This is a genomic window from Streptomyces sp. NPDC031274 (assembly GCF_055570235.1).
The window spans coordinates 408197-465867 of record NZ_JBVIHP010000001.1 but is presented as its reverse complement, the minus strand read 5'-3'; the positions used below and the strand labels follow the sequence as shown (position 1 = coordinate 465867).

Annotated in this window: 48 protein-coding genes and 2 pseudogenes (1 of these 50 cut by a window edge); 30 read left to right on the top strand and 20 right to left on the bottom strand. The window is 68.9% G+C overall.

All coding sequences use genetic code 11. The features are described from left to right. The 6 genes from ACZ5CR_RS02145 to ACZ5CR_RS02120 all read left to right on the top strand — a co-directional run. A protein-coding gene (locus ACZ5CR_RS02145; protein WP_468852681.1) for a potassium-transporting ATPase subunit C crosses the window boundary here: on the top strand, nucleotides 1–179 show its 3' end. Its footprint begins 493 nt before the window's first position; the window shows 179 of its 672 coding nt (coding positions 494–672); its start codon lies beyond the left edge, outside the window; the stop codon is at nucleotides 177–179. 229 nt (nucleotides 180–408) lie between these two features. Then, the gene (locus tag ACZ5CR_RS02140; RefSeq protein ID WP_468852679.1) at nucleotides 409–1638 is read left to right on the top strand and encodes an alginate lyase family protein; all 1230 of its coding nucleotides are present in this window, start codon (nucleotides 409–411) and stop codon (nucleotides 1636–1638) included. A 238-nt stretch (nucleotides 1639–1876) separates the two neighbouring features. Further along, complete coding sequence (locus ACZ5CR_RS02135; protein ID WP_468852677.1) at nucleotides 1877–4423, top strand: DUF4118 domain-containing protein; 2547 nt, start codon at nucleotides 1877–1879, stop codon at nucleotides 4421–4423. An 80-nt stretch (nucleotides 4424–4503) separates the two neighbouring features. Beyond that, the gene (locus ACZ5CR_RS02130; protein WP_389916982.1) at nucleotides 4504–5220 is read left to right on the top strand and encodes a response regulator; all 717 of its coding nucleotides are present in this window, start codon (nucleotides 4504–4506) and stop codon (nucleotides 5218–5220) included. 89 nt (nucleotides 5221–5309) lie between these two features. Then, nucleotides 5310–5708 carry an OB-fold nucleic acid binding domain-containing protein gene (locus ACZ5CR_RS02125; protein WP_468852675.1) on the top strand — a complete coding sequence of 133 codons (399 nt, stop codon included), beginning with the start codon at nucleotides 5310–5312 and terminating at the stop codon, nucleotides 5706–5708. Between the two features lie 3 nt (nucleotides 5709–5711). Beyond that, a complete protein-coding gene (locus tag ACZ5CR_RS02120) occupies nucleotides 5712–6470 on the top strand; it encodes a DUF3159 domain-containing protein (RefSeq protein ID WP_468852674.1) in 759 nt (252 codons plus the stop codon). Between the two features lie 380 nt (nucleotides 6471–6850). Here the strand turns inward: ACZ5CR_RS02120 and ACZ5CR_RS02115 are convergent, their stop codons facing one another. Both ACZ5CR_RS02115 and ACZ5CR_RS02110 read right to left on the bottom strand, forming a co-directional pair. Beyond that, nucleotides 6851–7069 carry a hypothetical protein gene (locus tag ACZ5CR_RS02115; protein WP_468852672.1) on the bottom strand — a complete coding sequence of 73 codons (219 nt, stop codon included), beginning with the start codon at nucleotides 7067–7069 and terminating at the stop codon, nucleotides 6851–6853. Between the two features lie 1563 nt (nucleotides 7070–8632). Beyond that, the gene (locus ACZ5CR_RS02110; protein ID WP_468852670.1) at nucleotides 8633–9190 is read right to left on the bottom strand and encodes a TetR/AcrR family transcriptional regulator; all 558 of its coding nucleotides are present in this window, start codon (nucleotides 9188–9190) and stop codon (nucleotides 8633–8635) included. Between the two features lie 92 nt (nucleotides 9191–9282). On the opposite strand from ACZ5CR_RS02110, the gene ACZ5CR_RS02105 reads away from it, so the two are divergent. Further along, nucleotides 9283–10332 carry a zinc-binding dehydrogenase gene (locus tag ACZ5CR_RS02105; RefSeq protein WP_468852668.1) on the top strand — a complete coding sequence of 350 codons (1050 nt, stop codon included), beginning with the start codon at nucleotides 9283–9285 and terminating at the stop codon, nucleotides 10330–10332. Nucleotides 10333–11278: 946 nt separating this feature from the next. Here the strand turns inward: ACZ5CR_RS02105 and ACZ5CR_RS02100 are convergent. Then, complete coding sequence (locus ACZ5CR_RS02100; protein WP_468852665.1) at nucleotides 11279–12136, bottom strand: LysR family transcriptional regulator; 858 nt, start codon at nucleotides 12134–12136, stop codon at nucleotides 11279–11281. Between the two features lie 58 nt (nucleotides 12137–12194). On the opposite strand from ACZ5CR_RS02100, the gene ACZ5CR_RS02095 reads away from it, so the two are divergent. Beyond that, on the top strand, nucleotides 12195–12548 hold the full coding sequence (locus ACZ5CR_RS02095; RefSeq protein ID WP_468852663.1) for a hypothetical protein: 354 nt from the start codon (nucleotides 12195–12197) through the stop codon (nucleotides 12546–12548). Nucleotides 12549–13149: 601 nt separating this feature from the next. Here ACZ5CR_RS02095 and ACZ5CR_RS02090 read toward each other — a convergent pair. The 3 genes from ACZ5CR_RS02090 to ACZ5CR_RS02080 form a co-directional block, all read right to left on the bottom strand. Beyond that, a complete protein-coding gene (locus ACZ5CR_RS02090) occupies nucleotides 13150–13437 on the bottom strand; it encodes a hypothetical protein (protein ID WP_468852661.1) in 288 nt (95 codons plus the stop codon). Further along, nucleotides 13434–13844: a DUF1622 domain-containing protein gene (locus ACZ5CR_RS02085; protein WP_468852984.1), complete on the bottom strand. Its 411-nt coding sequence runs from the start codon at nucleotides 13842–13844 to the stop codon at nucleotides 13434–13436. The genes ACZ5CR_RS02090 and ACZ5CR_RS02085 overlap by 4 nt, the downstream gene beginning before the upstream one ends. Before the next feature lie 570 nt (nucleotides 13845–14414). Beyond that, nucleotides 14415–15041, bottom strand: coding sequence for an SH3 domain-containing protein (locus ACZ5CR_RS02080; RefSeq protein WP_468852660.1), 627 nt, complete (start codon nucleotides 15039–15041; stop codon nucleotides 14415–14417). A 551-nt stretch (nucleotides 15042–15592) separates the two neighbouring features. Here ACZ5CR_RS02080 and ACZ5CR_RS02075 point away from each other — a divergent pair. Then, entirely contained in the window at nucleotides 15593–17464 is a 1872-nt protein-coding gene (locus ACZ5CR_RS02075; RefSeq protein ID WP_468852658.1) for a transketolase, read from the top strand. Between the two features lie 20 nt (nucleotides 17465–17484). Here the strand turns inward: ACZ5CR_RS02075 and ACZ5CR_RS02070 are convergent, their stop codons facing one another. Continuing rightward, nucleotides 17485–17856 (bottom strand): TetR/AcrR family transcriptional regulator, encoded by a 372-nt coding sequence (locus ACZ5CR_RS02070; RefSeq protein WP_468852656.1) that lies wholly within the window; start codon nucleotides 17854–17856, stop codon nucleotides 17485–17487. Between the two features lie 25 nt (nucleotides 17857–17881). Between ACZ5CR_RS02070 and ACZ5CR_RS02065 the strand changes: the two genes are divergently transcribed. From ACZ5CR_RS02065 to ACZ5CR_RS02055, 3 genes are all read left to right on the top strand, one after another. Further along, complete coding sequence (locus ACZ5CR_RS02065) at nucleotides 17882–18010, top strand: hypothetical protein (RefSeq protein WP_468852654.1); 129 nt, start codon at nucleotides 17882–17884, stop codon at nucleotides 18008–18010. Between the two features lie 255 nt (nucleotides 18011–18265). Beyond that, nucleotides 18266–18865 (top strand): DUF4389 domain-containing protein, encoded by a 600-nt coding sequence (locus ACZ5CR_RS02060; RefSeq protein WP_468852652.1) that lies wholly within the window; start codon nucleotides 18266–18268, stop codon nucleotides 18863–18865. A 342-nt stretch (nucleotides 18866–19207) separates the two neighbouring features. Further along, nucleotides 19208–20413, top strand: a complete 1206-nt coding sequence (locus tag ACZ5CR_RS02055) for a cytochrome P450 family protein (protein ID WP_468852649.1) — start codon at nucleotides 19208–19210, stop codon at nucleotides 20411–20413. 62 nt (nucleotides 20414–20475) lie between these two features. Here ACZ5CR_RS02055 and ACZ5CR_RS02050 read toward each other — a convergent pair whose 3' ends face one another. Then, entirely contained in the window at nucleotides 20476–20958 is a 483-nt protein-coding gene (locus ACZ5CR_RS02050) for a MarR family winged helix-turn-helix transcriptional regulator (protein WP_468852647.1), read from the bottom strand. A gap of 30 nt (nucleotides 20959–20988) precedes the next feature. Here ACZ5CR_RS02050 and ACZ5CR_RS02045 point away from each other — a divergent pair, with 30 nt between their 5' ends. The 3 genes from ACZ5CR_RS02045 (at nucleotide 20989) to ACZ5CR_RS02035 (ending at nucleotide 23577) form a co-directional block, all read left to right on the top strand. Beyond that, entirely contained in the window at nucleotides 20989–22206 is a 1218-nt protein-coding gene (locus ACZ5CR_RS02045; protein WP_468852645.1) for a GNAT family N-acetyltransferase, read from the top strand. Then, nucleotides 22203–22535, top strand: coding sequence for an HGxxPAAW family protein (locus tag ACZ5CR_RS02040; protein ID WP_468852642.1), 333 nt, complete (start codon nucleotides 22203–22205; stop codon nucleotides 22533–22535). The genes ACZ5CR_RS02045 and ACZ5CR_RS02040 overlap by 4 nt, the downstream gene beginning before the upstream one ends. Before the next feature lie 229 nt (nucleotides 22536–22764). After that, nucleotides 22765–23577 (top strand): SAM-dependent methyltransferase, encoded by an 813-nt coding sequence (locus ACZ5CR_RS02035; protein ID WP_468852640.1) that lies wholly within the window; start codon nucleotides 22765–22767, stop codon nucleotides 23575–23577. Between the two features lie 128 nt (nucleotides 23578–23705). Here the strand turns inward: ACZ5CR_RS02035 and ACZ5CR_RS02030 are convergent, their stop codons facing one another. Next, nucleotides 23706–24119: a MerR family transcriptional regulator gene (locus tag ACZ5CR_RS02030; protein ID WP_468852638.1), complete on the bottom strand. Its 414-nt coding sequence runs from the start codon at nucleotides 24117–24119 to the stop codon at nucleotides 23706–23708. 375 nt (nucleotides 24120–24494) lie between these two features. Between ACZ5CR_RS02030 and ACZ5CR_RS02025 the strand changes: the two genes are divergently transcribed. Continuing rightward, nucleotides 24495–25997 carry a SulP family inorganic anion transporter gene (locus ACZ5CR_RS02025; protein WP_468852636.1) on the top strand — a complete coding sequence of 501 codons (1503 nt, stop codon included), beginning with the start codon at nucleotides 24495–24497 and terminating at the stop codon, nucleotides 25995–25997. A gap of 142 nt (nucleotides 25998–26139) precedes the next feature. On the opposite strand, the gene ACZ5CR_RS02020 is transcribed toward ACZ5CR_RS02025, so the two are convergent. The 5 genes from ACZ5CR_RS02020 to ACZ5CR_RS02000 form a co-directional block, all read right to left on the bottom strand. Then, nucleotides 26140–26715, bottom strand: coding sequence for a hypothetical protein (locus ACZ5CR_RS02020; RefSeq protein WP_468852634.1), 576 nt, complete (start codon nucleotides 26713–26715; stop codon nucleotides 26140–26142). Between the two features lie 308 nt (nucleotides 26716–27023). Continuing rightward, nucleotides 27024–28775: a thiol reductant ABC exporter subunit CydC gene (cydC, locus tag ACZ5CR_RS02015; RefSeq protein WP_468852631.1), complete on the bottom strand. Its 1752-nt coding sequence runs from the start codon at nucleotides 28773–28775 to the stop codon at nucleotides 27024–27026. Next, complete coding sequence (cydD, locus tag ACZ5CR_RS02010; protein ID WP_468852628.1) at nucleotides 28772–30475, bottom strand: thiol reductant ABC exporter subunit CydD; 1704 nt, start codon at nucleotides 30473–30475, stop codon at nucleotides 28772–28774. The genes cydC and cydD overlap by 4 nt, the downstream gene beginning before the upstream one ends. Before the next feature lie 55 nt (nucleotides 30476–30530). Continuing rightward, nucleotides 30531–31586, bottom strand: a complete 1056-nt coding sequence (locus ACZ5CR_RS02005) for a cytochrome d ubiquinol oxidase subunit II (protein ID WP_468852626.1) — start codon at nucleotides 31584–31586, stop codon at nucleotides 30531–30533. Between the two features lie 43 nt (nucleotides 31587–31629). Beyond that, nucleotides 31630–32931, bottom strand: a complete 1302-nt coding sequence (locus ACZ5CR_RS02000; protein WP_468852624.1) for a cytochrome ubiquinol oxidase subunit I — start codon at nucleotides 32929–32931, stop codon at nucleotides 31630–31632. A gap of 231 nt (nucleotides 32932–33162) precedes the next feature. On the opposite strand from ACZ5CR_RS02000, the gene ACZ5CR_RS01995 reads away from it, so the two are divergent. Beyond that, complete coding sequence (locus tag ACZ5CR_RS01995; protein ID WP_468852621.1) at nucleotides 33163–34077, top strand: LysR family transcriptional regulator; 915 nt, start codon at nucleotides 33163–33165, stop codon at nucleotides 34075–34077. Between the two features lie 190 nt (nucleotides 34078–34267). Here ACZ5CR_RS01995 and ACZ5CR_RS01990 read toward each other — a convergent pair whose 3' ends face one another. Together ACZ5CR_RS01990 and ACZ5CR_RS01985 are read right to left on the bottom strand one after the other, a co-directional pair. After that, nucleotides 34268–34609, bottom strand: a complete 342-nt coding sequence (locus tag ACZ5CR_RS01990) for a hypothetical protein (protein WP_468852619.1) — start codon at nucleotides 34607–34609, stop codon at nucleotides 34268–34270. A gap of 436 nt (nucleotides 34610–35045) precedes the next feature. Continuing rightward, nucleotides 35046–35597, bottom strand: a complete 552-nt coding sequence (locus ACZ5CR_RS01985; protein ID WP_468852617.1) for an AAA family ATPase — start codon at nucleotides 35595–35597, stop codon at nucleotides 35046–35048. Between the two features lie 217 nt (nucleotides 35598–35814). On the opposite strand from ACZ5CR_RS01985, the gene ACZ5CR_RS01980 reads away from it, so the two are divergent. Further along, nucleotides 35815–36603: a bestrophin-like domain gene (locus ACZ5CR_RS01980; protein WP_468852615.1), complete on the top strand. Its 789-nt coding sequence runs from the start codon at nucleotides 35815–35817 to the stop codon at nucleotides 36601–36603. 119 nt (nucleotides 36604–36722) lie between these two features. Here the strand turns inward: ACZ5CR_RS01980 and ACZ5CR_RS01975 are convergent, their stop codons facing one another. Next, a complete protein-coding gene (locus tag ACZ5CR_RS01975; RefSeq protein ID WP_468852612.1) occupies nucleotides 36723–38252 on the bottom strand; it encodes an MFS transporter in 1530 nt (509 codons plus the stop codon). 404 nt (nucleotides 38253–38656) lie between these two features. After that, entirely contained in the window at nucleotides 38657–40393 is a 1737-nt protein-coding gene (locus tag ACZ5CR_RS01970; RefSeq protein ID WP_468852609.1) for a chitinase, read from the bottom strand. A 326-nt stretch (nucleotides 40394–40719) separates the two neighbouring features. Here ACZ5CR_RS01970 and ACZ5CR_RS01965 point away from each other — a divergent pair, with 326 nt between their 5' ends. From ACZ5CR_RS01965 to ACZ5CR_RS01940, 6 genes and pseudogenes are all read left to right on the top strand, one after another. Next, a complete protein-coding gene (locus tag ACZ5CR_RS01965) occupies nucleotides 40720–41298 on the top strand; it encodes a phosphoesterase (protein ID WP_468852607.1) in 579 nt (192 codons plus the stop codon). Then, nucleotides 41295–42860 (top strand): alkaline phosphatase D family protein, encoded by a 1566-nt coding sequence (locus tag ACZ5CR_RS01960; RefSeq protein ID WP_468852605.1) that lies wholly within the window; start codon nucleotides 41295–41297, stop codon nucleotides 42858–42860. The genes ACZ5CR_RS01965 and ACZ5CR_RS01960 overlap by 4 nt, the downstream gene beginning before the upstream one ends. A 236-nt stretch (nucleotides 42861–43096) precedes the next feature. Next, nucleotides 43097–43906: a PTS sugar transporter subunit IIAB gene (locus ACZ5CR_RS01955; protein ID WP_468852602.1), complete on the top strand. Its 810-nt coding sequence runs from the start codon at nucleotides 43097–43099 to the stop codon at nucleotides 43904–43906. A gap of 62 nt (nucleotides 43907–43968) precedes the next feature. Beyond that, on the top strand, nucleotides 43969–45540 hold the full coding sequence (locus tag ACZ5CR_RS01950; RefSeq protein ID WP_468852599.1) for a PTS ascorbate transporter subunit IIC: 1572 nt from the start codon (nucleotides 43969–43971) through the stop codon (nucleotides 45538–45540). 7 nt (nucleotides 45541–45547) lie between these two features. After that, a pseudogene (locus ACZ5CR_RS01945) lies at nucleotides 45548–45849 on the top strand (hypothetical protein); the annotation flags it as partial. A 132-nt stretch (nucleotides 45850–45981) separates the two neighbouring features. After that, nucleotides 45982–47235 (top strand): PucR family transcriptional regulator, encoded by a 1254-nt coding sequence (locus tag ACZ5CR_RS01940; RefSeq protein ID WP_468852597.1) that lies wholly within the window; start codon nucleotides 45982–45984, stop codon nucleotides 47233–47235. 361 nt (nucleotides 47236–47596) lie between these two features. Here ACZ5CR_RS01940 and ACZ5CR_RS01935 read toward each other — a convergent pair whose 3' ends face one another. Continuing rightward, nucleotides 47597–48907, bottom strand: coding sequence for an NAD(P)/FAD-dependent oxidoreductase (locus ACZ5CR_RS01935; protein ID WP_468852594.1), 1311 nt, complete (start codon nucleotides 48905–48907; stop codon nucleotides 47597–47599). A gap of 411 nt (nucleotides 48908–49318) precedes the next feature. After that, nucleotides 49319–49885, bottom strand: a complete 567-nt coding sequence (locus ACZ5CR_RS01930) for a TetR/AcrR family transcriptional regulator (protein ID WP_468852592.1) — start codon at nucleotides 49883–49885, stop codon at nucleotides 49319–49321. Between the two features lie 92 nt (nucleotides 49886–49977). Between ACZ5CR_RS01930 and ACZ5CR_RS01925 the strand changes: the two genes are divergently transcribed. The 6 genes and pseudogenes from ACZ5CR_RS01925 to ACZ5CR_RS01900 all read left to right on the top strand — a co-directional run bounded on the left by ACZ5CR_RS01925 (nucleotide 49978) and on the right by ACZ5CR_RS01900 (nucleotide 57035). Then, nucleotides 49978–51204, top strand: a complete 1227-nt coding sequence (locus ACZ5CR_RS01925; protein WP_468852590.1) for a metal-dependent hydrolase family protein — start codon at nucleotides 49978–49980, stop codon at nucleotides 51202–51204. Then, nucleotides 51201–52055, top strand: coding sequence for an alpha/beta hydrolase (locus ACZ5CR_RS01920; RefSeq protein ID WP_468852587.1), 855 nt, complete (start codon nucleotides 51201–51203; stop codon nucleotides 52053–52055). The genes ACZ5CR_RS01925 and ACZ5CR_RS01920 overlap by 4 nt, the downstream gene beginning before the upstream one ends. A gap of 337 nt (nucleotides 52056–52392) precedes the next feature. Continuing rightward, entirely contained in the window at nucleotides 52393–53763 is a 1371-nt protein-coding gene (locus ACZ5CR_RS01915) for an FAD-binding oxidoreductase (RefSeq protein ID WP_468852983.1), read from the top strand. A gap of 97 nt (nucleotides 53764–53860) precedes the next feature. Then, nucleotides 53861–54045: pseudogene (locus ACZ5CR_RS01910) on the top strand (IS5/IS1182 family transposase); the annotation flags it as partial. After that, nucleotides 54031–55191 carry a sulfotransferase family protein gene (locus ACZ5CR_RS01905; protein ID WP_468852982.1) on the top strand — a complete coding sequence of 387 codons (1161 nt, stop codon included), beginning with the start codon at nucleotides 54031–54033 and terminating at the stop codon, nucleotides 55189–55191. The pseudogene ACZ5CR_RS01910 and the gene ACZ5CR_RS01905, both read left to right, overlap by 15 nt. Nucleotides 55192–55817: 626 nt before the next feature. Further along, nucleotides 55818–57035, top strand: a complete 1218-nt coding sequence (locus ACZ5CR_RS01900) for a GNAT family N-acetyltransferase (protein ID WP_468852585.1) — start codon at nucleotides 55818–55820, stop codon at nucleotides 57033–57035. Nucleotides 57036–57671: the final 636 nt, after the last annotated feature.

Sequence of the window (57671 nt, the reverse complement as noted above, 5' to 3'; positions counted from 1 at the left end):
GGTACGCGGAGCTGCAGGCCCACCGCGTGGCCGAGAAGAACGGCCTCGACGTGAACAAGGTCGAGAAGCTGGTGGACGAGCACATCGACGGGCGGGCCCTCGGCTTCGTGGGCGAGCCCCGCGTCAACGTCCTCCAGCTCAACATCGCGCTGAAGGAGCTCGTCGCCGACAAGGGCTGACGCCGCCCCCCATCGCCTCGTGGTCCCTCGTGGCCCGCCGCGCCCCGGTCATGCCGATCGGAGCACGGCGGGCCACAGGCGCGTCCGCCCCCCCCCGGCCCGTATCCGCCTGTGCAGAACTTCTTACTTCACGTCTTGACGGAAGCCTGGTCCGTACCTACTGTCTCGGCCCAACACGCCTGTTCAGAAAGGTACATGGAGTTCACATACGAGAATGGATGGCCCTCGCATGGCTGACACCCCCACACCGCCCGTGCGTCACCGCCGCAGATCCCGCACCGCACTCCTCGCGACCCTCACCACCACGGTGACCGCACTGGTCGCCGCCCTCCTCGCCTGGCCCGGCGCCGAGCGCGCCGACGCGGCGCCCAGCACCTTCGCCCACCCCGGAGTCGCCGTGTCCCGCGGCCAGTTGGACTTCACCAGGGAGAAGGTCAACGCCGGAGCCCAGCCCTGGAAGGGCGCCTACGACCAGATGATGGGGAGCAAGTACGCCTCCCTGTCACGCACGCCCAAGCCCCGCGCGGTCGTCGAGTGCGGCTCCTACTCGGACCCCAACTACGGCTGCACCGACGAGCGCGAGGACGCGACGGCCGCGTACACCACGGCGCTCGCCTGGTACATCACCCGCGACGAGCGCTACGCCAAGAAGTCCATCGAGCTGATGGACGCCTGGTCCGCCACCATCAAGGACCACACCAACAGCAACGCCCCGTTGCAGACCGGCTGGGCGGGCTCGTCCTGGCCGAGGGCCGCCGAGATCATCAAGCACACGTACACCGGCGGCTGGGGCAACGCGGGACGCTTCGCGACGATGCTGCGCACCGTCTACCTGCCCGAGATCATCAACGGCTCCCACTCCAACGGCAACTGGGAGCTCTCGATGATGGAGGCCGCCATCGGCATCTCCGTCTTCATCGAGGACAAGGGGTCGTACGACAAGGCGATGGTGAAGTTCCGTACGCGCACCGCCGCGTACGTCTATCTCGCGTCCGACGGCGACCTGCCCAAGACCGTGCCGAGCCAGAACCTGGACACCCGCGCGAAGATCGTCAAGTACTGGCAGGGCCAGGGCACCTTCACCACCGGGCTCACCCAGGAGACGTGCCGCGACTTCACCCACACCGGATACGGGCTCTCCGCGATCTCCCACGTCGCCGAGACCAGCCGCATCCAGGGCGACGACCTCTACAAGACGGACGTCGGCGAGCGGCTGCGCCAGGGCCTGGGCTTCCAGGCCAAGTACGAGCTGGGGGAGGCGCCGCCGAGTTCCCTCTGCGGCGGCTCGGTCCACCGGGGTCTCGGGCCCGTCACCGAGGTCGGCTACAACGCCCTCCACAACCGACTCGGCCACGCCATGAGCAACACCCAGAAGCTCACCGAGCAGAACCGTCCGGCGGGCTCCAACAATCTGTTCGTCGCCTGGGAGACCCTGACCCACGCGGACAACCCGAGCTGATCGCGGACAACCCGGGCTGATCAGAGACCCGTAGGGAAATCCTCGTCGGGCCGGGCGCGCGGTGACCACACCGGCGCCCGGCCCGTCCTGCCTCATCCCCTGCCTGCCTCATCCCCGACCTGGCACATCAGGGTTGCGTCAAAGAGAGCCCCCGGGCGCACCTTCGTCCGTTTCGCGGGAATTGTTAGCCGTAAGGTCGACGCTGCGTACAGAGCGGATTCGGGAAGACAATGGGGCCATGGCACGCGGCAAGCTTCGGATATACCTCGGTTCGGCACCGGGCGTCGGCAAGACGTACGCGATGCTGTCCGAGGCCCACCGCCGCATCGAGCGCGGCACGGACTGCGTCGTGGCCTTCGTGGAGCACCACGACAGGCCCCGCACCGAAGTGATGCTGCACGGCCTCGAGCAGGTGTCCCGCAAGGACCTCGACTACCGGGGCGGCCTGTTCACCGAGATGGACGTGGACGCCGTCCTGGAGCGGGCGCCCGCCGTCGCCCTGGTGGACGAACTGGCGCACACCAATGTCCCGGGATCCCGCAACGCCAAGCGCTGGCAGGACGTCGAAGAGCTGCTCGCCGCGGGCATGGACGTCGTCTCCACCGTGAACATCCAGCACCTGGAGTCGCTTGGCGACGTCGTCGAGTCGATCACCGGCGTACGCCAGCGCGAGACCGTGCCGGACGAGGTGGTGCGGCGCGCGGATCAGATAGAGCTGGTCGACATGTCGCCACAGGCGCTGCGCCGCCGCATGGCCCACGGCAACATCTACAAGCCCGACCGGGTGGACGCGGCCCTGTCCAACTACTTCCGGCCCGGCAACCTCACCGCCCTGCGCGAGCTGGCGCTGCTCTGGGTCGCCGACCGGGTCGACGAATACCTTCAGCAGTACCGCGGCGAGCACGACATCCGCTCCACCTGGCAGGCCCGCGAGCGCATCGCCGTCGGCCTGACCGGCGGCCCCGAGGGCCGCACCCTGATCCGCCGTGCGTCGCGGATGGCCGCCAAGGGCTCGGGCAGCGAGATCCTCGCCGTCTACATCGCCCGCAGCGACGGCCTGACCGCGGCCTCGCCCAAGGAGCTCGCGGTCCAGCGCACCCTCGTGGAGGACCTGGGCGGCACCTTCCACCACGTCATCGGCGACGACATACCTGCCGCGCTGCTCGACTTCGCCCGCGGCGTGAACGCCACCCAGATCGTCCTGGGCTCCTCGCGCCGCAAGACCTGGCAGTACATCTTCGGACCCGGCGTCGGCGCGACGGTCGCCCGCGAATCGGGTCCCGATCTGGACGTCCACATCGTCACGCACGACGAGGTCGCCAAGGGCCGCGGCCTGCCCGTGGCGCGCGGTGCACGGCTCGGGCGCTCCCGGTCCATCTGGGGCTGGCTGGTGGGCGTGGGCGGCCCGGCGCTCCTGACGCTGCTCCTGACCCATGTCGACGCGAACCTCGGCCTCGCCAACGACATGCTGCTCTTCCTGACGCTCACGGTCGCCGCCGCCCTGCTCGGCGGCCTCCTTCCGGCCCTGGCGTCGGCGGCCTTCGGCTCGCTGCTCCTGAACTACTACTTCACGCCGCCGCTGCATCTGTGGACGATCTCCGACTCCAAGAACATCGTCGCGATCGTCGTCTTCGTGGGTGTGGCGATCTCCGTCGCCTCCGTCGTGGACCTCGCCGCACGCCGTACCCACCAGGCCGCCAGGCTGCGCGCGGAGTCGGAGATACTCTCCTTCCTCGCCGGAAGCGTGCTGCGCGGCGAGACCAGCCTGGACGCTCTGCTCGAACGCGTGCGCGAGACGTTCAGCATGGACTCCGTGGCCCTCCTGGAGCGGGCGAGCGACGTCGCCCCCTGGACCTGCGCGGGCCGGGTCGGCGAGGGCCGCACGATCGAGCGGCCCGAGGACGCGGACGTGGACATGCCGGTCGGCGACCACATGGCGCTCGCCCTGTCCGGCCGGGTGCTGCCCGCCGAGGACCGCAGGGTGCTCGCCGCGTTCGCCGCGCAGGCCGTCGTCGTCCTTGACCGCAGGCGCCTCAAGGACGAGGCGCAGCAGGCCCGCACCCTCGCCGAGGGCAACCGCATACGCACCGCGCTGCTCGCCGCCGTCAGCCATGACCTGCGTACGCCCCTCGCGGGCATCAAGGCCGCCGTCTCCTCCCTGCGCTCCGACGACGTGGCCTGGTCCGACGAGGACCAGGCCGAGCTCCTCGAAGGCATCGAGGACGGCGCCGACCGCCTTGACCACCTGGTCGGCAACCTCCTGGACATGTCCCGCCTGCAGACCGGCACCGTCACCCCGCTGATCCGCGAGATCGACCTCGACGAGGTCGTCCCGATGGCGCTCGGCGGCGTACCCGACGGCAGCGCGGACCTCGACATCCCCGAGACGCTGCCCATGGTCACCGTCGACAAGGGCCTCCTTGAGCGCGCTGTCGCCAACATCGTCGAGAACGCCGTCAAGTACAGCCTCGACGCCGAACCGGTCCTGGTCTCCGCGAGCACGCTCGGCGACCGCGTCGAGCTGCGCGTCGTGGACCGCGGCCCCGGTGTCCCGGACGGGGCCAAGGAGCGCATCTTCGAGCCGTTCCAGCGCTACGGTGACGCTCCGCGGGGCGCGGGCGTGGGCCTGGGCCTCGCGGTCGCACGCGGCTTCGTGGAGTCCATGGGCGGCACGCTCGAGGCGGAGGACACCCCGGGCGGCGGCCTCACCATGGTCCTCACCCTGCGGGCGGCGGCGGGCGGACCGCCGGTCCTGCCGGATCTCTCCGCCCAGGCCACCTCATGACCGCCCCTACCGACGAGACCGCCCCTACCGACAAGACGGCCCCCGCCGACAAGACCCACAGGCCCGAAAGGCAGACGCGCATGCCGCACTCTCCCGGGGGAGACCCCAGGACCCCCACGAGGGTGCTCGTGGTCGACGACGAGCCACAGATCGTCCGCGCCCTCGTGATCAACCTGAAGGCGCGCAAGTACGACGTGGACGCGGCCCCGGACGGAGCCACCGCGCTCCAGCTCGCCGCCGCACGCCACCCCGACGTGATCGTGCTCGACCTCGGCCTGCCCGACATGGACGGGGTCGACGTCATCAGGGGCCTGCGCGGCTGGACGCGTGTGCCGATCCTGGTGCTCTCCGCGCGGCACAGCTCGGACGAGAAGGTCGAGGCGCTCGACGCGGGCGCCGACGACTACGTGACCAAGCCGTTCGGCATGGACGAGCTCCTGGCCCGGCTCCGCGCCTCCATCCGCAGGGCCGAGCCCGCGGGAGCGGGCGAGGACGACGTGATGGTGGACACCAAGGACTTCACGGTCGACCTGGCGGCCAAGAAGGTCAACCGCGGCGGGCGCGACGTACGCCTGACGCCCACCGAATGGCATCTGCTCGAAGTCCTGGTGCGCAACACAGGGCGCCTGGTCAGCCAGAAGCAGCTGCTCCAGGAGGTCTGGGGCCCTTCGTACGGCACGGAGACGAATTACCTGCGCGTCTACATGGCGCAGCTGCGGCGCAAGCTGGAGACGGACCCCGCGCATCCGCGGCACTTCATCACCGAGCCGGGAATGGGTTACAGGTTCGAGCGGTGAGTCGCGGCTCGGGGTCGGACTGAGCGGGCGCAGGCACAGGTGAGCGCACCCGTTGCGGCACTGTCGGCGACCCCCGGTACGCTTCGTGTATGAGTGCTGTTCCTGGTTCCGCGAAGCCGGCAGGCCGTTTCCGGCGCATGCTCGACCGGCTGTCGTCCTCCCAGGAGGACCTGGAGTCGGAGGAGCTGCGCGAGGACACCGAGACGGCGGGGTGCACCCGTATCGGCGACTGCCACGACCGCCAGATAGTCACGGTTACTGGTACCTTGCGCACGGTCACCCTGCGACCACGCGCCGGCGTCCCCGCCCTTGAGGCGGAGCTGTTCGACGGCTCCGCGGCACTGGACGTGGTGTGGCTGGGCAGGCGCTCCATCGTGGGGATAGAACCGGGGCGCAGGCTGATCGCGTCCGGCCGGGTCTCGATGAGCCGGGGCCGCCGGGTGCTCTTCAACCCGAAGTACGAACTCAGACCCCTCGGACGGGAGTAGCCGGTGACGTCCCTCGACAAGCCGACGGAGACGGACCACGAAGCCACGGACCGCGGAACCACGGACCAGGAAGCGGATTCCAGGGCCGTGACCGAGGCCGCGCTCTTCGAGGCGTTCGGCGGCGTGCGGGGCATGGTGGAGACCGTCGTCCCCGGCCTCCTCTTCGTGACCATCTTCACGATCAACAAGGACCTGCACATGTCGGCCATCGCGGCCCTCGCGGTGTCCCTGGTGCTCGTGGTGGTCCGCCTTGTCATGAAGGGCACCGTCAAGCACGCCTTCAGCGGCGTCTTCGGTGTCGCCTTCGGTGTGGTCTTCGCGATGATGACCGGCAACGCCAAGGACTTCTATCTGCCGGGCATGCTCTACACCCTGGGCCTCGCCCTCGCCTACATCATCACGGCCCTCGCGGGCGTCCCGCTGATCGGCCTGATCCTGGGCCCGGTCTTCAAGGAGAACCTCTCCTGGCGGACCCGCAACCCGGGCCGCAAGAAGGCGTACACGAAGGCGAGTTGGGCCTGGGGTCTGATCCTGCTCGCCAAGTGCGCGATCCTCTTCCCGCTCTACTGGTGGGGGGACACGACGCAGTTCGGCTGGGTCCTGATCGCCCTGAAGATCCCGCCGTTCCTGCTCGCCGTCTGGCTGACCTGGGTCTTCCTCGCGAAGGCGCCCGCGCCGATCGACGTCTTCGCGGAGATGGAGGCGCAGGAGAACGCCGAGAAGGAGCGCAAGGCCGCGGGCCAGCATCGCAAAGAGGCCTGACCGCCAAGGCACTTGCCTGTACGCGGAGGGGGGGGGGGCCGGGGGGGGCGGGGGGCCCCCCCCCCCCCGCCGGCGGCTGCCTTCATCTCGACAAGATGTGCAGGACTGTCACGACGGCGACGCCGGCCAGCAATGCAGGACCAAAACCGGGGGCTTGAAAGCTACGCAGGTTCATCCGGCCCCGGCGAGCAGCAGGAGGCCGGTGCGCACGTCGAGGGGGCTACGGGCCCACGCTGGTAGCGAGCTGGTGGCCACAAGACGTGGGGGCCGAGGACGGACGGCCCGACTGTTCCGGGCAGTACCAGCTACGGGTGGCGGTCAAGGGAGACAAGGTCTACGCCTGGAGCAACGGCGACATGACCGAGAGCTAAGTTTGATCCTTAAGGTTTCGCGTGGTCGCGTTCGTAGAGAGTGCTGGGTCGTTTGGCGGTTTTGCCCACGTCCTGGCGGGTGGCGGGGCGCTGGTTCTTGGAGCCGAGGCGGGTGGTCTTCTCCCAGGGCTTGCGCTGGTCGGCTGTCAGCGGGGCGGCGAGGCGGAGTTGGGTGTGCGCGATGACGACAAGCCACATCCACCGCTCCACCGCGTGGGGGTCGCGCATGCGCGGCCGGGGCCAGCCAAGAGTCTGCTTGAACAGGCTAAACGCGTGTTCCAGGTCGAACCTCCTCAGGTAACTCGACCAGACAAAATCGATGTCGGACGGGCTGGCCCCGGTTGTATAAGACCACAGCCATACCGCCGGGCGCGTCGCGGTTGCATGGCAGGTGATCGATGGCCAGGCGGCCCAGGGTGCCCTCGATGACGGGGAGTTCGCTGTCGTGGTCGATCCAGGTTCGCAGCCAGGCTAACCAGCCCGCCTGAGCACCCCGCACCTTCCGGTCGGGGTAGAGGTGGGGGCCGTCGGCGCCCCCCCACCTCGGGAAGGAACCCTGCTCATGAAGCTCACCGTGATCGGCTGCGGCTACTACGGCGCAACACACGCCGCCTGCATGGCCGACGACAAACCTTAGGTCGTATAACAGATGTGACGCACGATCGAGCGGGCACCGCGGGCTCGCCGACGGCGCTCTCAGCCCTGACGACTCCGACGCTCCCCCGTCGAGCCAGGCCAACCGTCATGGCCGCAGTCACTTCGTCGAGGGTACCCACGCATTCGTCGCAGGCGGCTCCGTGGCAGGAGTTGCCTCGTCCATCTCGGCTACATCCATGTCGACCGCGCAGCCTTCCGGGATCTTCTCGCTGGAAGTCGCGCAGGCCGAGGGATCGGCATCGGGGGCGACCCTCTTCGCCTGGCGCTGGCTCTTCCCCTGTTCGCCCGAGGTCGAGGCACCCGAAGACGGGTTGCCGTCCGAGGGCGACGAGCAGGCCGCCGAGCCCATCACAGTGCACAGGATCAAAACAACCGAAGCTGCAGCAGTACGAGTACGCATTAAAGTCCCCCAACGCGGACACGGAGTGTCCGGCCTATCAGTCGATCAACCACGCCACCTTGCATCGTGCAGTTGGCGTGGGAAGCGTGAAGAGATTACATGCCCGCTTGACGCGTACGCGGCTAAATCTGGCATTCGGCACAAGATCGCGTCCCGGATCTGACGGGCGCTCACGTGTTGAAGCGGAGCTCTAGATCGGGTGTGGAGCAGGCCGGCCACACCGAAGCAGCAAGCCCATGGCGGACCTGACAACGAGGGCCACAAGGTTGGCAAGGAGGGCCTGATCGCCGTCGGCGAATCCTGAAGGAGACCGCACGGACAGGCTTGAGGGCAGGAACCCGCCACTGGGCTCTCAACCGCGGCCCAGCCCCATCTGCCGCCCACGGCGCCCCACAGCGCGCCCCGCGAGGAGATCCAGCCCGCCACCCTCATCGTCGGACAGCTCCCCCGCAAGACCGCCGAACGCTCCACCGGCAAACCCCTGGGGCCAATCCCCGAACAGGCCACCCACCCGGTCACCCTCAAGGCTCCGCCCGTCTGAGGGTGGAACAGGCGTGTCCGGCGGGGCATGACCGGGTTTTGATGCCTGGGGCGCTTACCTCGCCGTGTTGTCGGAATTGCCTTCGTACACCCCGCACCAGGACGATCCTCCGCCTTACGATCGCAGGGCACCGGGCACCGGGCACCGGGCACCGCCCAGCCTGGCCGTATGCCCGCACCTTGCCGAAAACGCTCTACTGGCGGGGCGATGCGCTGGCCTGAACCAGGACTCGTGCCAGGTCAGCACTCTCCGGAAGGGTGTCGAGTGAGAGGGGCTGCGTGGCCACAGCACCCTCGTGCAGCACAAGGAGTTGGGTCGCGAGGGTGGCCGGGTGCGAGCAGCCAGCTGTGGCGGCGAGTTCCTTGAACAGGTTCAGCAGCCAGAGCTTCTGATTCGCGGCGATGCGGTGTGCGGGATGTGAGGGGTCCGGGAGTTCCGCCAGCGCGTTGATGAACGCACATCCGCGGGTGTTGGTCTCGCTCCAGGTCCGCAGGGCCTCGAAGGGGGCGGTGACGGCCTCGGCCGGAGTGCCGGCGGCGTCAACGGCGGCACGGACGAGTGAGCGCCAGCGCTGGTCGCGTTCGGTGAGACAGGCCGCCACGAGGTGGTCTTTCGAACCGAACTGGTTGTACAGGGTCCGCTTGGTCACGCCTGAGTGCTCGGCGATCAGATCCACACCGACCGCTGTGATGCCGCGGTGGTAGAACAACTCCTCGGCAGCCGCCACTATGCGCCGGCCGGCCGGCGTCATCGGCCGCGTTTCCTGCACGACGGACCCCCTTCACAGAACGGTGTACGGTGGGAGATGTTCACAGATCAGTATACCTGGAGGAGGTTCAAGCGATGGGTGTGTCCGATTCCATGCGAGCGGTGCGCATCACCAGGCACGGTGGACCGGAGGTCCTTGAGCTGACGGAGGTCGCCGTCCCCGCCCCTCAGGCAGGGGAAGTGCTGGTCCGCGTCGGCGCGGTAGCGCTGAACAACACCGACCTGTGGACCCGGGAGGGCGCCTATGGCCGTCCGGACGACCCGAAGGCACTCTCGGGCTGGCGCGGCCCGATCGACTTCCCTCGCATCCAGGGCGCTGACGTGGCCGGACGGGTCGTGGCCGTCGGGACCGGCGTACGGGAGGACCTCGTAGGACGCCGAGTGGTCGTCGACCCCGCGATCTACGACACCGAAGGGCCCGACGCCAACCCCGTGGGCCTGATGGGGAGCGAACGCGATGGCGGATACGCCGAGTACGTGACGGCGCCGGTGAAGCGCGTGCACGACGTGACGGAATCTCCGCTCACGGACGAGCAGCTCGCGACGTTGCCGACCGCTTACGGCACGGCTCTGGGCATGATCGAGCGAGGCCGTCTGCGCAAGGGGGAAACCGCCCTGGTCTCGGGAGCGTCCGGCGGTGTCGGCATCGCGCTGGTGCAGATCGCCCGTGCGCGCGGCGCAAGGGTGCTCGCCATCAGTAGTGGATCCAAGATCGAGGCGGTTCGCGAAGCGGGCGCGCACGAAGTCATCGACCGCGCAGGAGACATCGCCGAGCAGATCCGCGCCGCCGCACCGGAGGGCATCGACGTCGCACTCGACGTCGTGGCCGGCGAACTGGTCAGCGAGGGGCTGCCGCTGCTGCGCGAAGGGGGCCGGTGGGTGATCGCCGGCGCGCTCGGTGGATACGGCGTGACCTTTGATGTGCGCCGTCTCTACCTGCACAACGCCCAGGTCATCGGTTCCGCGATGCACACGCCCACGCACTTCGACCTCCTCATGGACCTGGCTCGTCGGGCAGAGGTCCAGCCCGTCATCGCCGCGACCTTTCCGCTGGACCAGGCCGCTCAGGCGCAGGAAGAACTCTCCCGCAGGGGCCACGTGGGAAAGATCGTCATGCACCCCTGAGTTCCATCCGAGGTCAAGTCGCGCGCGGCCACCGGCAGGAGGACCCGCGGGTTTCCGGATGCAATAGCGGCTGATCCGCCCCGATGGCACGGCCAAGCGGCAGCTCACCATCACCCCGACTGTCATGTGGGCGTGAGGCATGGGGATCCCTGAGGGCCTCCGCCCCGGGCCTGCACGACCAGCTGCGCCATGCCGACGTCGGAGCCATCGTCGGTCTGCCTGCCCGGGACCTCCAGCGCATGGTCAAACAGTCGAAGAGACCCTCCCGGAAGGGCGACGCCCCCACAAACACTTCCCGCTGGGCATTGTGTCCAGCAGACTCATTCCTCACGGCCTCCGCGCTGATCCGCCTCTCTGGCCGGAGCACATCAGGCGGAGGCCGTGTTCACGTTCTCGGAGTCCTCGAGCTCGCCGAGCCTACGAGCACGGAACGGAACACAGACGGCATCACTCGCAGGCAAGACGTGAAGGGCGCCCCCTGCGCCCTGCTCCGCGAGTCCGCCTGAACCGGCGTCTTCCGCACGAGGCCACGTCGTGCGCAGGCGGGCCGGTATCCAGCCCTCACGCCGCGTCCCCGCCGAACTCGGCGACTATCGGTTCCCACTCCCCGCACGACCGAATCCGCGTGCTGAATGCCCATCAGGGCCACCCAGCACGCGGATTCTTGCCGGAGGGCGTACGCGAATCCGCGAACCCGCGTACTTCCCGACCGCACGGCGCAGAAGATCCACCACCTGGAACAGGGCAGCCACGAGTACGCCACAGCCCAGCTCATTGCGCTCGGCGCCCCACGACCGCGGCCCGGCGACAGCCCAACTCTCTGGCTTCGGCACGAGGCCCGACACCGTTCCGCTCGGCCGTCTACGTCGAGATCCCGTCGGCCGCGTCGCACAGCCTTCGTATTGTTACGCCACTGCACCCAGGTCGTGCGGAATCATCCGCATCCTCAAGCCGTCCCCGCAGCGTCTAGAGCGGCAGTGATGAAGGAGGCGACCAAGCGGCGGCGGTCGTCCTGCGACCATGCGAGGACGAGTTCGCTGTTGGGGGCGTCGCTCACGGGCCGGTAGACGAGGTCGGGGTGCATGGGCTGGGCCAGTGAGCGGGGCAAGATCGCGATGGTGCGTCCCAGTCTGATCATTTGCAGGGCTTCGGCTGCGTCCGTGATCTCGGGCCCCGCACCGGCCTCGGGTGCTCCGGTCCAGCGCACGCCTTTCCAGCGTGGCAGTGTTTCCCGGGCGAGGTCGGCGAGAGTGACCTCCGAGCGAGAGGCGAGCCGGTGGTCCGGCGGCAGGATCGCGACACGCCCTTCGACCATCAGGGTTTCGTGGTCCAGGCCGGTCATGTCGTCGAACGGCGCGTACAGCAGGGCAACATCAGCGCGGCCATCGCGGACGTAATCGGCGCGATCGGTGGCACCGCCGAAGAGGATGTCCACCTGGCGGGCGTCGGGCTGGCCGGCGTAGGCGGCCAAGATGCCGGACAGCAGGTTCGCATCACCGCCGGGTTTGATCACCAGGCGCAGGCGGGCTTGCTGATCTCCGGCCCGGCGGGCCTTCTCCGCAGCCGCACTGACAGCGTTGAGTGCGTGCCGACCATGGTGCAGGAGTGCTTCGCCGGCGGGAGTGAGGGCGACGTGCCTGCTGGAGCGCTCCAGCAGCTTCACTCCGAGCCGGGACTCCAGGCGCCGGACCGCTTTGGACAGGGCCGGCTGCGCAATCGCCAGGCAGGCCGCGGCACGACCGAAGTGCAGTTCCTCGGCCACGGCGACGAAGTACTCCAGCTCGCGGGTCTCTAGCTCAGCCACGCCGAAAGGCTACCGCCTGATCCATTCCCGTCAGGCATTGAATGGGAACGGATAGATCTTGGACGGGCGCGAAAAATGCCTGTTCTCTGAAGGCATGATTCACCACACGATGATCGTAGCGTTCGACAATCCGATTCCCGCGAGTGAGCTGGACCAGTACCTCAAGGAGTTCGAGGAACTCGTGAAGGGATCCGGTCTGGTCGAGTCGGTCGCGACCCGGCATCACATCCGCGTCCCGGGCGACGACCACGCCCCGGTGGCCATCGCCAGCGCCATCCTGCAACTGCGCCTGACCGACCTCGATGCCCTGAACGCAACCTTCACCATGCCCGGGACAGTCGACCTCATCAAGCGCTGGCAGAGCCGCCACCCCTACAAGGCAATCTGGGTCAACCACGAGCCACTGGCGTGAGCGGCTACACCGGCTAGGCCGGTGTAGCCACCGGCGCCAGCAGCGGAATCGGGCGCGCCGCCGCGCTCGAGTTCGCCCGGCTTCGCCCAGCGCGGGGCCGCGGGCGCTGCACTCGACCTGGACGAGCACAGCACCCGCCAGACCGTGGACCTGATCCTGAAGGAGGGCCGCCGGGCTGAGGCCGTGGCCGTCGACATCGGCCATGAGCAGTCCGTGCAGCGAGCCGTGATCATGATTACGGTTCATGGAGCGGGGAGATCTCACGGACGAGCAATAGGCGGCACTGGAGCCGTCGATACCGAAAGGAACGACGGCGGGGCGGCCGCCCGTCTGGCCTTCGTTCCGGCAGCTGATCTGCCGACATGACACCGGCCGGAGATGGAGGGGCGGCCGGCTGGTCCTGTTCGGCTCTGAGGCAACGCCGGATCCGTGCCCGGAAGAACGGAGCCCGGCGGTGCTGTGCCTGGCAGCTTCCAGGGGCGGTGGCCCTCGATGCGCCGCAAAGCCGACACGCAAGATCGTCTACGGGTTCCGCAGCTCGTACGCGGGTTTCTCACGCCTGGTCTAGACGTTCACCGCGCATGACAGCGCCGTCGAGGCCTCATCGGCCTGGCCTGACAGGCCGGACTCCACCGCGGATGGTCTGGTCCGGCTCGGACCGGGTGGGGCAGGCACCGAGGAGCCCGCGCAGCACTATCACCGCTGCTGCCAGGATGATGCTGTCCCAGGACGGCTTGCCGGCTAGCCGGAGCAGTAGGGCGGCGGTCAGGAAGTCAAGCAGCGCGGTCAGGGCCTGTCGCACGGTGTGCGTGAGGCGCCAGGCCGCTGCTGCCGCGACGAGGCCGAGCGCGGCGATCAGCACAGCAGCCGTCTGCGGCCACTCGCTCATGTCGGCTGTCCCTTGGCGCCGTGCGAAGGCGGTGCGGCCCCTTGTTCGACCTCGACCCGCTCCTGGGCGATCTCCCGTCCCAGGAAATAGTTCAGCGCGGTCCGGATGGCTGCGATAGCTGCCAGCTGGCCGATCTCGGCGAAGCTCGGGGCGACTGCCGTACGCAGCACATCACCCGCCAGCTGGAACTCCAGACCCAGGACAAGGAACCGTCCCAGGCCCAGCCTGATGCGATTGAACTCAGCTGCCCTACGGCGCCCGCGCGCACCCGCCCGGATGAACTGCACGAACGCCCACACCGCACCGATGAAGATGACCAGTGCGCCCGCTGACTCGACCAGCCTGACCAGCAGACCGATCACATCGTGCAGGGTCGACTCGGGCAGCATGTCCACCAACGGGGTCATTGATGGAGGATCTTCCCCGAACACCCAAGGCGCAAGGACGAGTTCGAGCCTGACTGCCCCGGCGTGCAGGTGGCTGCGCTCGCCGTTGCGGTCGAGGACGAGCAGGATCTCGGCCGACCGGTCCGTGGCCACAGCGGATGGCAGGCGGGGCCATGGCGGAAGACGACATGGCCTGACCCGTCTCGACGCGGATGGCGCGGGAAGCCGAGGTAAAGGACAGCGGTGTCGCCTCAGCCACCCCTCGCCCTCCGGCATCAAGGCCCCGACGGCCGCGACCACCCCGGCCACTGCCGTGTGCGACGCCGCCTCCCTCATCACTGCCCCTGCCACGTCAACCTCACCCTGAACTTGAGGTCGAGACATCCACGGCGAGGCCACTCGATGTAACCATCCCCCCCACCCCGCCGTCCCCTGTCCCGAGGTCACGGGGCCATCGGGGCGCACCGGCACAGCCGCATGCAGCCCGTGCCCAGAGCCCCTACAGGAGCAGACTGGCGCCGGTGAGGCAGCTGTCGAGGACGAGACAAGCGTCGAGTGCCGCCCTCACCGAACGGAACACAGACGGCTCGATCACTTGCAGGGAGGAACCGCGCCGTTGGCCTTCACGTAGCGAGCGGTGACCCACCCCTGGGGCGTCTTGACCTTGTACCAGGTGCGGTTGCCACCGACGGGCTGACCGGCCTTGCGGCAGATCAGGTCAATGGTCTGTCCGCTCCGGTAGGCCCCAGTGACCCGCGAGTTGGAGGTCGGCTGCTGGCGTACGTGCACGCCGGCCTTTGAGATGACCTTGCCCGTCACCGGCTTCGGGGCAGGTGCGAGAACAGTGAGCTTGGCCTTCGCCGTCCACTTTCCACAGCCGACTCCCCCGACCATGACCTGGTGAGCACCCGGGGCAGCATTCGCCTTCACCCCTGCCTGGCCCGCGTACACCGGCGGGTTGCCCCTCTTCGCCAGCGCCACTGCCTTGGCGAAGGCATCGGACCGCGCCTGCACCGAACGGCACGTTCTCGGAGCGCCCACGACCTTGACCGTGACCGTGGCCTTCTGTTTGGCCATCGCCGGGGTGACCGTGACCCGCGGCGCCATCGCCGCGCCGGGTGTCGGCACGGCGGGAGCATCTGCATACGCGAGGCCTGTCATCGCCACGGAGGCGAGAGCCACCGCCGCACACCCGCTCACGGCATTGCGAACCATCATTGCGTTCTCCTTTGGGGCGGTCGGCGGTTCCGAGCGGAACCCTGAGCTGTGCACCGTGGAGGAAACGTAGGTCCGGCACCGGACATATCGAGGCACCCACCCCACGACGCGCCCTCCGTCACCGAAATGCAGGAGCATGTGATCAACCGACGGATCTACTGACCAGAGGCCGGGGCCGACGCAGTCCGCGGTCCCACCCCGTAGCGGAGCCGGTACGCGCCTACCGCGATTCCGCCCGCCGCCCGCCGCCCGCCGCCCGTGAGGGTGCGGCTCAATGCCCCCCCCGCACGCATCGCCCTGCGGCGTGCCCTGTGCTACGGGCCTCCGGGGAACTCGCGGGCGAGCCGACAGCACCAGCCACCCGGCGCTTACTGTGCTTGCCCGCAGCCCACGGCGGACACCACGTCTGGCTACGGCCCTTCGCCCGCGATACCTCGCTCGCTCACACAACCCGCAACCCGCCGAATGAGGGCAAAGTTTAAATTGGCCGTGACCCGGCAACCGGAACGGGAATCCCTCAACCGCCACCTCGTTCCCGGAAGGGCCCCGTCATGAGCAACGACCAGACAAGCACGCTCGATGCCAGCAGCGACCTGTCCCAGGTCTTCGAACTCGCACAGCAGCTGCGCGTAGACTCGGTGCGTGCCAGCACTTCGGCCGGCTCCGGGCATCCCACCTCGAGTCTCTCCGCCGCCGATCTGATGGCCGTGCTGATGACGCGCCACCTCCGCTACGACTGGCAGAACCCGGACCACCGCGCCGCCGACCACATGATCTTCTCCAAGGGGCATGCCTCGCCCCTGCTGTACGCCATGTTCAAAGCGGCCGGCGTCGTCAGCGACAAGGAGCTGATGACCACCTACCGCCGATCCGGCCACCGCCTGCAGGGACACCCCACTCCGGAACTGCCCTGGGTGGACGTGGCCACCGGCTCTCTGGGCCAGGGCATCGCCTATGGCGTCGGCATCGCATTGGCCGGACGGGATCTGGCAAAGCAGCCCTACCGGGTATGGGTCCTGTGCGGAGACAGCGAAATGGCCGAAGGCTCCGTATGGGAAGCCCTCGACAAGGCCGGGCACCATCAGCTGGCCAACTTCATTGCCCTCATCGACGTCAATCGGCTGGGCCAGAGCGGCCCCACCGAGCTCGAGTGGGACACCGACACCTACGCCCGACGTGCCGAGGCATTCGGCTGCCGTGCCCTCGTCGTCGACGGCCACGACCTCGATGCGATTGACCAGGCCCTGACCACCGCCGCCGACGGCCAGGCCCCCACCGTCATCGTCGCCAAGACCGTCAAGGGCCAGGGCGTGAGCGAAGTCGCCGACAAGGAAGGGTGGCACGGCAAACCCCTGCCCGAGGACCTGGCCGACCGCGCCCTCGCGGAACTGGGCGGGATCCGTGACCTGCGGGTGCGCGGCCCGCAGCCCCCCGACGCCACCCCTGTTCCTGCTCCGGCGACAGCCGCCGCAGAGCTGCCCCGCTTCGAAGTGGGCGATGAGGTAGCCACCCGTGTCGCGTTCGGAAAGGCGCTTACCGCCCTTGGAGCACATCCCGATGTCGTCGCCCTGGACGCCGAGGTCGGCAACTCCACGCACGCCGAAGACTTCAAGAAGGCATACCCCGAGCGCTACTTCCAGACCTACATCGCCGAGCAGCAGATGATCGCAGACGCCGTCGGCATGGCGGTCTGCGGGTATCGCCCCTACGCCACCACCTTCGCCGCGTTCCTGACCCGTGCGCACGACTTCATCCGCATGGCCGCCGTTTCGGAGATCACCATGGCCTTGTGCGGAACGCACAGCGGAGTGGAGATCGGCGCCGACGGCCCCTCTCAGATGGGCGTCGAAGACCTCGCCATGATGCGCGCCGTGCACGGATCCACCGTCCTGTACCCCAGCGACGCCACCTCCGCCACCGCACTGACCGCGGCCATGGCAGACCTCCATGGCATCTCCTACCTGCGCACCACCCGCGGCGCCTACCCCGTCCTGTACTCCGACGACCAGAGCTTCCCCGTCGGAGGCTCGAAAACCCCGCGCCGCAGCGATGACGACCAGGTCACCCTCATCGGAGCCGGTGTCACACTTCACGAATGCCTCGCCGCCGCCGATGACCTCGCCACCGCAGGCATCCAGGCTCGCGTCATTGATGCCTACTCCATCAAGCCCATCGACACCAACGCCCTCGTCAGTGCCGCACAGGACACCGGTGCCTTCGTCGTCGCCGAGGACCATCACCCCGAAGGAGGCCTCGGGGAAGCAGTCCTCTCAGCCCTCACCACAACGCCGACCCGCCCTGACTTCACCCACCTTGCCGTAACCAACCTGCCAGGGTCCGGCACCACCACCGAACTCCTCGACGCAGCAGGCATCTCCCGCACGCATATCGCCCAAGCAGCTCGCGCCCTCCTCCAACGGTGATGACGAGGCGGAACGCACCCTCACCACCGCGGGTCCACTGCGCGACCGGGCGGGCCCGGCGGTGCGTTCGTCTCAAGTGTCAACAGTGCGGAGGCAGTGGAGCTCCGTGATGGTGCGGCCCCGCGATCCAGGGAGTTGGTTCCCCGCGTGCGCAGCAGCTCGGGGAAGAGACCGCTGCTGCCGGCGAAGGACTGCAACAGAGCTTGTGCGTAGGCATCCATTACGCCTACGAGCGAGGGTCGGACCGTGCGCAGTTGGTCGGCCATGTACTCCCCGCGGCGTTCCAGCATCCGTTCGGTGAGGGCGTTGATCAACTGTTCTTTGCCTGCGAAGCGGCGGTAGATCGCGCCAACCGAGACACCGGCGCGCTCCGCGACACCCGCGATCGTCATCACGTCCAGGCCCGCCGAGGAGGCGTTGACCGTCTACGTGCCCACGCCCTACATGCCCACGCCCTGCTCGCAGGACGTACTGGAGCACCACTTGCGACACTACGCAGTCGAGTTCAGGAACTGGATCATCGCCGCAGCGGCGGCCCGCGCCTGAGGTCGCCGGCCAGCCGGCGGGCAGCTTCGGCCCTGTGCAGAGCAGTAGCGCCGCCGCCCGCGGGGACTATCCGCAGGAGCACCCGATCACGTCCGCCCGAGCGCCAATGACCAAGCGACGGCGGGCGTTGGTCCCCCAATGATTCCCTCCTGGCCCTCCCCTCCCTCGGCTGCTTGACAGGCCTGTGACACGAGCGTACGACTGAAAAAGTGGCGGTCCGTCACCATCCGTGCACGGCTGCCCTAGGAGGGCACCATGTCACTGGCCACTCCCTATCCCGCTCAACTCGACCTTCAGGGCACCCTGAAGATCGCCCGTTGGCGACCGTTCGTGCAGTGGCTCCTCGCCATTCCACAACTGCTGATCGCCTATGTGCTCAGCATGCTGCGTGCGGTGCTGACCTTCGTCGCCTTCTTCACCGTGCTGTTCACCCGGCGCGTCCCCCGCCCGCTCTTCGACGCGATTGCCATGACATTCCGTTACGAGTGGCGTGTCGCGAGCTACGTACTGTTTCTGCACGAGGAGTATCCGCCGTTCGACTTCCAAACGGCCGCGGACGACGACGGTGCCGATCCGCACACGCTCGTCACGTTCGCTTATCCCGAGCAGATGTCGCGGTGGCGCCCGCTGGTCAAATGGCTTCTCGCCCTCCCGCACTACCTGGTGCTGTTCGCCCTGGGCATCGCGGCGATGGCCGTCGTGACCGTGGGGTTCTTCGCCGTGCTGTTCACCGGCGAATACCCGAAGGGGCTCCGCGACATCCTCGTGGGCGTCTACCGGTACAACCTGCGGGTGCAGAGCTACGTCGGTCTGCTCACCGACACGTACCCGCCCTTCAGCCTGCAAGCCGGCTAAGAGGGCCCCTCGTTGATGTGCCGCACCCGATGGCTGCGGGCGGTCTCCACCCCACTGAGGCGAAAGACCAACGGCTCCCACCGCTTCCGTCTCGGCCCCTCAGTCGAGACCGGTGCGGGCAATGACGCGCGGGACGACACGCAGGAGGGCTGGCCTGCCAGGGCCTTGCGTTGAGCGCGGCGATGCCCCGCCGGGCAGCACGCCCACTCCATTGCGGAGGCCATTCGGACACCTGCCGATACCGCCCTCGAAGAACTAAGCGGGGAGCACTCCCCGCTTCATGCTACGGTCACCCCGACGCGTAAACGGGGAGTAATCCCCATTTCTGTCCGGGAGCCGTCCATGCACACACAGCACCCCACCGTTCAACTAGCCAGCCTCACCGACGACTTCACAGCCGACCCCTACTCCGTCTTCACCGCACTGCGCTCCCGTGGGCCGGTCCACCATGTGCGCTTCCCCACCGGGGACGAGTCGTGGCTGGTGGTCGGGCACGAGGAAGTGCGCACCGCGTTCGTCGATCCCAGGCTGCGCAACGACGTGCGGCACTCCGCCGACTTCGAGGACGACGGGCTGTACTCCGTGGGCAGCAACATGCTTCAGGTCGATCCGCCCGATCACACCCGCCTGCGGACGCTGGTGGCCCGCGAGTTCACCGCGCGTCGCGTCCAGGCGCTGCGGCCCCGCATTCAGGAGGCGGCCGATGCGCTCTTGGACGCCGTGGCCGCCGACGGCCGTGCCGACCTTGTGACCGCATACGCCTATCCACTGCCGCTCACCATCATCTGCGAACTGCTCGGCGTGCCAGAAGCAGACCGAACGGCCTTCCGGGAGTGGTCCACGAAGGTCGTCTCCCTCGACGACGCGGAGCAGTCCGCCCGCGCCTCGCAGGAAATGGCCGCCTACCTCGCGGGGCTCGCGGAGGAGAAGCGGCGGCTGCCGGACGCGGCGGAGAGCGATTTGCTGCATGCCCTGGTCCGCGCCAACGACGGGGACGGCGGCGACCGGCTCGCCCCGGAGGAACTGCTCGGCATGGCCTTCCTGTTGCTCGTCGCGGGGCACGAGACCACCGTCAACCTCATCGCGAGCGCCGTCCACCTGCTGCTCAGCCATCCCGAGCAGCTCGCCGCCCTGCGCGCCGACCCCGAGTTGCTGCAGGGCGCCGTGGAGGAGACGCTCCGCTTCGAGTCGCCCGCGCCTGCGGGAACCTACCGCTACGCCGCCGAACCGATCAACCTCGGCGGCGCCCGGATACCAGCGGGCGCGCGCGTCGTTCTCTCCATCGCCGCCGCGAACCGTGACCCCGCGCGCTTCTCCTCCCCTGAACGATTCGACATCCGCCGCGATCCGGCCGCGACCCGCGCCCACCTCGCCTTCGGGCACGGCCTGCACCACTGCCTGGGCGCCCCGCTAGCCCGCCTGGAGGCGACCTTGGCCCTGCGCATCCTGCTGGACCGCTTCCCCAGCCTGGTCTTCGACGGTGATGGCACACCGCAGTGGCGCACCAGTCTCATGCGGAGTCTGCGAGAGGTGCCGGTGCGCTGGTAGGCACCGGCCGACGCCTCGATCAGGCCCCCGCAGCCACGCCCTCGCTCTCCGCCGCAGAGGGCTCAGGGCATGTCGGTTTGCGGTAGGTCGGTGACCAGTTTCCGGGCGATGTCCTCAAGGGCCGTCAGGTCGGCGGGCGTCAGGCGGTCGACGAAGTGCCGGCGAACCGAGGTGACGTGGGCGGGGGCTGCCCCCGTGAGGCTCTCCAGGCCCTGCTCGGTGAGCAGGAGCAGACAGCCCCGGCCGTCGGCAGGATCAGGTGCGCGCCGGATGAGGCCACGCGTCTCCATCCGGGTGGCGTGGCGCGACAGGCGGCTGCGCGACCAGCCCATCTTGGCGGCCTGTTCGTGGAGCGTGCTGGTGTACCCGGGGCGCTCCGACAGCGTGCTCAGCACCTCATAGTCGGGCTCGGAAAGCCCGGCTGCGGCCAAGTCGCGTGCCGTGCCGGTCTGGACAGCGATCACCATGCGGCGGAAAGCCCGCCAGGCGCGCTCCTCTTCGGGGTCGAGCCAGGCCGGAGTGCCGCCCGACGTTGTCGTTGACATGTAATCAAAATAGCAGTTACGTTCGTTTCCATGTCAACGACATCGTCTTCGCCACCGACGCGGATCCTTGTCCTGGTGTGCAGCACGCGCCCCGGCGCCCTGGGTCCCGCGATCGGGACGTGGCTCAACCAAGCGCTCGCCTCCCGAGCAACGCAGCTGCAGGCCGAACTCGTGACCGTCCGCCTGAGCGACCTCGCGCTTCCGTTCCTCGACGAGGAGGAACACCCGTCCTCCGGCAACTACCGGCACGAGCACACCCGGCAGTGGAGCGCGACGGTGAGTGCGGCGGACGGCTTCATCGTCGTCACACCGGAGTACAACTACGGAATGCCGGCGGCCTTGAAGAACGCCCTGGACTACCTCGGCAGCGAATGGGCGTGGAAGCCGGTCGGTTTCGTCAGCTACGGCAACACCTCGGCCGGCACCCGAGCCGTCCAACACGCCAAACAAGTAGCGACCACCCTGCGCCTGGTGCCGCTGGGCGCCACCGTCGCGATGCGCATCACCGACTCCACGAAGCACGGCAAGGTGATCCCGGATCCCGCCCGGGACACCGCAGCCGTCGGCGTGCTGGACGAACTCATCCGAGTCACTCACGCGCTGCGGCCGATACGCGAAGCGTCCCGAGCCGGAGCGACGCCCGGACCGCTGCCCGGGTCCTACGCAAGACGGCTGCTCCCGCAGGACGCACCCGAGGTCACCGTGCTGCAACGCTGCTGCTGGGTGGATGAGGCGCTCGCCAACAACACCCTGACCGTACCGGCCCTGCACGAATCACCGGACGAGGTCCGCGCATGGCTGATGGAGTGGCACACCACCGGCCTGTGGCGGGACGGTCGGCTACTCGCGCTGGTGCGAGCACGCCGCACCGGCACCGACTGGCACATAGGCCGCCTGGGTGTGGCACCCGACCTGCGCCGAGAGGGCCTGGCCCGCTGGCTCCTGCACATCGCCGAGCGCGCCGCCCCGCCGGAATGCCGTCGCACCGTGCTGTCCACCGGCTCCCACAGCCACCACAACATCACCTTCTACGAGAGCGCGGGGTATCGCCCGCTCCAGTCCACCGAGAACGACGAAACCATCACCCTCATCAAGAGTGCCGCCGACCCGCAGTGCGCCACCTCAGCGCAAGGTGGTGCAGGGACAAGTGACCTCGCTGTCGGGCGCGATGACGCTCAGGCGGTTCATGGCGCGGAGCAGGTGGACTCGGCAGCCTTGGCCGACACCCCTCAAGGGAGCAGACAGTGAGCGCGCACGACGACGGGCACACCATCGCGGGATGGGCCGGAGCGCTGGTCGCCACGGCCGGAGCACTGGCCATCGGCGTGGGAATCATCGGCTGGCGCCCGGGACTCTGGCTGGGGCTTGCTTCCCTGGTGGCGTCGGTTCTGCTGACGTGGAGCCTGCACCTGGCGGGCTGGGGCAAGCCGCCAGGGGTGCGCCCTCATGACCAGCGTGCGGTCAGGACACGAGACAGGAGCGCGCACGACGGACATGACAAGTGCCTCGCCTGCCGACTGGCCGGGCGCAGCAGGCAGGTGCGCCATGGCCTCTCCGGCGATCGGCACTCTGTTTGAGCTGATCGACTCAAGTACTCAGCGGTCGGCGCGGCATGCTCAAGAAAGGACGCCCCGCCCAAGCCACTCCACAGATCATCAAGATCGCTCAGTCAGTCGACTCGGGCTCGGGAACGCCGAATCCACGGACGCCGTGACCTACGTGCATCACACTGGCACGAAGATCCGTTGCCGCCGCGGCGGCTGCCCACCCAGAACACCTCGTGAGTGAGCGAGAAAAGGGGAAGACGTGAGTGAGAGCCAGCGCCCGTCAGACGTGTCGGGCAGGCTGAACACCGGAGTCGCGCACAACGCTCGAGTGTGGAATTACTGGATCGGCGGGAAAGACAACTACGAGATCGACAAGCAAGTCGGTGACCAGGTCGTCACGATGTTCCCGGTGATCCGAGACGTGGCCCGCGCCGACCGCCAGTTCCTCGGTCGCACGGTCCGATTCCTGACCGCCGACTGCGGAGTGCGACAGTTCCTGGACATCGGCACCGGACTGCCGACCGTGGACAACACCCACGAGATCGCCCAGCGGATCGCACCCGAGTCCCGGATCGTCTACGTCGACAACGACCCCATCGTGCTCGTCCACGCCCGCAGCCTGCTGACCGGTACGCCTCAGGGAGCCACCGACTACATCGACGCCGACATTCACGACCCGGACGGCGTCATGGAAGGCGCGTCGGCAACCCTCGACCTCGACCAGCCCGTCGCGGTCATGATGCTGGGCATCCTCAACTTCGTTCTCGACACGGGCGAGGCACAGGACATCGTGCGCCGAATCATGGCCGCGGTCCCCTCCGGCAGCTATCTCGCACTGACACACCCCACGACCGATACCGATCTCGGTGGCGAGGGCAACGTCGAGGCCATGAAGTTCTGGAACGAGAACGCCACCCCGCCGATCACTGCCCGCACTCGCTCAGAGATCAGCTCCTTCTTCGACGGCCTGGACTTTGTCGACCCCGGCCTCGTCTCGTGCGCGCAATGGCGCGTTGAGTCCAACTCCCTTGCCGAACTTCCGCAGTTCGGCGCGGTTGCGTTGAAACCCTGACGGGTGCGGGAACCCGCCGCCGTGGAACATCCGCGTGCACAGGTCTTCAACTTCTGGTGACTCCCCGCGGGCAGCCGAAGCGACCGGAGCCCCGATGGACGCCCAGTCTCAGCTGTGGTGCGACGGGTTCAAGGGCGGGCTACGGAGACGTTCTGCTCCAGACGGGCGCCCAAGGTGGCGGCGAAGTCCTCGGCGCGGGACAGCTGGATCCGGAGCCTGTCGACCTGCTCGGCAGCGGCCTGCTCGTACTCGCGCAGCCGGGCCAGCAGTGTCTCGCGCTCGTCGGCGTCGAGGTCGCCGTCCGCATCGAGGCGGTCGGTCGCGTCCAGCAGGTCGCGCATCTCGTCGAGAGTGAAGCCGAGCGGCTTCATGCGGCGGACAACCATGAGCCGCTGCACGTCAGTCTCGGTGTAAAGGCGGAATCCACCCTGGGAACGAGCCGAGGGGGCGACGAGGCCGGTCTCCTCGTAGTGCCGAATCGTGCGCAGGGACAGCTCGGTCCGCGCGGCGACTTCGCCGATCTGCATGTGCTTGTCGTCCACGCGCGTACTCCTGGCCCTTCTTGTCGGGGCGGGCCGCCTCCCGCGCGACCTCACCGATCCCTACTCTAACGTTAGGGTAGAGTTTGTGATGTTGAGGGGGTTGCCCGCGCTGCCCCGCTATTGCCGTACCGGAGCCGTCGCTCCCCCGGCGAAGATCCGATCCTTACAGGAGAGAGCGTGCGCGAGCCCATGCTGCCCATCGCCGCCGCCTGCCCGCCCTGACGCTTCGCCCCTGGAAGTGAGTCTGGCCGCGCAGGTCCGCTCCGTCCTCTCTCTCGGCTTCCGGTCCGCCCCCCGCGGTCCCCTCCCCGTCCTACCGCGCACCCATGTCCTGCCCAGAGCTGGGTGCGCCCGAGCACGACAGGTTCCCCTCGCTTGTCTTCTACGACTGTCTCTCCCGCCTCGCGGCTGCGCGGCCTGCGCCCTGACTGGCTGAACAACCCGAAGGTCTGGCGCACTGAGGTGTTGGCCGGCTTGGTCGTCGCCCTCGCGCTGATCCCCGAGGCGATCTCGTTCTCGATCATCGCCGGGGTCGATCCCGCGATCGGCCTGTTCGCCTCCTTCACGATGGCCGTGACCATCTCGATCGTCGGCGGACGCCGGGCGATGATCTCCGCCGCGACCGGTGCGGTCGCGCTGGTGATCGCACCTCTGAACCGTGAGCACGGCTTCGGGTATCTGGTCGCGGCCGTGATCCTGGCCGGCGTCTTCCAGATCGTCCTTGGGGCGCTCGGTGTAGCGAAGCTGATGCGTTTCGTGCCGCGCTCGGTGATGGTGGGCTTCGTCAACTCTCTCGCGATCCTGATCTTCATGGCCCAGGTCCCGGAGATGCACGACGTGCCCTGGCCTGTCTACCCGCTGATCATCGGTGGCCTCGCGCTCATGACTTTCTTCCCGAGGATCACCAAAGTGGTCCCGGCCCCGCTCGTCTCCATCGTCGTCCTGACTGCCATCACCGTGGCCGCCGGAATCGCGGTGCCGACCGTCGGCGACAAGGGCGACCTGCCGTCCTCCCTGCCGGTGCCGGGCCTGCCGGATGTGCCGTTCGCTCTGGACACTCTGACCACCATCGCTCCGTATGCGCTCGCGATGGCGCTGGTCGGCCTGATGGAGTCGCTGATGACCGCCAAGCTGGTCGACGACATCACCGACACCCGCTCCTCCAAGACCCGCGAGTCGATCGGCCAGGGCATCGCCAACATCGTCACCGGCTTCTTCGGTGGCATGGGCGGCTGCGCCATGATCGGCCAGACGATGATCAACGTGAAGGTCTCCGGCGCCCGTACTCGCCTTTCGACGTTTCTGGCAGGCTCGTTCCTGATGGTGCTGTGCATCGTCTTCGGCTCGATTGTCTCCGACATCCCCATGGCGGCCCTCGTGGCGGTGATGGTGATGGTGTCGTTCGCGACCTTCGACTGGCACTCCATCGCACCCAAGACCCTCAAGCGGATGCCCGCCGGTGAGATCGCCGTCATGTTCACCACTGTGGCCTGTGTCGTCGCCACGTCCAACCTCGCCATCGGCGTGGTCATCGGTTCGATCACGGCGATGGTCATCTTCGCCAAGCGCGTCGCCCACCTCACAGAAGTCACCGCCATCACCGACCTGGACGGCAGCACCGTGGTGTACTCCGTCACCGGCGAGCTGTTCTTCGCCTCCTCCAACGACCTCGTCGGCCAGTTCAACTACGCGGGCGACCCGGAGAAGGTCGTCATCGACCTGTCCGGCGCGCACGTGTGGGACGCCTCCTCGGTGGCCACGCTGGACGCCATCGAGACCAAGTACGCCCAACGCGGCAAGACGGTCGAGATCATCGGCCTGAACGCCCCCAGCGCCGACCTCCACGGCAAGCTCACCGGCGAACTCACCAGCCACTGACCCCAGTTCCGCACTTGACGCGATGACGTTGGCGGTGACCGCGTGTGGACACCGCCTTGGGGACGTTCCACCGAGCCGTCAGCGGAGCAACCGCACCACGGCAGTTCTGATGGGAGCGCCTGCGTACCCGCCCCCACGCAGGTCAGCCCTGTTGGTACGCGTCTTCGTGTTCGTTGAGGAGGACGTACGAGGGCTCCAGGGCGGCGGCCTCGCGAGCTCGGTCCAGCAGCTCGGTGAGCGGCGGCGGGGTCAGTCCGAGACGGTCGAGGAACTCGGCCCGGCGCTCGGGCAGGTCGTCCATGTCGGCCGCCTCACCGAGCTCCTCGTCTTCCTCCTCCCGCAGCGCCAGCAACATCGCCTCGTCCACGGCACGCCCCTGGCTCTCGATGCTCAGTGCCCGATCCGCGCAGGGCAGCACGGCCATCAGCAGCAGGGCGTCACGGAGGTTGACACCGACGATCCCGGCCGAGCCCTCGGAGTCGGCGAACAGCACGGGCCGGTCCTCGCCGTCACCGGCCCCGCACAGGAAGTACGTGCCGCCTCCGCCGTCCTTGGCGATCGCCTCCAGCGGCTCGCCCGAGGCCAGGTGCACCGGCTCCACGTGGGTGATGGGCCCATAGCGTGCGACACCTGTGTCGAAGTCAAAGGGCCACTCGGCGAGTTCCGCGGCCTTCGGGTCGCTGCGGAGCAGGCCGAGCAGCGAGGGCGATGACGTCATGCGGGCAACCGTAGGGCACGGTGACGGCAGTCTCACGGCGGGGACATCCGCCCTCTCAACAGCAGCACGCGGTCTTGCCGCCTTCTCGGCTCGACGACAAAGCCGCGGACCCAGAACAGATCCCGGTCGTCGCAGTGACACCATCGTCCGCGCGTTGATCGCAGAACCGGCGGGAAGCCCCACTGGCGTCACCACGCGTACGGTCCGTGCGCCTCCCCCACCGCCGGTCGGCGCAACGTACTCAACGATGCTGCCTGTGATGAAGCCTGTGCAGCCTTGACACCAAGAGCCCCGCCACCTGGCCTGGATCAGGTGCTCCGTCGTACGGCACGGACACGGCCGTGATCAAGGGTGATGACCTGGTCGGCCGCGGCCAGGCCTGAGCGTTCGTGCGTGACCACGAGCGTGGTCCGGCCCCGGGTGGCGTCGAGGATGTCCGCGAGGACCGCGGCGGCGGTGTCCGGGTCGAGACCCTCGGTGGGCTCGTCCAGGACCAGGACGGGCGGATCGGCGAGCAGGGCGCGGGCCAGCAGCAGTCGGCTGCGCTGGCCGCCCGACACCTCGGTGCCGTCCTGGCCGACGAACGTGTCGAGGCCCTCGGGCAGCGACTCGATCCAGTCCCAGATCCGCGCCCTGAGCGCCGCGTCGCGCAGCTCGGCGTCGCCGGCACCGGGCCGGGCAAGCAGCAGATTGGCCCGGATCGTGGTGTGGAAAAGGTGGGCGTCCTGCGTCATGCCGGTGATCGCGCGCCGCACGTCGGAGCCTGCGCAGTGGCGCAGTTCGTGTCCGGCGAGGCGGATGCTTCCGGTCTCGTAGGGGACGAACCGCATGAGCGCCGCGATCAGGGTCGACTTTCCCGAGCCGCTCGCACCGAGCAGCAGGGTGCGCTGTGCGGGCGGCAGGTACAGGCTCAGCCCGTCCAGGGCCGGTGGCCCGTCCTGGTGGTGACGTACCGTCAAGTCCTGAATGTGCACGTCGGGCGGCCCTTCGACGGCCAGCGCGGCCGGGGGCTGCGGTTCTGTGACCGGGGCCGGGGTCTCGAAGAGGTCGGCCAGTCGGCGGGCGCGGGCGCGTACTTCGGCTAGGCGGAACGCGGCTGCGGGCAGCGGCTCGAGGGCCTCGAAGGCGAGCAGGGCGAGGACCGCGAGAACCGTGAGGTGCACGGCGGGCAGGCGGCCGTCGGCGTGGGCGCGCAGCGCGCTCCCGGTGACGGCGACCAGGGCCGTGCCCTGGAGCAGCAGAAGCACGGCGCCGGCCAGCGAGGTGGTCCGGGCGCGGCGCCGCTCAAGGCTGGCGATGCGGGCTGCCGCGTGCCGGGCACGCCCGGAGGCGCGGCCCCGGGCACCGTAGGCGGCGAGGTCCGCCGCGCCCTGGGTCAGGTCCAGGACGTGCGCGGCGAGTTCGGCCCGTGCCGCCACCTGTGCCCGGCCGGTGTGCTGGGACACGGCGAGTACCGCGGCCGGGACGAGCAGGGCGGCCACGGCGAGTGGCAGCGCGAGCAGGAGGCCTGCCTGGGGCAGCAGCATGGTGGCCGTCGTGACGGCGGCGGCAACGACCGTGCCGGCTGCGGCGGTCGGCAGCAGGACCCGCAGCAGCAGGTCCTGGGCGGCGTCGACGTCGTCGACGAGACGGGTCAGCAGGTCTCCGCTGCGAAAGGCGGGCGTGCCCGCGGGCGCGAGCGGCACCAGTGCCTCGTACACCCGGGTGCGGAATCCCGCGACGGCCCGCAGAACACTGTCGTGGCCAAGGAGGCGGTCGCCGTAGCGCAGGGCTCCGCGGCTCAGCGCCAGGGCGCGGACGGCGACGATCGCCAGGCTCACCGAGACGATCGGCGGGTGCTGAGCGGCCCGCGTGATCAGCCAGGCCGCGGTGGCCATGAGCGCGGCGGCGGCCAGCTCGCTGCCGGCCGCGGCGAGTACGGCGGGCAGGAGCCTGCGCCAATACGGCACAAGGCGGCGGGCCAGGCGCAGGGTGGGACGGGGCCTGCTCGGCGGCCGGGCGGGGGGTGCGGCCGCCCGGCGGGAGCCTGTGCGGCTTTCGGCCGCCGCGTACCTGGTCATGGAGCCAATGGTCCTTCCGCGGATACCAGTTGGGGCGCCCCCGAGGGGTCCTCGACGCGACCGGAACGCACCGTGATGATCCGGTCCGCGTGCGGAAGCAGACTCGTGCGGTGGGCCACCACGATCGCGGTGCGGCCGTGCATGAGGCGCTTCGTGGCGCGTGTGACGGCGGCCTCACTTTCAGGGTCCAGGTGCGCGGTCGGCTCGTCGAGCAGCAGCACGGTGGCGTCCTTGAGGAAGGCGCGGGCGATCGCGATGCGTTGGCGCTGGCCTGCGGACAGGCCCGCGCCGTGCTCGCCGAGCAGTGTGTCGTAGCCCTGCGGCAGTGCCTCGATGAAGTGGTCGGCGTAGGCGTCCTCGGCCGCCTGGCGCACCTCGGCCCGGGTCGCGCCGGGACGCCCGAGACGGATGTTGTCCGCGACGGACGCCGCGAACAGGTGCGGGCGCTGGGGTACCCACGCCAGTTGGGCGCGCCAGTCGTCGGGGTCCACGCGCGCCAGATCGGTGCCGTCGGCCGTGACCCGGCCCGCCGATGGCGTCACGAAGTCGAGGAGCAGTGCCAGAAGCGTGGACTTGCCTCCGCCGCTCGGGCCGACCAGGGCGATGTGTTCGCCGGGTCGGACGTGCAGCGAGACGTGGTCGAGGGCGGGAGCGGTGCGGCCAGGAAAGTGGACGGTGACGTCGTCGAGGCGCAGTGTGGCAGTGCGGGCATCGGGCACCGGGGTGTTGCCGGCGGTGTGCTCGGCGCCCTCTTCGCACTCGTCGAGGGTCGCGAACACCCGGTCGGCCACCGTGATGCCCTCGGCGCTCTCGTGGAAGGCGGCGCCCATCGCGCGCAGCGGCAGGTAGGCCTCGGGGGCGAGTAACAGCACGATCAGGGCGGTACGCAGGTCCACCGTGCCGTGCAGCAGCCGGAGCCCGACGGGAACGGCCACCAGCGCCACGGACAGGGTGGCGATCGTCTCGAGGACGAAGGAGGACAGGAACGCCACACGCAGGGTTCGCATGGTGGCCCGCCGGTGGGCCTGGGCCATCTCGCCGACCCGCTGGGCCTGGTACTGCTCGCGGCCAAAGGCGCGCAGTGTCGGCAGCCCGGCCACGACGTCCAGGAAGTGACCGCCGAGCCGGGACAGCAGCCGCCACTGCCGGGCGGTGCGCCGGGCGGTGTGCAGGCCGACCAGCGCGCCGAAAACCGGAATGAGCGGCAGCGTCACGACGATGATCAGCGCGGATGACCAGTCGGTCACCAGGAGCCATCCGACGATCGTTACGGGCACCACGGCGACGGCCGTCAGCATGGGCAGGTAGCCGACGACGTAGGGGTCCAGGGCGTCCAGGCCGCGCAGCGACAAGGTGGCCGTCTCGCCGTGGGGGCGTGCTGCCAGACGCAGCGGTGCGGTGCGGCCGAGCCGGTCGGTGAGCCGGTCGCGCAGCGCGTGCTTGGTGTCGGCCGCGGCGCTGTGCGCGAGCACGCCGCGGGCCCAGGCCAGCAGTGCGCGCCCGGCCACGACGGCGCCCAGAGCGGCAGGCAGCTCGGCGGTGAGCGGCTTCCCTGCGAAGCCGTCGGCGAGGACGCTCGCCAGTAGGGTCGCCTGGGCGATGACGAGCCCGGCAGCGAGGAAGGCCGTGGCCGTGGATCGTGCCAAGTGGCGGCGGAGTACCGGCAGTTCGCGCAGCAGGCGGCGTTCGACCGGTTTCATGCGATGTCCCTCCTGTGCGGTGGCGGCTCAGAATCAGGTGTTCAGGAGCGGTTGCTCAGAAGTAGCTGGGGTGACGGAGCCCTGTGCGTCCCCGGAAGGCCCACCAGCTCCATGCCTGGTAGGCGAGGATGGTGGGGACGATGAAGATGCCGAAGGCGCTGAGGATCTTCAGTGTGGCGTCGTCCGTGACGGCATGGCCGATGTCCAGGCCGTGGCCTGCCGAGCTGATCAGCACGTACGGGTAGTGGCCTGCTCCCAGGAGCAGTACGGGCAGTGCGGTCGCCAGGCAGGTGGCCGTGAACGCCCGGACGTGGTGTCCGGCGGAGAAGTGCCACCAGGCGGCGACGAACGCGGCGGCGATGGCGGCGGCGACGATCGCCGCCGCGACGCGGTTGGTCATCGAGGCACCCGCGCCGAACAGGGTGAGCAGCAGTGCGAGGAGTGCCGCCGCCCCGCTCGCGGCGATCAGCCTCACACCGAACTGCCGCGCCTTGTCAGCCACGTGGGGTCCGGAGCGCAGGGCGACGAAGCCCGCGCCGTGTGCCGCGAACAGCAGCAGTGTGGTGGCGCCGCAGGCCAGCACGAACGGGGTGAACACCTCGCCCGCGCCCATGTGGAAGCTCCCGTCGGCACGGCGGGGCAGACCGTGCAGCAGCAGGCCCACGACGAGCCCCCAGCACACGGCGGGCACCACACCGCCGACCACGATCAGCACGTCCCAGGCGCTGCGGCCGCGGGCACCGCGGGCCCGGCGACGCAGCTGGAGGGCCGCGTTGCCAAGGACAAGGCCGGCCAGGATCGCCACGATCAGCGGGTACAGGCCGGGCAGCAGGGCGCCCTCCAGGTGCGGGAAGGCCCCGAACAGGACGCCCGCGAAGGCGACGAGCCAGACCTCGTTGCCGAGGAAGAACGGCGCGATGGCCTCCAGGGCGTCGCTCTTGCCGCTTTGATTCTTGCCGCTTTGGTTCTTTTCGCCGCACTCGGCTTCCTGGTCTTCTCGGTCGCCGAGGAAGGGGTGCAGCATCTGTGCGCCGTAGTCGTATCCGCCGAGCACGAAGTACCCGGCGAGCAGCAGGCCGAGCAGGGCCAGCCAGGCCGTCTCCAGACTCATGTCGCTCAACTCTTTCGATTCAAAGGGGTTCGGGCCAGGGGGTCTAGAAGGCCGGGACCGGCTGCTTGCCGTCGGCGCTGCCCGCGGGCCCTCCGGGCAGTTCCTCGGGCAGCGGCTCGGTCGCGCCGAGCTGAGTGGCGCCTGGGCCGCGTACGGCGAAGCGTGTGATCAGGGTCCAGTTGGTCACCGCCAGGGCGACGAAGATCGCGATGAACAAGGTGCAGGAGACGAGCAGCGAGAGCCTGCTGACGTGCGACAGGGCGTCTTCGACCGTCAACTGGCCGTAGACCAGCCAGGGTTGTCGTCCCACCTCGCGCACGACCCAGCCGCCGATGGAGGCGATGAAGGTGAACGGGATCATCGCGGTCATCAGGTAGGCCAGGGGGCGCCAGCGCACCAGCCTGTCCTTCCACAGCAGGATGACGGCGATGAAGGTGAGGGTGGAGATGGTGTTGCCGATGATCGACATCGTGTTCATCGACAGGTGGATCCAGCCCTCGGGCGGGACGTAGTCGCCCGGCCCGTGCTGTTCGACGAGCCGGCGCTGCGCCTCGGCGACCCCGGAGTTCTCCAGGACGGCGTGCTTCATGGGCTGCGTTCGCTCGATGACCGGATTTTGCATATCTCCGATGACGACGACGAAGAACGAGGCCACCATGGACACCCAGGCGCCCAGGCGCAGCGAGCCGCGGAACAGCTCGGTCTCCTTGGTGCCGCGGGCGAAGTGCCAGGCGCTGACGCCGAGCACGAAGACACCGCCGGTGGTGAATGCGGCGAGCGTGATGTGAGCGAGGGCGACCAGGGCGCTCGCGTTGGTGAGCAGTGCGCCGAAGTCGGTCAAGTAGGCGGCCCCGTCGCGGACTTCATAGCCGACGGGGTGCTGCATGAAGCCGTTGGCCACCAGGATCCAGTAGCCGGATGCGTAGGCGGTCAGGGCGACCAGCCAGATGAGCGTGACGTGCACGCCCCGGCGCAGACGGCCCCAGCCGAAGATCCACATGCCGAGGAAGGTGGACTCGGCGAAGAAGGCGATGAGCGTCTCGAGTGCCAGCGGGGCGCCGAAGACGTTGCCCGCGAACTTGCTCAGTCCGCTCCAGCTGAGCCCGAACTGGAACTCCATGACGAGCCCGGTGACAATGCCGACCGCGTAGTTGATGACGTACAACTGACCCCAGAAGCGGGTCATGCGCTCCCGCACGGCCTTCTTGGCGGGGTCCCGGGTATAAGCGGCCCGGGTGTGCATGATCGCCACCAGCGGGACGAGCCCCATGGTGAGGATCACGAACAGCCAGTGGATCCCGGTGGTGGCCGCGAACTGGAGCCGGGCCAGCTCGGCAGCGCTCATGGTGGAACCTTCCTTGGCAGGGGGGAGGAGAGGGGAACAGGTGCGTCAGGTGTGCGAGGCCATCGCATCGCGTGCGCAGGCACCGGGCACCGCGGCCCGTCACCTCTGCGGTGGCCCCCGCAGTGACCTCCGCGGTGACCTCTGTTAAGACCGTAGAGACAATTGCTTATGCTTTCCAAGACCGGTTTTGCCATGTGCCGATGCCTCGGCAGGCATAAGTGAAGGTGGACCGTGGATCTGCTCCAGTTGCGCTACTTCCAGACCGTTGCCCGCTTCGAGCACATCAGCCGCGCCGCGGACGAACTGGGCATCGCCCAGCCCTCGCTGAGCCGCACCATCGCGCGCCTGGAGGCCGAGCTCGGCTCCCCGCTGTTCGAGCGGCAGGGCCGCGGGATCAGGCTCAACGAATACGGGGCACTGTTCCTGCGCCATGTCGATCGCACCCTCAGCGAACTCGACGACGGCATCAGGTCGGTGCGCGAGGCCGGCGACCTGGGACTCGGCCGGGTCAGCATCGCCAGCGAGACCCAGCTGACCATCACCACGGTCCTGGCCAGCTTCCGCGCCACCCAACCCCGCGCCGACGTACGGCTCTTCCAGTCGAACGCGGAGGAGATGCAACGCCAGCTACGCGTCGGGGAGGTCGACTTCTGTGTCGCCTCCCAGCCCCTTCCCGGCTCGCACCTGGAGTCGATCGAGCTCACCCGCGAGGAGGTGCTGCTCGCCGTTCCACGCGGCCACCGGCTGGACGGGCGGGAGAGCGTGACGGTCCCCGAGATAGCCGACGAGCCCTTCGTCACCACCCGCAGGGGGCACTGGCAACGCACCCTGCTGGACCGGCTTTTCGCGTCCGCGGGGTGCACTCCCCTGCTGTCCTGCGAGGGCGACGAACCGGGCGCGAGCCAGGTCCTGATCAGCGCCGGCCTCGGCATCGGCCTGATCCCGGCGATGTCCCGGCAGGCCACCGAGATCCACGTCCCGGTGGCCTGGGTGCACCTGGACGCCCCCGCCTGCCACCGGGTGCTCACCCTCGTCTGGCGCCGCGACGCCTACCTGTCCAAAGCCGCCCTGAAATTCAGGGAGTTCATCCTCTCCCGCCCGTTCATGACCCACCGCCTGCCCGAACCGCACCACCCCAGCTCCTAGCTTCCTCCGGGAGAGACGGCCGCGACGTGCGGGAGAACCCGCTCCCCGGCCCGTCCCACTGCCCTTCCCTCGCAGGCTTCGGAGCTTCGGAAGGTCCTCTGGACAGGGGCGGGACCACGCGTCGGGAGGTCACCCGTCAAGTCTCGCCTCAAGGGGCGACGAGGGAGAAGAGGTTCGGCGGATGCGGTACTCAGGCCGAGACGTGGCCACCGATCGTCAGCTCGACTTCGTCTCCTGTTCGGATGAGCTCCCGGATCAGCCAGGTGCGGTCGTCGATGAGGGTGCCGGCACCGGTGGTGTAGCTCAGGACGGCGAGTACGGGGCCCGTCGACTTTGCGGTGAGCAACTCCGCCTGGGTGACCACATCATCGGAAAGGCGCAGTTCCAGTTCGATCGGCCTCGGCTCTGCTGCGAAGGCTTGTGGATCGGGGAGCCCCTGGAGGCGACAGCGGGCACCCGGGAAGAGATGCGTGTGTCCGCACACGGCCAGGAAGGCATCCGCTTCGGTCGGTTCGATGGAGGGCTGGGTCATGACAGGGCTCCGGAATCCGTGGTGGCGATGGGCCTGGGTAGTCTGGCGGCCTGGATGATCGGGCTGCGGCATTCCGCAACCGTGCTGCTCTGCTGTCACCCGGTCGGCGCTGCGGGAAGCCTGAGAGGCCGCGAGGGACAGCCAGGCCCAGAGACACCTCGCGCATGTCGTCGCGTCGTTCCCAGCGGATGCGTAGGCGTCGGGATTTCGTGCGGTCAGGACATCGCTATCCTCGTGGCAACGCAGAGAGGCGTTCTTTCTCCGTCGCTCGTCTCGCCGTGCTGGTCAGCTCGTTGCCGTCAATACCTGGAACGGGTCCGGGGCCTCATCGGCCGGGGGGGCTAGCAGGACGACCGCCGTCCCGCTCTGCGTCGGGGGCCACAGCAGTCACGTCGGGCTTTCGCCCTCTCTGGCCCGCCGCCAGCCACCACCGCGCTCACACTCCGGATCGTCCGCCGGCTCGCACCCGGTCCAGCACCTGGCCGGCCAACTCCTGCGGGGTGAGCTGGCCGTCCAGGAACACCGTGTCGCTGGGCAGCGTGTCGGCCGCCGCCGTACACAGCGCGATCTTGTCCTTGCACCAGCGCCGAACCTTCTCGTCCTGCTCCGGATTGTCCGGGGTGAAGCTCCGGCCGTCGATCCTCTGTTCCAGGGTCTCTCGCGAGACCTTGAGGAAGAAGTGGTGGACGCCGATGCCCGCGTCCTCCAACGCGCCGAAGATCTCACCGACATAACCCGGGTTGACCAAGGTCATGGGGACCAGGACCGGACGGCGGTACTCCTCGACCAGTCCGACCGCCAGGTCGGCGACCTGCCGTCGCCACAGCCGAAGATCCTGGAAGTCGCCGGTCGGCACCTCCACGATCTCCCGCAGCACATAGCCCACCATCTCCGGGTCACAGATCAGCACCTCGGGCCAGCGCGAACGCAACTCGTCCACCAGTGTGCTCTTCCCGCTGCCGAACGCACCGTTCACCCAGACGATCAACGCGGCCCTCCTCGCCACCGTTGCCTTACCCGCGCAACGGGACCGGCATGTCGGATCAGCATGCCGCGCGGTCTGGGCGGGGGCCAATCTCCAGTGCCGAGTCAGGCCCGAAAGATCGCTGAGTGGGGCCGAAACCCGCCGCCGGGCGGAGCCAGTCCGCGTTGTGCCTCGCCGCAGCCAAGGAGTAACCCGGACGAGGGATCGACGTTATGAAGCCGTGGGTATCTGGCTGCTCAACCATTTCGGCACTCTCGCGCTTGCCGGGCTGCTCGGTGGCGGCGCCGTACTGGCTGCCGTCGTCGGCCTGCTGGTGCTGCGGCGCAAATTCCCTCACCATGCGAACGGCACAAACAACGAGATGATCGGCGTCGTGCTCGGCATGTACGCCGCGATCTACGGCATCATCCTGGCCTTCGTCGTCGTGGCCGAGTGGGAGGGCCTCAACGAGGCGCAGACCAACGTCGCGCTCGAGGCCAGCCAGACCGCCGAGGTACTGCGTGATGCCCCCGCGTTCCCGGCCGCGCAGGAGCGCCGGGTGACGAACGCCGTCGGGGCGTATGTCCGTGTCGTCGTCGACGAGCAATGGCCGCTGATGCGCGACGGACAGCCCGACCCCAACGTCACCAACCGCGAAGTGACCGCGCTGTACGAGGTGTTCCAGGAGTACGAGCCGCAGACCGAGGCCGAGAAGACCTACTACGAGCAGTCCGTCTCGACGCTGGGCGAGATCGCGGGCGCACGCCGAACTCGGCTCTCCGACGCCCAGCAGTCCCTGCCGTCGCTCCTCAACATCCTCGTCTACGGCGGCGCGCTCGTCATGCTCCCCCTGACCTTGCTCTACGGCATCAGGAGCCTGCGCGCGAATCTGATGTTCGTCGTGTCGGTCGCCGCTCTGATCGGCGTGAGTCTGCTGCTGTGCTTGACGCTGGACCATCCGTTCGCGGGCGACCTCGCCGTTTCACCTGCCCCCTTCAAGGAGGGCGTGCTCGCGCAGTTCTGGCGATGACCTCCCTGACGGATATGCCTCTACGAAGCCGTGCGCCGCTGGCACGTTCCCAGAACTCCGCGTCTGGCACCGGCCCTTCAAGAAGGGGCGCACCACCTCTGGAGCCCAGGACAGGGCAGTCAGCTCCGGTCAGCTTGGCAGCCCAGGCCGTGTGCGGCGGACACGAGTCCGTCGGATGCCGCGGCCTCCGGTCGGCTCCGTTCCTCTGCGTCCGCGTCGAAGCCGACCGGTTCCCAGCGCTTCACCAGGAGTGCGACCAGACCGAGTACTGGGGCGGCGAGGATGACCCAGTAGACGTGGGTGCCCAGGCCGCTGCTGAGGATGGGGAAGAAGAACAGGGTCAGCGTCGAACCGAGGCGCAGCACCGCCTGGTTGAAGCCGATGCTGACGCCGCGCATCGAGGTGGGGAAACCCAGCGAGGCGTAGCTCATGATGTGCGCGCCGGGGCCGAAGCCCTGGGCGAACATGAACGCACCGAGCATCAGGATGCCTGCCGTCACCACGGCCGTCCCGCTCGGCTCCCCGATAAGGCCGAGCACGGTGATGGCGACGAACTGGATGGCGAAGCCCAGCGTCATCATCGGCCAGGCGCCACGGGTGGATGCCCAGCGGATGCCGAGCAGTCCGCCGGTCAGAGCGAAGAGGAGGTTCAGGGCGAAGGAGGAGGCGATCGTGGTCAGCGGGCCCTGGGTCATCAGTGTGGCGATGATGATCGGCAGCCCGAACGCGACCGCGTTGTACCCGAAGGTCTCCGCCAGACCGACCGACACCGACTGGATCGTGCGCGTGCAGTACGGAGGGGTGAAGAGCCGTGCGTAGGCGCCGAGGCCGGGCCGGGGCGGGCGGGACGTCTGCGCGGGCACATCGTCGGCGACGCGCGCGTCCACGTCGTACGACTGGCGAAGGATCTTCGCCGCGCCTTCCAGGTCGCCCTGGTCGGCGGCCCAGGTCGGGGACTCGTTCATGTAGCGCCGGCGCAGCAGCAGGACCAGCAGCGCGGGTACAGCGCCGAAGCCGACGGTGAAGCGCCACAGCCAGCCCAGCTGGGCGTCGGGCAGGAGGAAGTACAGCAGCATGATCACCAGGTAGCAGCCGCTGGTCGCGCTGTACCAGGCGGGCGACCAGGCAGCCGTGCGTGAGCCCTTGCTGCCCTTGCCGCGCAGCCGGGAGAATTCGGCGAGGAACGCGATCGCGACGGGGATGTCCATGCCGACGCCGATGCCCATCACGAAGCGCGCCGCGATCAGCGTCCACACGTCCTGCGCCAGCGCACACACCAACGCGGTCACGACGAAGAAGAGCATGTTCGCCATGAAGACCCGGTAGCGGCCGATCCGGTCCACCAGCCAGCCGCCGACCAGAGCGCCGACGAGGGACCCCACACTAATCGAGGCGGTGACCGTGCCGGCCATGGCGGAGCTGAGGCCGAACTGTTCGGTGATGTCGGGAAGCCCGTAGGCGAGGGAACTGAGGTCGTAGGCGTCGAGGAAGATGCCGCCGAGCGCGATGATCACGATCATTTTGGCGTGACGGCCGCGGGCCGTGCCCGAGTTGACCAGATCGGAGACGTCCGCCGCTGAGCGGATCAGTACCGTGCGCGGCGTCGTCGCCGGGATCGTGCTGCCGGGCAAGGGGGAGGTGGAGCTCACGAGCGCCTTCCGGGGTGGTGCGGACGTACCGGCGAATCGTCGCACCGGCCGGAAATCGACCGTACGTACGTCCGCATAATGGTCACCCTCTGCCCCGCCTGCGACGCCAAGGGCCAGGCGGGGCGGTCCGGGCCCGTGGGGCCCGCCGAACCCCATCTGCCGATACGGCACCCGATCCCACCGGCATGCATCAGCGCCTCGCCGCCGCCCTCGGGCGGTGGCGGCGAGGCGATCAGGAGCCCTTCGGCTCAGGTGCCGCAGTTGCCGGATGCGAGTTCGCCGACGAAGCGTCGGCCGCGCGACTCAAGCGAAGGGCTCGGCCGCGCCGCCGCACCTCGTCGAGATCCCGGGCGGGACGGGACGGACCGTGGTTGGTCTGCCCGCCCCGCCATGTCGCTTATCCGCTACGGAAGGCTGTGCACCTTGGGGCCGACGGAGTTCGACCAGGCGTTGCCCGCCGTCGCGTCCCAGTTTGTGGACCACGTCATGGCGCCCCGCAGCCCCGGGTACGTCTTCGACGGCTTGAAGGAGCCGCAGCCGGTGCCCCGGGTCAGGCAGTCGAGGGCGTTGTTCACGACCGACGGGGCCACGTAACCGCTGCCCGCGCCGCGCGTCGACGCCGGGACGCCGATGCCGACCTGCGACGGGTCGAGGCCGCCCTCCAACTGGATGCAGGCGAGTGCGGTCAGGAAGTCCACGCTGCCCTGGCTGTAGACCTTGCCGTCACAGCCCAGCATTGAACCGCTGTTGTAGTACTGCATGTTGACGACTGTGAGGATGTCCTTCACGTTCAGCGCCGTCTGGAAGTACCCACCGGACGTGGACTGCATGTCGATGGTCTGCGGCGCCATCGTGAGCACCATCTTCGAGCCCGCCTTCGCGGCGAGCTGGCGCAGCGCCTTGCTCATGTAGGTGGGGTTGAGGCCGTTCTCCAGGTCGATGTCGACGCCGTCGAACCCGTACTCCTGCATCAGCGCGTAGGCGCTGTTCGCGAAAGCCGCCGCGGAGGCGTCACTGTTGACCGAGATGGTGCCCTTCTCTCCGCCGACCGAGAGGATCACGGACTTGCCCGCGGCGTGCTTCGCGGCGATGTCGGCCTTGAAGTCGGCGGTGGAGGAGTAGCCGACGGCCGGGTCGAGGTTGAAGGTGATCTGGCCCGGCGTGGTGGTGGCGTCGGCGAAGGAGACGGCGATGATGTCGTACTGCGAGGACACGTCCCGCAGTTTCTGCACGGTCGCGCCGTTGTTGAAGTTCTGCCAGTAGCCGGTCAGCGCGTGCTTGGGCACGGTGCCGCCGTCTCCGCCGCCGCCCTTGGCGGTCCGTGCGGAGACCGTCGTCGACTTCGCGGACTCACCCGCCGCGTTCGAGGCGCTCACCTGGAAGCTGTAGGTGGTCTCCGGTGTCAGACCGGTGACCGTGGTGGAGGCGCCGCTGGTCGAGGCGACCTTCGTGCCGTCGCGGTAGACGGTGTATCCGGTGGCCGTGGACACCGGGGTCCAGGACAGGTCCACCGACGTGGACGTCGTCGTCCCCGCTGCGAGGCCGGTCGGTACGGCCGGTATCTCCACCGGGTCGGTACCGCCGCCCCCGTCGGGGCCGAGAACGCTCACGTCGTCCGCGTAGTACGCGCCCTGTCCGTACCAGCCATGGGTGTACACGGTGACCGACGTGGTGTTCGCACCGGTGGTGAAGCTGGTGGAGAGCTGCTGCCAGGACGAGTTGCCCGGCGTCCAGGTCGACACGTCCGTGGTGCCGGTGCCGCGGGCGCCGAGGTAGGCATAGCTGCCCTGGACCCAACTGCTGAGCTTGTACGTCGAGTTGGGCTTCACCTTGACGATCTGGGAGCACTCGGCGTTGCTCTGGCCCGCCGGAGTGGCCTTGAGCGCTTTCGTGCCGCCGTGCACGGGGGAGGTCACGGCGGCACCGCTGTTCGCGGCGCAGGTCCAGTTGCTCAGGTCCGACTCGAACCCGGCGTTCTTGGCGACGTTGACGTCCGCCGCCGTGACGTCCGCCGCCTTGGCGTCCGCCGACTGCGCAGGCACGGCGAGCCCGGTGACGGCGAGCGCGGCGGCCGCGCCGACGGCGAGCGCCGCGCCGATTCTCCGGCGAACGCCGGGTCTGCCCTTACGTACACGGTCCACGGAATGCCTCCAGGGTGAAGCGAAGGACGAAGGTGAGAGCCGGTGGCCACCGCCACTGTGCGCAAAGCTGGTCCAGACCAATCAAGTTGTCAAGACCTCTGGCGAAACGACCCGCCTGCCGGGCACTCGAGGACCGCACCGCACTGCGCCACTGGGGGCCATCCCCACGCGTGCAGGGATGGCCCCGCGAGGCGGCGGACGTACAGCGGACGTACAGCCCTGTGCAGCGATGTACGGCGGTAACAGAATTCGCCGGAATGCTTCTCCTGGTTCACGTGGGGCTGGTGGGATGACCGCGCTCAACTCATCGATCACAGGAGGCGTGCGTGAATCTCGTCGTCAATGGCGACGCGGAGAGCGGGTCCGGCGGCAGTGCCGATCCCGTCTCGAAGGTCCGCGGCTGGAAGGTCACCCAGGGAGCCCCGGCGCTCATCGCCTACAGTCTCGGCGGCGGCTACCCGACCGCGTCGGACGCCGGCCCGCCCCGCCGCGGCAGCCGCTTCTTCTCGGGCGGCAACAGCCCGCGCACCGCGCTGGTGCAGGACATCGACCTGCCCAGGGTCGGTCCGACCGGACGCCGCGCCGTCGACGCGGGCAAGGTCCGCTACACGCTGGCCGGCTGGCTCGGCGGCTTTGCCGGACAGGAGGACGGTGCGCGCCTCTCCGTGGAGTTCCGCGACGCCAAGGGCACCCCGGTCGCCCTCAGCGTCCTCGGCCCTGTCAGCACGGCCGACCGGCAGGGCAAGACCGGCCTCCTGAAGCGCACGGCCGAGGCCGCCGTGCCGCCCACCGCCCGATCGGCGCGGGTCCTGCTCGTCTTCACGCGCACCGGCGGCGGCACCTCCAACGACGGCTACGCGGACGCCCTTTCCCTCACCCTCAGCACCACCGGAGACCGCCGATGACCGTCAACCGACGTGACCTGCTCAAGTCCGCCGCGACTGTCGGCGCGCTCAGCCTCGCCTGGCCGCTCGCCCCGGGCCTCACCCCGGCACAGGCCCGCGAGGCCGCCGAGAACCTCGGTGCCGAGTACGATCGCGCGCCCTTCACGCTCGGCGTCGCCTCCGGTGATCCGCAGCCGCACTCCGTGGTGCTGTGGACCAGACTCGCCCCCGAACCGCTCGCCGCCGAGCAGAGACTTCCCGAGGTCGTCGAGGTCGAGTGGGTCGTCGCCAAGGACGCCGGGCTGCGCCGCGTCGTCGCCCGGGGCACGGCACCGGCGTCCGCGACGCTCGGCCACAGCGTGCACGTTCCGGTGAGCGGCCTCGCCCCGGGTCGGCACTACTGGTATGCGTTCAAGGCACTGGGAAGGACCAGCCGTGTCGGGCGTACGAAGACGGCGCCGCTCGGCCGCGTCTCCAAGGTCACCTTCGCGGCCGCCAACTGCCAGGCTTTCCACGACGGTTTCTACGCCGCTCATCGCGGCATCGCCCGCGAGAACGTCGACTTCGTCATGCACCTCGGCGACTACATCTACGAGCACGGCCAGGTCGGCGGCGTACCCGAGAAGTACGTGCGGGACCACGACGGCCCGGAGATCCTCACGCTCGCCGACTACCGCAAGCGACATGCCCTGTACAAGGGCGACACATCGCTGCGCGAGGCACACGCCGCCCACCCGTGGTTCCTGACCTGGGACGATCACGAGGTCGTCAATGACTACAGCGGCACCGGCGGCGGCGCCCCGTTCATGCGGCGCCGCGCGGCCGCGTACCAGGCGTGGTTCGAACACATGCCGCACCGCGACTCGTTCGGCGGGTCAGCACTGCCCGACCCGGAGATCCACAGGGTGCGGCGCTGGGGCGACCTGTTGGAGCTCGCCGTCCTCGACCTGCGCTCGTACCGCTCGGCGCAGAACCTCCCCGACGGCACAATCCTGGGCATCGAGCAGAAAGCGTGGCTGAAGAAGACCGTCGACCGAGCCCCCGACGCCTGGCACGTATGGGCCAACTCGATCATGCTGAGCCAGCTCCGGGGCCGTCCTGGCGGCTCGTACATGTTCACCGACCAGTGGGACGGCTTCCTCGCCGAGCGCAAGGAGGTCCTCGGGCACGTGCACGACAGCGGCCTGGAGGACCTGGTCGTGATCACCGGTGACTGGCACTCGGCGTTCGTCGACGACATCCGCACCGACTTCGACGAGCCGGAGTCCCCCTTGCTGGGCACGGAGTTCACCGCGCACTCGGTGACCTCCGGCGCGTACTCCGCGGACTGGAACGCGGCCAATGGCCCCCTGATGGGCGAGGCCAATCCGCACCTGAAGTACTTCGAGGGCAATCGGTACGGCTACGACGTGTACGAGGTGACGCCGGAGCGGTTCAGCGCGCACATGCGGGTCATCGGTGACCGCCGGGACCCGCGCTCGCCCATCAGCACGCTGACGACGTTCCATGTGGACCGGGGCGCGGCCGGGTCCTACGAGGACCCGGACACCAAGGGGTCGCCCGCCCAGTACCGCAGGGACTGACACTGGGTTTCAGCGTGCCCCGGCCCGGAGACCGGGGCACGTCCCGGTGCCGTACCAACCTTTCGCAGGACGCCCCTTTGGTGGTCGCCGTCAGGGGCCGTTCCCTCGGGTGCGGGGAGCGCAGAAGGGCTCCCCGACACATACGGAGGAGAAGGTGACGAAGGCCGCGACACGTCACCTCAGGAGCCAGACGGAATCTTCATCAGTTTCGCGCTTCGATGAGGTATCCCTGCCTCATGCCCCAGCTCACCGAACTGCTCCCCGTCGAGGCCATCCGCCTCGACGTCCCCGCCCCCGACTGGCAGGGCGCCATCCGTGCCGCCGGGGACCTGCTGGTCGCGAACGGCGTCAGTACGGACGTGTACACCCAGGAGATGCTCCGCACGGTGGAGGAGAACGGGCCGTACATCGTCGTCGCTCCCGGCTTCGCCTTCGCACACGCGCGGCCATCGCCCGCCGTGCGTCACACCGGCATGTCCTGGGTGCGTCTTGTCGAGCCCGTACCGTTCGGCCACGACACGAACGACCCGGTCCGCCTCGTCGTCGCCCTGGCCGCGACGGACGCCTCCGCGCACACTCAGGCGATGGGCGCCCTCGCCCGACTGCTTGGCGACCCGGAGACGGTGGATGCCCTCGACCAGGCGCCGACCCCCGAGTCCGTGCGGCAGATCCTCGTAAGGGCCGAGGAACCCGCCGAGTCGGCCGGATCTGACGGGTCTGCCGAGCCCGCGGCCACCAAGGCCGCAGGCGGCTCCGGTGGCACGCACACGATCCTCACCGTCTGCGGCAACGGCGTCGGAACGAGCCTGTTCCTCAAGTCGACGCTCGACAAAGTGCTCGACCGGTGGAAGTGGTCCCGCTACATCAACACCGAGGCCACCGACACCATCTCCGCCAAGGGCAAGGCCTCGGAGGCCGTCGCCATCCTGACCTCCCGTGAGATCGCCAGGGCTCTGGGCGACGTAGGCGTGCCTGTGCGAGTGATCGAGGACTTCACCAACACCAAGGAAGTGGACGCCGCGCTGCGCGATCTGTACGACGTCTGAAAATCCGGCCTCCTCCCCCACGCTCCGTCCCCGCCGAACCTCCAGGAAATCCCGGGAACCCCATGAACGTCCTCGTCGACATCGCGAAATTCATCGTCAATGAAATCCTCGCCGTCCCCGCCTATCTCATCGGCATCATCACCGCCGTCGGCCTGATCGCCCTGAAGAAGTCGACCGGCCAGGTCGTCGGCGGCGCCATCAAGGCGACGCTCGGCTTCCTGTTGATCGGCGCGGGTGCGACCCTTGTCACCGCCTCGCTCGAACCGCTCGGCAAGATGATCACCGGCTCGACCGGCTCGCACGGCGTCATCCCCACCAATGAGGCCATTGTCGGCATCGCCCAGGCCGAGTACGGCTCGCGTGTGGCGTGGCTGATGATCCTCGGGTTCCTCGTCAGTCTGCTCCTGGCGCGCTTCACACCGCTCTCGTACGTCTTCCTGACCGGCCATCACATGCTGTTCATGGCGACGTTGCTGACGATGGTCCTCGCCACGGCAGGAGTGACCTCATGGGTCGTGGTGGTGGCCGGTGGCGTCCTGCTCGGCATCATGCTGGTCGCGATGCCGGCCTTCGCCCACCCCTGGACCAAACGCGTCACGGGCAACAACACCGTCGCCGTCGGGCACTTCGGCACGGCCGGCTACATCGTCTCCGGCGCGACCGGACAGGCCATCGGCAAGAAGAGCCGCTCCACGGAGGAGATGAACCTCCCCGAGGGCCTGCGCTTCCTGCGCGACTCGATGGTGGCTACGGCCCTGTCCATGGTCCTCATCTACATGATCATGGCCATTGTCTTCCTGGCCAAGGTCGGCAGGACGGAGGCATTCCGGGCGTACTCGTCGGGGAAGGGAGACCCCGGCTCGACCGGCGTCGGCAACTACCTGATGTCCTCACTCGGCCAGGGCCTCCAATTCGGCATCGCCGTCGCCGTCATCCTCTTCGGCGTCCGCACGATCCTCGGTGAACTCGTCCCCGCCTTCCAGGGAATCGCTCAGAAGGTCGTGCCCGGTGCCATCCCCGCGCTGGACGCACCCATCGTCTTCCCCTACGCGCAGAACGCCGTCCTCGTCGGCTTCATCTGCTCCTTCACCGGCGGCCTGGTGACCCTGGGGCTGCTGGCCGGGGTCCTCAACCCCGCGTTCGGCACGGCCCTGGTCCTGCCGGGCCTGGTCCCGCACTTCTTCACCGGTGGCGCGGCGGGCGTCTTCGGCAACGCGACGGGCGGCCGCCGCGGCGCCGCCGTCGGCGCGTTCCTCAACGGCGTCCTGATCACCCTCCTGCCGGCGTTCCTGCTCGGGGTGCTCGGCTCGTTCGGTTCGGCCAACACGACGTTCGGGGACGCCGACTTCGGCTGGTTCGGCTTGATCATCGGTAACGCGGCGAAGGCGGGCTCGGTGGCGGGCATCGTCCTCTTGCTACTGATCGGCGTCGCCATCCTCATCGCTGCCATCGCCTGGCAGAAGAAGGTCGTCGACACCGGCTGGGACCCGGGAGCCGCGCGCGACAAGTTCCTGCCTCCGAAGGAGCGGGAGACCCTCGATGCCCAGGAGACCTCGGCCCCGACCACCACTCGGAAGTACGCGAAGATCGCCCCACCGGCGGGCGCACCGAAGCCGCCTCGGCCAGAGGACTAACTGAGCGTTTGGTCCGTCCGGTGCCACGGCTCACCGCCGGTTCCCGAGTGGGCCAAGGCCAGGGTGTCGACCCCATTGCACCGGCTTGTCCTGGACGAACTCGGCTGCCGTAGTGAGCTCGGCTGGCCGCGATGCGCGATCAGCTCGGTGGACATGAGTGCCGTGAGGGGGGGGCGATGGCTTTCCCAGCGAGGCATACGGCATCGCGTCGCCAGCAACAGGCGCCGAAACCTCGCAGCGGCTCGAGCGGCACCGGTGCATCATGAGCGCACGATGGCTCGGCTCGCCGGCTGCCGTCGCCTCCACCGATCGGGCGGGCTGTCGTTCAAGACTTCAGGAACACGCGGCCCTGATGCCCCGCTTCGCGTGTCGTGTCCATGACCGATGGCCGATGCCGTATGCCGATCTGTGGAAAGTACATGTCCCCTATACAGTGCCGAGATGGTTTCGGAGCTGCAGCGACTTGTCGACGCGTTCGGCGCCCGCCTTGGCCGGTCGATCGCCGTCGACGACGCGCGACTCAAGCTGCTCGCGTACAACGCGCACACTGGCGACGTGGACGACGCCCGGATCGAATCGGTCATGCACCGTGGTGTGTCGACCGCGCTGGTCGCGCACGTCTGCGAGCAGGGCGCTGCCCAGGCTTTCGATGTCTTCACTCTTCCGCCGTGCCCCCAGATCGGCATCACCATGGAACGGGTCGGTATGCCGATCCGCTACGACGATGCCCTGCTCGGCTACGTATGGCTGATCGGCTCCGATGGCCCGGTCGGCGACCGGGCCGTCGAGTTGCTGCGCGAGGCGGCTGCGCAAGCCGCCCTGGTCCTGCACCGCGGCCACCTTGGCGTAGAAGTGACTCGCAGCCATGCCAGGGAGCTGGTCCGCGACCTGATCGCCCCGGACCAGGCGCTCCGGACGGAGGCGGGTGTCGCGCTCGTCGAGGAGCAACACGCCGTGGCTGGCCCGGTCGCCGTCCTGGTAGCCATGGTGGGGGGCGAAGAGGGCGAGCCTCTGGCTGAAGAACGCCGTCTGGCCCTGGAGCTCTCAGTCGACCACTGTCGACGGCGGCTTCCTCCCTCGCGCGGATTGGCCCTGACGCGTCCGGATCACGCGCTTCTGCTGACGATCTGGCCTGGGGCACGTTCCCAGGTCATCGAGCGCAATGCCGCCGAGCTTGCCGAGGTACTGCGCGAAAAGCTGGTCGCGGAACTCGGCTTGGGACGGGCCGCCTGCTGGGTGGGCGTAGGCGGGCCACGCCCACGCCTCACCGAGGCCCTCTCTTCCTACGAGGAAGCTCGCCGCGCTGCCGAGGTCGCCCGTATCACGGGCACCATGGGTCACGTGGTGGCTCATGCACAGCTGGGGGTGTACGCGCTCTTGGGCAAGCTCACCCCCGACCAGCTTGCCGAGGGCATCCACCCGGGGCTGCGCCCCCTGCTTTCGAACCTCGCGCACCGTGGGCTGGTGGAAACTCTGCGGGTGTATCTCGATCACGCCGGCGATGCCCGGCATGCCGCCACCGCCCTACATGTCCACCGCTCCACGCTCTACAAACGGCTGCATCGCGTTGAGCAGCTCACTGGACTGCGACTGGACGTCGGCGATGACCGACTGGCCGCGCATCTCGGCCTGAAGGCGGCAGAATTGCACCCCCGCCTGCCGGCGTCGATGAATGCGCCGGACGTGGTGTTCTGAGCACGGGCAGCAGCTGGGCACGTTGCTACGGTTGCCGCAGAACTTCCGGCGTGCGCTGTGCGGTTGCCCGGCACCAGGTCGGCCGAGACGGTGTAGTGGTCCATGCAGGTGAGCTCCTTCGGCTGGGTGTGCCTTCTCCCCTCAGGCGGCCGATGTGCTACCGGATGGCGCGAGCGCGCCTGACCGGCCCCCGGGCGGTCCGGGCCGCGACCCGGGGGGGGACAGGTGACACCCCCACCACGCCGGTCGTTGGCTCCAGCAGAGGAGGGAAACCCCCTCCGGCTCGCCAGGTTTGCACAGGTGGTCGACCGCCGGGTACGGGCCATCCTCTTCGGCGGGGAACCCGGCTCAGCGGTCGGCGTCAGCCGAGGACTGTGCCCGTAGATGGGGCCGGCCGGCGGCGGCGTGAGAACGCACCGAGGTCGATGGTCTGGCCGGTGTGCTCGCAGGTGTGCGTGAGCGCACTCCGGTCGTGGTCGTGCCCGCCTTCGACACCGTGGATCAGGGTGGTCATGAGGCGGCCTACCAGAGGGGCGTTCTTGAACTGATTACCGCTGGTGCCTACGGCCACGTAGAAGCCGGCAAGCTCGGTTCGGTCGTATACGGGGGTCCAGTCGTCGGTCACGTCGTACACGCCTGCCACACCGCGAGGCTTGTTGGGGACGCGCAGGCCGGGCAGTCGGCGAGCCGCACGCGTCACCTGCGTCCTGAACTGCGACACGGTCGGAGTGGGACTCCCGTCGTCCGGATCGTCGAGCCATTCCAGCGGGTCGCACTCGGGTTCCGTGCCGCCGACGAGCAGGAACTCCCTGCCCTCGGGCCGTATGTACGTGCCGAGGTCCATATCGGCCAGCACCGGTGCGTGCCCGTCGCCGCCGGCGTCGTTGTAGCCGGCGGGCGCCGCTACGTGGTGTACCTCTTGGCGCAGCGGCCGCAGACCGACGGTGAAGTCGCCGCCCACTTCGGCGAGCCGGTTGAGCTGTCCCGACCATGGGCCGGCCGCGTTGACGACCACCCCGGCGGACAGTTCGGTTCCATCCTGGAGGCGCACCCCGCGCACGCGTCCCCCGCGCTGGGTCACCGCGGTGACGGGGCTCTTCCAGCGGAAGGCGGCTCCGTGCCGCTGGGCCGCCGTAGCAAGGTTGTGCGCGGCGAGTCGCGGGTCGTCGATGAAGCCCCCGTCGGGTGTGTGGAGAGCACCGAGCCGAGCGGACGCGTCGGCGAAGAACTCGTCGTCATCCACGGGGCGGGGCGGGAAGTACCGGCCGGTGTCCACGGCGGGCAACCGCTTGGACAGCTCTCGTGCATCCCATTTCTCGTACGGGACACCGGCCTTGTCGAAATGTCGCGTGAACATGCCGCAGGGTGCGAAGTCCACGTCCAGCAGGGTGACGCCGCAGCGGTTGAACGCCGCGAGGGGTTCACTGGCGGGTGCCTGGAGATGGTCGCGCCACGCTTCCCAGCAGTGACGGGACTCCCAAGCCGCATTGACGCCCGCGATCGTGGGGTAGGTGAAGCGGACCACGGCGCTCGAGGCGCTGGTGGAGCCGTTGCCCGCGCCGCCGAACTTGTCGACCACGACGACCCGCAGCCCGCTCCGCACCAGTTCGAGGGCGATAGAGGATCCGATCACCCCGGCCCCGACGACGACTACGTCTGTGCTCTCAGCCATGTTCCAACCCACCTTCTCGTTGCCGGACCAGACAGTTCCTCCGGCGGCGCGGAGGGTCGCCGCTCCGCCCGTTGTCCGCACATTACGCAGGTCGGAGACCATGTTCCGGCGACCGTTGTCGCCACTTTCTGTCCTCGAACCCGACAGTTGTCGCGCGCGTGTACGCCGACGCTCAGCTGTCAGGACCCACCATGAGCCTGGCGGAGGCGGGAAGCCTGGCTGGTGAGGTCGTATGCCGCGGCGACCTCGGATGGTCCGAGAGCCGGGTCGCGTGCGGCTCCGCCAGCGGGAAGACGGAGCCACCGGGAGGCTGTCTGTCAGCGCGTCCGCAGGCAGGGGCCGAGGGATCAGGTGAGGCGGCGGCAAGGGCCGAGGGCCTGCTCAACGATCCGGACGTGATCGTGGAACGGATCAGCCCTCTCTCATGCGCAGGATCAAGGTGACCGCGTCCTCCAAGCGGGTTCCAGGGGCCAGGACTTCCTGCAAGAGGAGGCCGCGAATCGCGGCAACGGTGACGGTGGCCACATCCCGCGCTTCCTTCGTGTCGAGCCCTTCGCGTTCCGCGAGTGAGGACAGCATCACGGTCAGGTCGCCGATCGACTCCACGAACTCTCGGAAGTCCTCGGGGCTGTACGCGGCCAGTCCGACGACGTAGAAGAAGCCGCGGGTACGCGACAGCTGCTCCGGTCGCGTGTAAGTGCGCCAGATCGCCGCAACGAAATCGTTGAAGGTGCCCTGCTGGGCGGCCTCCAGAAGTACCTCGTTGTCTCGCGATCGCTGCGCCTTGAGCATGGCGGCCAAGACGCCCGAGAGCGACCCGAAGTGGTATCGCAACAGGGCGTGGCTGGTCTCGATCCGGGCGGCGATCTCACGGAGCGACATCTCCGGCGGGGGAAAGGCCTCGCCGAAGGCGTCGAGAAGCCGTGCCAGGAGTCGCTCGCGCGCGCTGCCCTTGCGTTCCGAGGTTGACAGGATCACTCCCACAGTTTATCCATTGGAAAAGACAGTTTGGCGGTTCCGTGTTGCTTCGCACATGGTCGCAGCCAGCTCGCAACGACGGAGGATCGACCATGGGACCTGCTCATGTAGTCGGCGCGGCGGTCATCGACGGATCGGGGCGCGACCCCAGCAACCTCGACATCACTATCGAGAACGGCCGCATCACCCGACTCGGTGCCTCCAGCGCGCACGGTGAGCGTCTCGACGCCGAGGGACTGACGATGACGCCCGGCCTGATCGACGCTCACGTCCACCTGGGCCTGTCGAGCCCGATCCAGCCGCACTTCTCGTTTCAGATAAGCGCCGCCGAGATCGCGGCGGACATCTTCGCCACGGCCGGCGCGACGCTCGACGCCGGCTTCACCACCGTTCGCGACACCGGTGGGATCGACGGCGGTGTCGTCACCGCGATCGCGAAAGGCAAGGTCAGAGGGCCACGCATCCTCTCGTGCGGACCGGTTCAATGCCAGATCGGCGGGCACGGCTACTACGGAGCCGAATGGGAACCCACCGAGCTGTGGAGCAGCCACCACATCCCGGGCCTGTGCGCCCTCTCCATGATGGCGGGCAACGCGGACGAACTGCGACACAACGTCCGCGAAGCCTTCCGTCGCGGAGCCTCCTTCCTGAAGCTCTGCGTCACTGGCGGAGTGGTGGGCGCACATGACCGACTGTCCGACACCCAGTTCACCGTGGAAGAGATCGCTGTCGCAGTTCAAGAAGCCGCGGCACGGAACACCTATGTGACCGTTCACGCCCACAACAACGAGGGCATACGCAACGCGGTCGAGGCCGGGGTGCGCTGTGTCGAGCACGGCACCAGTCTCGACGAATCCACAGCGGCTCTGATGGCGGCTCGCGAGGTTGCCCTCGTGCCCACGTTCGCTGTCGTCGAGCAACTGCTGCACGACACCGCCGGAGCCGGTCTCGCCGAGTCGACCCGCGACCGAGTCGAGGGCGTACGCGAGCAGATGGCGAAGGCGCTCGCTGTCGCCAAGCACGCAGGAGTACGGATCGGGCTGGGTTCCGACCTCATCGGTCCGGCCCAGGGCCGTCGCGGCAAAGAACTCAGCCTGCGCGCAGCCCTCGAGACGCCGATGGAAGCGCTCGTGGCGGCGACCCGGACCAACGCCGAGATCCTCGGCCTGTCCGGCCAGGTGGGGGTCATCGCTCCCGGCGCGCAGGCAGACCTCGTTCTGTGGAACGGCAACCCGCTCGAAGACCCAGAACTGTTCTCCGACCCCACCAACGCCGTCCTCGTCATCCAGGCCGGCCAAATCGTGAAGGACCTCAGATGAGCACCATGTGGCAGGGCTGCCTCGCCCACACCGACTACTTCGAGATGCGCTCCAGCGGTGGGCACGACTACGGCATCTGGGTCACCACGCCACCGCGCTACGACCCTGCCGCGGCACAAGCACCTGTCGTGTACGTCCTCGACGGCAACTGGGCCGTGGGCATGACCGCCCCCCTCATCGTCACGCAACTGGACCCCATGCAGTCGATCCAGCCCTACGTCCAGGTCAGCGTGGGCTACGCAGGCGAGGAAGCAGAACAGTGGGAGCGGCTGCGCAACCGCGACCTCGTGCCCCCCGGCGAACCCATCGCGAAGGAGTACGTCGATGCGGTGGAGATGGGGATCGAAACAGGCACGATGACTCGCGAGCAAGCCGACGCCTACCTCGCTGAACTGAGCGACAGCCGCGGGGACATGTTCCTGAACTTCCTCACCGACGACCTGCACCCGCGGATCGAACGCGACTACGGCACTGCCCCGAGCGGTCACGGCCTCTTCGGCTATTCCTACGGCGGACTCTTCAGCCTCTACGCCTGGCTCACCAAGAGCACCTTCTTCGAGAGCATCGGCGCGGGCAGCCCCGGCATCGTCAATGCGGACAGTCAGGTCTTCGCCCTTCTTCAAGCAATGGGTGACACCCTGCCTGATACCAAGCTTCACGTGACCTTCAACGACCGGGAGATCCTCGGAGACCTCGCGGTCTACCAGAATCTCGCGAAGAACGCGGCCACGTTCCTTCATCACCTCACCGCACGCAACGGCTCCGTCACCAGCGCACTCATGCACGAAACGCATGTAACTGGGCTGCAGGCATCGTTCCTCAGCTACCTCAGGACCTGCCGTGCCCAGTGAGCCTGGACGCCGCGGCTCTGCCTGACCGCCGTGCTGGGCGGCGGCGCTCCTGGCCCGTGCCGCCGCCCCGAGTGCCTGCCACCACTCCCCGCACCCGACCGGTACGCGTGTCGAGCCCGGGCCGGTCGCGCCTGGAAGCGCGCCACCCAACGCTCGACTGGATCGGCGTGCGGGGCCTCGCGCGGACTTCCACCGGTCTTTCGCGCACGTCATCCACGAACCGGCTGCCCGGCAGCGCGGGTGCCATCTTCGTTGCATTCATATGTGAGACAACTTTTCTGGAGGTGTGCGGGTGGCCGAGCGGGACTTCGTCAGCACGACGACCCCTGCCGTGGGCATCGCCGAGGTACTCAGGCGACGGCTGCCCGCCGGCCGGGTGGTGACTGATCCGGACATCGTCGCCGGTCTCTCCCACGACCAGGCGATGTGGGCGCCAGTTGGCCGAGCGGTGGCCGTCGTACGCGCCAAGAGCACCGACGAGGTCCGGACCGTGGTTCGTGCGTGCCTGGACCAAGGAGTCCCGTTGGTTGCACGCGGCGCCGGTACTGGATTGTCGGGGGGCGCCAATGCCGTCGAAGGAGGCGTGATCCTCGCGCTGGACGGCATGGATCGGGTGCTGGAGGTCGACGAGCTGGAGCGCCTCGCCGTCGTGCAGCCCGGTGTGGTCAACGACGACCTGCGCGCCCACGTAGCGACACTCGGCCTGTGGTACCCGCCTGACCCTGCCAGTTCGCCCTGGTCGACCATAGGAGGAAATGTCGCGACGAACGCCGGCGGAGTGTGCTGCCTCAAGTACGGCGTCACTCGCGACTATGTCCTGGGTTTGGAGGTCGTGACCGGCACGGGCGAGGTGGTCCGGCTCGGACGCCGTACGTCGAAGGGGGTCGCCGGCTACGACCTCGTGGGCCTCATGGTGGGTGCCGAGGGCACTCTTGGTGTCGTCACCGAGATCACGGTCCGGCTGCGACCCCTGCCTCCGGTCGGCGTGACCGCCGTCGGCTACTTCGACAGCATCGGGCAGGCCGGTGCGGCGGTACGTGCGACCGCTGCCGCCGGGCTGCGGCCGGCCGCGCTGGAACTCGTCGACCGGCACTGTCTGCGCGCGGTCGACGCCTGGAAGAACATGGGGCTCTCCGCCGAGGCGGACGTGGTCCTCCTGGCCCGTTTCGACGATGATGGCCGCGCCGCCGAGGACGGCGCCCGCCGGATCGTCGACTGCTTCCGCGGGGCCGGCTCCACCTGGGCGGACCGGTCGGAGACGGACGAAGAGGCCGAGATGCTCTTCGCGGCCCGCCGACTGGCCTTCCCCGCGCTCGAGCGGCTGGGGCCGGTACTCACGGAGGACGTCTGTGTGCCCATCGGGGCGGTGGCGGAGATGCTGGCCCGCATCGACCGGACCGCGGAGAAGCACCGGATCACCATCGCTAACATCGCGCACGTCGGCGACGGCAACCTGCATCCGCTGCTTGTGACGGAACACGGTGACGCGGCGGCTCAGGTCCGGGCCCGCGCGGCGTTCGACGACATCATCGCGGACGCCCTTGAACTGGGTGGGACGGTGACGGGTGAGCACGGCGTGGGACTGCTCAAGCGGCACGGCCTCACCCGTGAACTCGGCCCGACCGTCCTGGAGATGCATCGCGCGGTGAAACGTGCTCTCGACCCGGCCGGGATCCTCAACCCCGGCAAAGCACTCGGGACGGCATGACCCCTTGGCCAAGTACAAGACGGAGCCGCGGAGCTTCCAGAGCCGGAGTTCTACGCACGGCCCGTCGGGAGTGACCGCCCACATCCGCTCGCGCCGCGGCCGACGACGACGCAAGCCCGGCAAACCGCACGCCGACAAGGGCTACGACTACGCTTACCTGCGGCGATGGTTACGCGAGCGCGGCGCGGCATCACGAGCGGCATCGCCCGCAAGGGAGTCGAGTCCGCGCAGCGGCTGGGCCTCCACCGCTGGACCGTGGAACGCACCATGGCCTGGCTCTCCGACTGCCGCTGCCCTCTGGGGCCACCTGGTGCCATCGGTGTGAGTGTGCTGAGGTGCACAGAGCGCCGGAACACCTGCCCCTGGCAACCGGAGAGCGACTTGCGCAGTCTGACCTTCGTCATCGGCACGGGCCGCAGTGGCTCCACCGCGCTGTCCAGCATCCTCAACACCCACCCCGACGTCCTCAGCCTCAACGAATACATGGCCTCCGTAGGGGACGCGGCCTTCCCAGAAGGCCAGGTCTCCGGCGGCGAGTTCTGGGAGGCCCTCTTCCGGCCCACCCCGTACTTCGCGAACATGATCCGCAGCGGGCTCCTGATGCCCGAGTTCCTCTACACGCGCCGCCCGGGGCAGTACACGGCGCAGAGCACCGGCATCCCCGCGCTCTCTCTCATGGTGTTGCCCCACCTCACCGACGACCCCGACGGGCTGCTCGACGAAATCCGGGCGGCGGTCATCGACTGGCCCGACCGCACCGCAGCCGAACACCACGAAGCACTCTTCGAGTGGCTCGGCGCACGGTTGGGACGCACCGCCGTCGTGGAACGCTCCGGTTACTCGACGGGCTGGGCCCAAGGGCTGCGAGCTGCCTTCCCCCACGCGAAATTCGTGCACCTGTTCCGCGACGGGCCCGACTGTGCCCTGTCCATGAGCCGTCACCCCGGATATCGCGTGATCACCTTGATGCGTGAGATCAAGGAGCGGACGGGCGTCGAGAGCTTCGGCGACCTGACGGACGAGGATGTACGCTCCCTGCCGCCGGATCTGGCACCCCTGCTCAACGAGCGCTTCGACCCCGCCCTCGTACAGGAGCGTGGCTTTCCTCTGCGCCGGTTCGGCGCCCTGTGGTCCGAACTCGTCGCCCAGGGCGCACGGTTCCTCGGCGAACTGCCCGCCGCTCAGCGCATGACACTTGCCTACGAGGATCTCCTCGACGCTCCCCAGGAGGAGCTCGCCCGCCTCGCCGCATTCATCGGGGTCGAGCCTTCGCGCCAGTGGCTGGACGGCGCAAGCGACCGGCTCGACGGCAGCCGCCGCGGCTCAGCCAGGAAGCAGCTGACGCCCGCCGAACTCAAGGACCTGAGGGCCAGCTGCGCTCCGGGTAGCCGGGCCCTGAAGGGCTCCCCCACTGCGCTGGGGGCGTAGCGGTCGACGGCTGCGCACTTGCAAGCCCTGAACTCTCCTTCCTTCAGGCAGCGTTCGAGGCGGCGTTCGGCCGTGGCCCCACAGTGCGTACTTGCCCGTTCGTACACCGCTGCGCCAGGCGCTGTTCCTGCGGCTGCGGCGAGGCCTGGCACCCCGGAAGCCCGGCGGCCGCGAAGGAGCGCACCGCGCCTCCATGGAAACGCGCCACGTGCCCCACGCGACGACCGAGCCACCCACCACCGTCGACGGCCTATACCATGGCCTTGATCGTTTCCGGCCGCCATCCAGTGGTGAGCGGGAGTCGGGCAACGTGGTGAGCGGGAGTCGGGCAACGGGGGGCCTGGGACAACGGGAAGCCTAGGACAGCGAACCTTGGCCGGTTGCCGCTGAAGTTGGAGCACCAGGCCGTTCGTGGCATCGCACCTTCGCGGCCGGCCCCGGACTCCGCGTTGTGCCTGACGAGCGGTGCGAATTAGCCCCGGGATTCAGTGGTCAGCGCGCCCGGGCCGGGACGGGGTCACGCTGTGAACGGTCGTAGTTCGTTCGGGCTGGCCGCGGGTCGGCGGTGCATGGTGTCCGGACACCACGAGTTGTGGTGCCGGTATTTCGAGGAGGCAGCGGCGGCAATGGAGATTCGTTCCACGACCGACGAGGACATTGATGTCTTCGTCGACACAGTCCATGCCGCGTTCGGGAGCTTTCCGGAAACCCCGGTCGAGGGCGGTGGGCTCTGGTGGTCGGCGCTCGAAAAGGACCGCTGCCTGCTCGCCCTGACGGCGGAGGGACGGCCCGTCGGCACCGCCGCCGCGTACTCCTTCGAGCTCACTTTGCCCGGTGAGACCCTCGTCCCGGCCTCCGGGGTGACCGCCGTCGGTGTCCTGCCCTCGCACCGGCGTCAGGGCGTGCTCAGCGCGATGATGCGGCATCAGCTCGCCGAGTTGCGGGCCCGCGGGGAGTTCCTTTCCGTGCTGCTGGCCTCCGAGGCCCGGATCTACGGCCGGTTCGGCTACGGACCTGCGACCCGCACGGCACAGCTGACGGTGCCGCGCTACCAGGCCGCCCTCGCCGTTCCCCGGGCGCGTACAGCGGCCGACGCCCCGACGACCGGCTCGGTCGAAATGCTGCGGCGTGCCGAGTGCGGCGAGATCCTGGAAGATGTTTACGACCGGTATCGCCGTGCGCAGCCCGGCGCGCTGTCGCGGCCGCACCGCTGGTGGGCCTTGCGTGCGGGACAGCCCCCGATCTCGCCGGCGCCGCGCTATGTCGCCGTTCACCGGGACGCCGACGGCGTCCCTGACGGATACGCCAGCTACTCGATCAAGTCCGGCACCTTGACGGTGGACGAGACCATCGCCACCCAAGACACCGTTTTCACTGCCCTGGCCCGGTTCACACTCGGACACGACCTGGTCTCCCAGGTCGTGTTCAAGCACGTCCCGCCCGAGCACCCGCTGCGCTGGCAGTTCGCGGACTTCCGTGCCGGCGAGGTGAGCGGTGACACTGACTGGCTCTGGGTCCGGATCCTGGACGTCCCGGGTGCTCTGACCGCGCGCGGCTGGTTCACGGACGGCGAGCTCGTCCTCGACGTTGAGGACCCGTTCCTCGGCGAGCACGGCCGCTATTTGCTGACCGTCCGGGACAACAGGGCCGACTGCGTCCCGACGGACCGGGAGCCCGACCTGTCTCTGGACGTGAGAGACCTGGGCTCGGTCTACCTCGGCGGCACCGCCCCGAGCACGCTGGTACGTGCCGGACACATCCGGGCCCACCACCCGGGCGCGGCCGTCCTCGCCGATGCCCTCTTCCGCGCCGAGCACTCCCCGCACTGCCTGCACTGGTTCTGACCGCACGCTCGCCGAGCGGGAACTTGGCCCCTGCTCGGCCACACTCCGATCGTGGGGGGCCGCGTGGCTGCTCCGGCCGATACTTGCCGGTCGCCGCACCGGCCCAAGCCACGCCAGCCTTCCCGGCTGGTCAAGCGGCCCAGTCCCGGCGCTCGCCCCCGCTGACGCAAGACCAGAGTCCTTCTCCGGGAGGCGTCTGGTGATGTACGCGGTCAGCTTGCGGTTGGTTCGATGGGGAAGTCGGCGCTGAGGGTCATCTCCCGCCACCGTCGGAGGCGGTCTTGAGGGAGTCGAGCTTGGAGGTGGCAATGTCGTACGCGGCCTTGCCCAGCAGCAGGCGCAGCGGGGGTTCTTCGGCTGTGACGGCGTTGATGACGGCCTGGGCGGCGCGTGCCGGGTCCTCGGGCTGGTGACCGTAGGTGGCCAGGGTGTTGCCAGGAACAGGACCGGCGCGGCAACGCCTGCACCGACCGTCACCCCGAGCCGGATTGCCTGGACCCTGACGAAGAAAGAGGCGCTGCTGCGGATTACGGCGGCAGGGCCGGGGGGGGGGGGGGGGGGGGGGGGGGGGGGGGGGGGGGGGGGGGGGAGGGGGGGGGGGGGGGGGGGGGGGGGTGGGGGGGGGGGGTGGGGCGG

What these genes read in the sequence shown, in the direction of transcription:
- ACZ5CR_RS02140 (WP_468852679.1), top strand. Translation starts at nt 409, where the DNA reads ATGGCTGACACCCCCACACCGCCCGTGCGTCACCGCCGCAGATCCCGC.
- ACZ5CR_RS02135 (WP_468852677.1), top strand. Translation starts at nt 1,877, where the DNA reads ATGGCACGCGGCAAGCTTCGGATATACCTCGGTTCGGCACCGGGCGTC.
- ACZ5CR_RS02130 (WP_389916982.1), top strand. Translation starts at nt 4,504, where the DNA reads ATGCCGCACTCTCCCGGGGGAGACCCCAGGACCCCCACGAGGGTGCTC.
- ACZ5CR_RS02125 (WP_468852675.1), top strand. Translation starts at nt 5,310, where the DNA reads ATGAGTGCTGTTCCTGGTTCCGCGAAGCCGGCAGGCCGTTTCCGGCGC.
- ACZ5CR_RS02115 (WP_468852672.1), bottom strand. Translation starts at nt 7,069, where the DNA reads ATGCGCGACCCCCACGCGGTGGAGCGGTGGATGTGGCTTGTCGTCATC.
- ACZ5CR_RS02110 (WP_468852670.1), bottom strand. Translation starts at nt 9,190, where the DNA reads ATGACGCCGGCCGGCCGGCGCATAGTGGCGGCTGCCGAGGAGTTGTTC.
- ACZ5CR_RS02105 (WP_468852668.1), top strand. Translation starts at nt 9,283, where the DNA reads ATGGGTGTGTCCGATTCCATGCGAGCGGTGCGCATCACCAGGCACGGT.
- ACZ5CR_RS02090 (WP_468852661.1), bottom strand. Translation starts at nt 13,437, where the DNA reads ATGAGCGAGTGGCCGCAGACGGCTGCTGTGCTGATCGCCGCGCTCGGC.
- ACZ5CR_RS02085 (WP_468852984.1), bottom strand. Translation starts at nt 13,844, where the DNA reads ATGACCCCGTTGGTGGACATGCTGCCCGAGTCGACCCTGCACGATGTG.
- ACZ5CR_RS02080 (WP_468852660.1), bottom strand. Translation starts at nt 15,041, where the DNA reads ATGATGGTTCGCAATGCCGTGAGCGGGTGTGCGGCGGTGGCTCTCGCC.
- ACZ5CR_RS02075 (WP_468852658.1), top strand. Translation starts at nt 15,593, where the DNA reads ATGAGCAACGACCAGACAAGCACGCTCGATGCCAGCAGCGACCTGTCC.
- ACZ5CR_RS02070 (WP_468852656.1), bottom strand. Translation starts at nt 17,856, where the DNA reads ATGACGATCGCGGGTGTCGCGGAGCGCGCCGGTGTCTCGGTTGGCGCG.
- ACZ5CR_RS02060 (WP_468852652.1), top strand. Translation starts at nt 18,266, where the DNA reads ATGTCACTGGCCACTCCCTATCCCGCTCAACTCGACCTTCAGGGCACC.
- ACZ5CR_RS02055 (WP_468852649.1), top strand. Translation starts at nt 19,208, where the DNA reads ATGCACACACAGCACCCCACCGTTCAACTAGCCAGCCTCACCGACGAC.
- ACZ5CR_RS02050 (WP_468852647.1), bottom strand. Translation starts at nt 20,958, where the DNA reads ATGTCAACGACAACGTCGGGCGGCACTCCGGCCTGGCTCGACCCCGAA.
- ACZ5CR_RS02045 (WP_468852645.1), top strand. Translation starts at nt 20,989, where the DNA reads ATGTCAACGACATCGTCTTCGCCACCGACGCGGATCCTTGTCCTGGTG.
- ACZ5CR_RS02020 (WP_468852634.1), bottom strand. Translation starts at nt 26,715, where the DNA reads ATGACGTCATCGCCCTCGCTGCTCGGCCTGCTCCGCAGCGACCCGAAG.
- cydC (WP_468852631.1), bottom strand. Translation starts at nt 28,775, where the DNA reads ATGACCAGGTACGCGGCGGCCGAAAGCCGCACAGGCTCCCGCCGGGCG.
- cydD (WP_468852628.1), bottom strand. Translation starts at nt 30,475, where the DNA reads ATGAAACCGGTCGAACGCCGCCTGCTGCGCGAACTGCCGGTACTCCGC.
- ACZ5CR_RS02005 (WP_468852626.1), bottom strand. Translation starts at nt 31,586, where the DNA reads ATGAGTCTGGAGACGGCCTGGCTGGCCCTGCTCGGCCTGCTGCTCGCC.
- ACZ5CR_RS02000 (WP_468852624.1), bottom strand. Translation starts at nt 32,931, where the DNA reads ATGAGCGCTGCCGAGCTGGCCCGGCTCCAGTTCGCGGCCACCACCGGG.
- ACZ5CR_RS01990 (WP_468852619.1), bottom strand. Translation starts at nt 34,609, where the DNA reads ATGACCCAGCCCTCCATCGAACCGACCGAAGCGGATGCCTTCCTGGCC.
- ACZ5CR_RS01960 (WP_468852605.1), top strand. Translation starts at nt 41,295, where the DNA reads ATGACCGTCAACCGACGTGACCTGCTCAAGTCCGCCGCGACTGTCGGC.
- ACZ5CR_RS01955 (WP_468852602.1), top strand. Translation starts at nt 43,097, where the DNA reads ATGCCCCAGCTCACCGAACTGCTCCCCGTCGAGGCCATCCGCCTCGAC.
- ACZ5CR_RS01950 (WP_468852599.1), top strand. Translation starts at nt 43,969, where the DNA reads ATGAACGTCCTCGTCGACATCGCGAAATTCATCGTCAATGAAATCCTC.
- ACZ5CR_RS01940 (WP_468852597.1), top strand. Translation starts at nt 45,982, where the DNA reads ATGGTTTCGGAGCTGCAGCGACTTGTCGACGCGTTCGGCGCCCGCCTT.
- ACZ5CR_RS01935 (WP_468852594.1), bottom strand. Translation starts at nt 48,907, where the DNA reads ATGGCTGAGAGCACAGACGTAGTCGTCGTCGGGGCCGGGGTGATCGGA.
- ACZ5CR_RS01925 (WP_468852590.1), top strand. Translation starts at nt 49,978, where the DNA reads ATGGGACCTGCTCATGTAGTCGGCGCGGCGGTCATCGACGGATCGGGG.
- ACZ5CR_RS01920 (WP_468852587.1), top strand. Translation starts at nt 51,201, where the DNA reads ATGAGCACCATGTGGCAGGGCTGCCTCGCCCACACCGACTACTTCGAG.
- ACZ5CR_RS01905 (WP_468852982.1), top strand. Translation starts at nt 54,031, where the DNA reads ATGGCCTGGCTCTCCGACTGCCGCTGCCCTCTGGGGCCACCTGGTGCC.
- ACZ5CR_RS01900 (WP_468852585.1), top strand. Translation starts at nt 55,818, where the DNA reads ATGGAGATTCGTTCCACGACCGACGAGGACATTGATGTCTTCGTCGAC.